The organism is Streptomyces sp. NPDC055189, assembly GCF_053606765.1.
Map to the genome: position 1 here is coordinate 1 of NZ_JBSGSG010000008.1, position 56,285 is coordinate 56,285.

Annotated in this window: 54 protein-coding genes and 1 pseudogene (1 of these 55 running past the window's edge); 33 read left to right on the forward strand and 22 right to left on the reverse strand. The window is 69.6% G+C overall.

What is annotated here, in order from left to right; genetic code table 11:
- Positions 1-70: 70 nt before the first annotated feature.
- The 3 genes from ACWFR3_RS08120 to ACWFR3_RS08130 are packed head-to-tail and all read right to left on the reverse strand — an operon-like array spanning position 71 to position 2,811.
- A complete protein-coding gene (locus ACWFR3_RS08120) occupies positions 71-310 on the reverse strand; it encodes a hypothetical protein (RefSeq protein ID WP_361186190.1) in 240 nt (79 codons plus the stop codon).
- 20 nt (positions 311-330) lie between these two features.
- Positions 331-2,574 (reverse strand): 4-alpha-glucanotransferase, encoded by a 2,244-nt coding sequence (gene malQ / locus ACWFR3_RS08125; protein ID WP_453733735.1) that lies wholly within the window; start codon positions 2,572-2,574, stop codon positions 331-333.
- Positions 2,575-2,811: a hypothetical protein gene (locus tag ACWFR3_RS08130; protein WP_361186191.1), complete on the reverse strand. Its 237-nt coding sequence runs from the start codon at positions 2,809-2,811 to the stop codon at positions 2,575-2,577.
- Positions 2,812-3,121: 310 nt separating this feature from the next.
- Between ACWFR3_RS08130 and ACWFR3_RS08135 the strand changes: the two genes are divergently transcribed.
- The gene (locus ACWFR3_RS08135) at positions 3,122-6,130 is read left to right on the forward strand and encodes a beta-N-acetylglucosaminidase domain-containing protein (RefSeq protein WP_453733882.1); all 3,009 of its coding nucleotides are present in this window, start codon (positions 3,122-3,124) and stop codon (positions 6,128-6,130) included.
- A gap of 13 nt (positions 6,131-6,143) precedes the next feature.
- Here the strand turns inward: ACWFR3_RS08135 and ACWFR3_RS08140 are convergent, their stop codons facing one another.
- A complete protein-coding gene (locus ACWFR3_RS08140; RefSeq protein ID WP_190080400.1) occupies positions 6,144-6,680 on the reverse strand; it encodes an HNH endonuclease in 537 nt (178 codons plus the stop codon).
- Between the two features lie 266 nt (positions 6,681-6,946).
- Here ACWFR3_RS08140 and ACWFR3_RS08145 point away from each other — a divergent pair, with 266 nt between their 5' ends.
- Positions 6,947-8,029: a mechanosensitive ion channel family protein gene (locus ACWFR3_RS08145; protein ID WP_453733736.1), complete on the forward strand. Its 1,083-nt coding sequence runs from the start codon at positions 6,947-6,949 to the stop codon at positions 8,027-8,029.
- Positions 8,030-8,074: 45 nt separating this feature from the next.
- On the opposite strand, the gene istB is transcribed toward ACWFR3_RS08145, so the two are convergent.
- Positions 8,075-9,253: an IS21-like element helper ATPase IstB gene (gene istB, locus ACWFR3_RS08150; RefSeq protein ID WP_453733737.1), complete on the reverse strand. Its 1,179-nt coding sequence runs from the start codon at positions 9,251-9,253 to the stop codon at positions 8,075-8,077.
- Positions 9,254-9,558: 305 nt separating this feature from the next.
- Here istB and ACWFR3_RS08155 point away from each other — a divergent pair, with 305 nt between their 5' ends.
- From ACWFR3_RS08155 to ACWFR3_RS08215, 13 genes are all read left to right on the forward strand, one after another.
- Positions 9,559-10,737 (forward strand): ROK family transcriptional regulator, encoded by a 1,179-nt coding sequence (locus ACWFR3_RS08155; RefSeq protein ID WP_453733738.1) that lies wholly within the window; start codon positions 9,559-9,561, stop codon positions 10,735-10,737.
- Positions 10,738-10,821: 84 nt separating this feature from the next.
- On the forward strand, positions 10,822-12,162 hold the full coding sequence (locus ACWFR3_RS08160) for an ABC transporter substrate-binding protein (RefSeq protein ID WP_453733739.1): 1,341 nt from the start codon (positions 10,822-10,824) through the stop codon (positions 12,160-12,162).
- A gap of 15 nt (positions 12,163-12,177) precedes the next feature.
- Positions 12,178-13,113 (forward strand): carbohydrate ABC transporter permease, encoded by a 936-nt coding sequence (locus ACWFR3_RS08165; RefSeq protein ID WP_453733740.1) that lies wholly within the window; start codon positions 12,178-12,180, stop codon positions 13,111-13,113.
- Between the two features lie 9 nt (positions 13,114-13,122).
- Positions 13,123-14,031 (forward strand): carbohydrate ABC transporter permease, encoded by a 909-nt coding sequence (locus ACWFR3_RS08170; RefSeq protein ID WP_453733741.1) that lies wholly within the window; start codon positions 13,123-13,125, stop codon positions 14,029-14,031.
- Between the two features lie 8 nt (positions 14,032-14,039).
- Complete coding sequence (locus ACWFR3_RS08175; RefSeq protein WP_453733742.1) at positions 14,040-15,305, forward strand: 6-phospho-beta-glucosidase; 1,266 nt, start codon at positions 14,040-14,042, stop codon at positions 15,303-15,305.
- The gene (locus tag ACWFR3_RS08180) at positions 15,296-16,294 is read left to right on the forward strand and encodes an N-acetylglucosamine kinase (RefSeq protein WP_453733743.1); all 999 of its coding nucleotides are present in this window, start codon (positions 15,296-15,298) and stop codon (positions 16,292-16,294) included. Before ACWFR3_RS08175 ends, ACWFR3_RS08180 begins: the two co-directional genes overlap by 10 nt.
- A gap of 286 nt (positions 16,295-16,580) precedes the next feature.
- Positions 16,581-18,044 carry a hypothetical protein gene (locus tag ACWFR3_RS08185; RefSeq protein WP_453733883.1) on the forward strand — a complete coding sequence of 488 codons (1,464 nt, stop codon included), beginning with the start codon at positions 16,581-16,583 and terminating at the stop codon, positions 18,042-18,044.
- Between the two features lie 17 nt (positions 18,045-18,061).
- Complete coding sequence (locus ACWFR3_RS08190) at positions 18,062-19,072, forward strand: glutamate ABC transporter substrate-binding protein (RefSeq protein WP_453733744.1); 1,011 nt, start codon at positions 18,062-18,064, stop codon at positions 19,070-19,072.
- A 40-nt stretch (positions 19,073-19,112) separates the two neighbouring features.
- Entirely contained in the window at positions 19,113-20,432 is a 1,320-nt protein-coding gene (locus tag ACWFR3_RS08195; protein WP_453733745.1) for a hypothetical protein, read from the forward strand.
- Positions 20,429-23,029, forward strand: coding sequence for a tetratricopeptide repeat protein (locus tag ACWFR3_RS08200; RefSeq protein WP_453733746.1), 2,601 nt, complete (start codon positions 20,429-20,431; stop codon positions 23,027-23,029). Before ACWFR3_RS08195 ends, ACWFR3_RS08200 begins: the two co-directional genes overlap by 4 nt.
- Positions 23,030-23,031: 2 nt before the next feature.
- Positions 23,032-24,432, forward strand: coding sequence for a PP2C family protein-serine/threonine phosphatase (locus ACWFR3_RS08205; RefSeq protein ID WP_453733747.1), 1,401 nt, complete (start codon positions 23,032-23,034; stop codon positions 24,430-24,432).
- 92 nt (positions 24,433-24,524) lie between these two features.
- Positions 24,525-25,868, forward strand: coding sequence for a VWA domain-containing protein (locus ACWFR3_RS08210; protein ID WP_453733748.1), 1,344 nt, complete (start codon positions 24,525-24,527; stop codon positions 25,866-25,868).
- 101 nt (positions 25,869-25,969) lie between these two features.
- Positions 25,970-27,262, forward strand: coding sequence for an FHA domain-containing protein (locus tag ACWFR3_RS08215; RefSeq protein WP_453733749.1), 1,293 nt, complete (start codon positions 25,970-25,972; stop codon positions 27,260-27,262).
- Between the two features lie 18 nt (positions 27,263-27,280).
- Here ACWFR3_RS08215 and ACWFR3_RS08220 read toward each other — a convergent pair whose 3' ends face one another.
- The gene (locus ACWFR3_RS08220) at positions 27,281-28,255 is read right to left on the reverse strand and encodes a methyltransferase domain-containing protein (protein WP_453733750.1); all 975 of its coding nucleotides are present in this window, start codon (positions 28,253-28,255) and stop codon (positions 27,281-27,283) included.
- 136 nt (positions 28,256-28,391) lie between these two features.
- On the opposite strand from ACWFR3_RS08220, the gene ACWFR3_RS08225 reads away from it, so the two are divergent.
- A complete protein-coding gene (locus ACWFR3_RS08225; RefSeq protein ID WP_383268040.1) occupies positions 28,392-28,805 on the forward strand; it encodes a globin in 414 nt (137 codons plus the stop codon).
- Between the two features lie 87 nt (positions 28,806-28,892).
- On the opposite strand, the pseudogene ACWFR3_RS08230 reads toward ACWFR3_RS08225, so the two are convergent.
- The 6 genes and pseudogenes from ACWFR3_RS08230 to ACWFR3_RS08255 all read right to left on the reverse strand — a co-directional run.
- A pseudogene (locus ACWFR3_RS08230) lies at positions 28,893-29,059 on the reverse strand (ABC transporter ATP-binding protein); the annotation flags it as partial.
- Positions 29,060-29,196: 137 nt separating this feature from the next.
- Positions 29,197-29,883, reverse strand: coding sequence for a hypothetical protein (locus ACWFR3_RS08235; protein WP_453733751.1), 687 nt, complete (start codon positions 29,881-29,883; stop codon positions 29,197-29,199).
- On the reverse strand, positions 29,880-30,326 hold the full coding sequence (locus ACWFR3_RS08240; protein ID WP_453733752.1) for an acyl-CoA thioesterase: 447 nt from the start codon (positions 30,324-30,326) through the stop codon (positions 29,880-29,882). The genes ACWFR3_RS08235 and ACWFR3_RS08240 overlap by 4 nt, the downstream gene beginning before the upstream one ends.
- 19 nt (positions 30,327-30,345) lie before the next feature.
- Complete coding sequence (gene ettA, locus ACWFR3_RS08245; protein WP_453733753.1) at positions 30,346-32,010, reverse strand: energy-dependent translational throttle protein EttA; 1,665 nt, start codon at positions 32,008-32,010, stop codon at positions 30,346-30,348.
- Positions 32,011-32,208: 198 nt separating this feature from the next.
- Positions 32,209-32,523, reverse strand: a complete 315-nt coding sequence (locus ACWFR3_RS08250) for a hypothetical protein (protein ID WP_453733754.1) — start codon at positions 32,521-32,523, stop codon at positions 32,209-32,211.
- A 153-nt stretch (positions 32,524-32,676) separates the two neighbouring features.
- Entirely contained in the window at positions 32,677-33,432 is a 756-nt protein-coding gene (locus ACWFR3_RS08255; RefSeq protein WP_453733755.1) for a GntR family transcriptional regulator, read from the reverse strand.
- Positions 33,433-33,511: 79 nt separating this feature from the next.
- Here ACWFR3_RS08255 and ACWFR3_RS08260 point away from each other — a divergent pair, with 79 nt between their 5' ends.
- From ACWFR3_RS08260 to ACWFR3_RS08275, 4 genes are all read left to right on the forward strand, one after another.
- Complete coding sequence (locus ACWFR3_RS08260) at positions 33,512-33,790, forward strand: hypothetical protein (RefSeq protein ID WP_453733756.1); 279 nt, start codon at positions 33,512-33,514, stop codon at positions 33,788-33,790.
- A 334-nt stretch (positions 33,791-34,124) separates the two neighbouring features.
- A complete protein-coding gene (locus ACWFR3_RS08265) occupies positions 34,125-34,349 on the forward strand; it encodes a hypothetical protein (RefSeq protein WP_453733757.1) in 225 nt (74 codons plus the stop codon).
- A gap of 8 nt (positions 34,350-34,357) precedes the next feature.
- Positions 34,358-35,086: a GntR family transcriptional regulator gene (locus ACWFR3_RS08270; protein WP_453733758.1), complete on the forward strand. Its 729-nt coding sequence runs from the start codon at positions 34,358-34,360 to the stop codon at positions 35,084-35,086.
- Positions 35,083-35,364, forward strand: a complete 282-nt coding sequence (locus ACWFR3_RS08275) for a hypothetical protein (RefSeq protein ID WP_453733759.1) — start codon at positions 35,083-35,085, stop codon at positions 35,362-35,364. The genes ACWFR3_RS08270 and ACWFR3_RS08275 overlap by 4 nt, the downstream gene beginning before the upstream one ends.
- Positions 35,365-35,591: 227 nt before the next feature.
- Here the strand turns inward: ACWFR3_RS08275 and ACWFR3_RS08280 are convergent, their stop codons facing one another.
- From ACWFR3_RS08280 to ACWFR3_RS08295, 4 genes are all read right to left on the reverse strand, one after another.
- The gene (locus tag ACWFR3_RS08280; protein ID WP_453733760.1) at positions 35,592-36,302 is read right to left on the reverse strand and encodes a RusA family crossover junction endodeoxyribonuclease; all 711 of its coding nucleotides are present in this window, start codon (positions 36,300-36,302) and stop codon (positions 35,592-35,594) included.
- A 206-nt stretch (positions 36,303-36,508) separates the two neighbouring features.
- Positions 36,509-37,438 carry a DNA adenine methylase gene (locus ACWFR3_RS08285; protein ID WP_453733761.1) on the reverse strand — a complete coding sequence of 310 codons (930 nt, stop codon included), beginning with the start codon at positions 37,436-37,438 and terminating at the stop codon, positions 36,509-36,511.
- Positions 37,435-38,784, reverse strand: a complete 1,350-nt coding sequence (locus tag ACWFR3_RS08290) for a hypothetical protein (protein WP_453733762.1) — start codon at positions 38,782-38,784, stop codon at positions 37,435-37,437. The genes ACWFR3_RS08285 and ACWFR3_RS08290 overlap by 4 nt, the downstream gene beginning before the upstream one ends.
- 443 nt (positions 38,785-39,227) lie before the next feature.
- A complete protein-coding gene (locus ACWFR3_RS08295) occupies positions 39,228-39,695 on the reverse strand; it encodes an NUDIX hydrolase (RefSeq protein ID WP_453733763.1) in 468 nt (155 codons plus the stop codon).
- Between the two features lie 18 nt (positions 39,696-39,713).
- Here ACWFR3_RS08295 and ACWFR3_RS08300 point away from each other — a divergent pair, with 18 nt between their 5' ends.
- From ACWFR3_RS08300 to ACWFR3_RS08355, 12 genes are all read left to right on the forward strand, one after another.
- Positions 39,714-40,493 carry a GntR family transcriptional regulator gene (locus tag ACWFR3_RS08300; protein ID WP_453733764.1) on the forward strand — a complete coding sequence of 260 codons (780 nt, stop codon included), beginning with the start codon at positions 39,714-39,716 and terminating at the stop codon, positions 40,491-40,493.
- 139 nt (positions 40,494-40,632) lie between these two features.
- Positions 40,633-40,989 (forward strand): SCO3933 family regulatory protein, encoded by a 357-nt coding sequence (locus ACWFR3_RS08305; protein ID WP_453733765.1) that lies wholly within the window; start codon positions 40,633-40,635, stop codon positions 40,987-40,989.
- 2 nt (positions 40,990-40,991) lie between these two features.
- Positions 40,992-42,350, forward strand: a complete 1,359-nt coding sequence (locus ACWFR3_RS08310; RefSeq protein WP_453733766.1) for an FtsK/SpoIIIE domain-containing protein — start codon at positions 40,992-40,994, stop codon at positions 42,348-42,350.
- Positions 42,351-42,430: 80 nt separating this feature from the next.
- Positions 42,431-42,634 (forward strand): hypothetical protein, encoded by a 204-nt coding sequence (locus tag ACWFR3_RS08315; RefSeq protein ID WP_453733767.1) that lies wholly within the window; start codon positions 42,431-42,433, stop codon positions 42,632-42,634.
- Complete coding sequence (locus ACWFR3_RS08320; RefSeq protein WP_453733768.1) at positions 42,634-43,293, forward strand: DUF2637 domain-containing protein; 660 nt, start codon at positions 42,634-42,636, stop codon at positions 43,291-43,293. The genes ACWFR3_RS08315 and ACWFR3_RS08320 overlap by 1 nt, the downstream gene beginning before the upstream one ends.
- A 31-nt stretch (positions 43,294-43,324) precedes the next feature.
- The gene (locus ACWFR3_RS08325; protein WP_453733769.1) at positions 43,325-43,516 is read left to right on the forward strand and encodes a mobile element transfer protein; all 192 of its coding nucleotides are present in this window, start codon (positions 43,325-43,327) and stop codon (positions 43,514-43,516) included.
- Positions 43,517-43,527: 11 nt separating this feature from the next.
- Positions 43,528-43,683, forward strand: a complete 156-nt coding sequence (locus tag ACWFR3_RS08330) for a hypothetical protein (RefSeq protein ID WP_135332310.1) — start codon at positions 43,528-43,530, stop codon at positions 43,681-43,683.
- 23 nt (positions 43,684-43,706) lie between these two features.
- Complete coding sequence (locus ACWFR3_RS08335) at positions 43,707-44,018, forward strand: SpdD-like protein (protein WP_453733770.1); 312 nt, start codon at positions 43,707-43,709, stop codon at positions 44,016-44,018.
- A gap of 89 nt (positions 44,019-44,107) precedes the next feature.
- Entirely contained in the window at positions 44,108-44,293 is a 186-nt protein-coding gene (locus tag ACWFR3_RS08340; RefSeq protein WP_453733771.1) for a hypothetical protein, read from the forward strand.
- Positions 44,286-45,659, forward strand: a complete 1,374-nt coding sequence (repSA, locus tag ACWFR3_RS08345; protein ID WP_453733772.1) for a replication initiator protein RepSA — start codon at positions 44,286-44,288, stop codon at positions 45,657-45,659. Before ACWFR3_RS08340 ends, repSA begins: the two co-directional genes overlap by 8 nt.
- A gap of 2 nt (positions 45,660-45,661) precedes the next feature.
- Positions 45,662-45,862, forward strand: a complete 201-nt coding sequence (locus ACWFR3_RS08350; RefSeq protein WP_453733773.1) for a helix-turn-helix transcriptional regulator — start codon at positions 45,662-45,664, stop codon at positions 45,860-45,862.
- Positions 45,862-47,118 (forward strand): tyrosine-type recombinase/integrase, encoded by a 1,257-nt coding sequence (locus tag ACWFR3_RS08355; RefSeq protein ID WP_453733774.1) that lies wholly within the window; start codon positions 45,862-45,864, stop codon positions 47,116-47,118. The genes ACWFR3_RS08350 and ACWFR3_RS08355 overlap by 1 nt, the downstream gene beginning before the upstream one ends.
- 189 nt (positions 47,119-47,307) lie before the next feature.
- On the opposite strand, the gene ACWFR3_RS08360 is transcribed toward ACWFR3_RS08355, so the two are convergent.
- Together ACWFR3_RS08360 and ACWFR3_RS08365 are read right to left on the reverse strand one after the other, a co-directional pair.
- The gene (locus ACWFR3_RS08360) at positions 47,308-48,492 is read right to left on the reverse strand and encodes a winged helix DNA-binding domain-containing protein (RefSeq protein WP_453733775.1); all 1,185 of its coding nucleotides are present in this window, start codon (positions 48,490-48,492) and stop codon (positions 47,308-47,310) included.
- Between the two features lie 45 nt (positions 48,493-48,537).
- Complete coding sequence (locus ACWFR3_RS08365; protein ID WP_453733776.1) at positions 48,538-48,960, reverse strand: VOC family protein; 423 nt, start codon at positions 48,958-48,960, stop codon at positions 48,538-48,540.
- Between the two features lie 136 nt (positions 48,961-49,096).
- On the opposite strand from ACWFR3_RS08365, the gene ACWFR3_RS08370 reads away from it, so the two are divergent.
- Positions 49,097-50,188: a helix-turn-helix transcriptional regulator gene (locus ACWFR3_RS08370; protein ID WP_453733777.1), complete on the forward strand. Its 1,092-nt coding sequence runs from the start codon at positions 49,097-49,099 to the stop codon at positions 50,186-50,188.
- 55 nt (positions 50,189-50,243) lie between these two features.
- On the opposite strand, the gene ACWFR3_RS08375 is transcribed toward ACWFR3_RS08370, so the two are convergent.
- From ACWFR3_RS08375 to ACWFR3_RS08390, 4 genes are all read right to left on the reverse strand, one after another.
- A complete protein-coding gene (locus ACWFR3_RS08375) occupies positions 50,244-51,698 on the reverse strand; it encodes a Cys-Gln thioester bond-forming surface protein (protein ID WP_453733778.1) in 1,455 nt (484 codons plus the stop codon).
- Between the two features lie 333 nt (positions 51,699-52,031).
- Positions 52,032-52,451, reverse strand: a complete 420-nt coding sequence (locus ACWFR3_RS08380; RefSeq protein WP_453733779.1) for a single-stranded DNA-binding protein — start codon at positions 52,449-52,451, stop codon at positions 52,032-52,034.
- A gap of 253 nt (positions 52,452-52,704) precedes the next feature.
- Positions 52,705-54,636 carry a GTPase gene (locus ACWFR3_RS08385; protein ID WP_453733780.1) on the reverse strand — a complete coding sequence of 644 codons (1,932 nt, stop codon included), beginning with the start codon at positions 54,634-54,636 and terminating at the stop codon, positions 52,705-52,707.
- A 5-nt stretch (positions 54,637-54,641) separates the two neighbouring features.
- On the reverse strand, positions 54,642-56,285 hold the 3' portion of the coding sequence (locus ACWFR3_RS08390) for a dynamin family protein (RefSeq protein WP_453733781.1). Its footprint extends 12 nt past the window's final position; the window shows 1,644 of its 1,656 coding nt (coding positions 13-1,656); its start codon lies beyond the right edge, outside the window; its stop codon occupies positions 54,642-54,644.

Genomic DNA, 56,285 nt, shown 5'->3' on the forward strand with positions numbered 1-56,285 from the left:
GTCACCGGCGTACGCATGCGTACGCCGGTGAAGAGCCCCTACGGAGAACTCGGGAAGGAAAGGAGCGGCGTCAGCCCTGCTTCTCCTGCTTGCGGGTCTTGTCACCGACCATGACCAGGCCCGCGATCACCAGGAACAGCACGATGGGCGCCACGACATAGAGGCCGAGCGTCTCGATCACGCTCAGGCCGGGACCCGGGTCGTCACCGTCGTCGGGCGTGAGCGCGAGCGCGGGGGACGACATGAGCAGCATCATCAGCGTCGTACCGGAAGCCAGGGCGCCGGCGCGCAGAGCGTTCTTCTTGTCCACGGTGCCAACGTAGCGAACTGCTAAAGCGGCCGCGCGCCCGGGGGTGCCGTACGGGGCTCGCGGCGTGAGCGGAACACCTCCATGAAGGCGTGCAGGCGCGGTGCCGCGGCGAGTTCCTCCAGGGTGACGGGGCGGCCTTCGGCGTCGGCGACCGGCAGCCGCCAATTGGGGTACTGGTCCCAGGTGCCGGGGAGGTTCTGCGGCCGGCGGTCGCCGAGCGCGTCCGGCAGCCAGATGCCGATCATGCGGGCCGGTGTCGCGAGCAGGAAGCGGTGGACGGCGCGGATCTCCTCCTGCTCGTTTCCCCCGCCGCCGGGCAGCATCCCGAGCCGGGAGAGCAGCGCGAGCCACTCCGACACGTCGGCTGCCGCCTCGGCCTGTTCCACGGCCGCCGGACGGGTCAGCAGGCCGAGACGGTCGCGGAGTTGCACGTGCTCGCCGGTGATGCGGGCCGCCGTGGACGGCAGGTCGTGGGTGGTGGCGGTGGCCAGGCAGTCCGCGCGCCACGCCCCGGGCGGCAGCGGACGTCCCGTGCCCGCCCAGTCCCGCTCGAACCAGAGCACGGAGGTGCCGAGCACGCCGTGCCGCTGGAGGGTCTCGCGGACACCGGGCTCTACGGTGCCGAGGTCCTCGCCGATGACGAGGGCGCCCGCGCGGTGCGCCTCGAGGGCGAGGACGGCGAGCATCGCTTCGGCGTCGTACCGGACGTACGTTCCCTCGGTGGGCGCGCGGCCCTCCGGGACCCACCAGAGCCGGAAGAGCCCCATCACGTGGTCGATGCGGATCGCGCCCGCGTGCCGGAGCAGTCCGCGCAGGAGGGCGCGGTAGGGGGCGTATCCGGACTCGGCGAGGCGGTCGGGGCGCCAGGGCGGCAGGCCCCAGTCCTGGCCGCGCGCGTTGAACGCGTCAGGCGGGGCGCCGGTCGACATGCCCGCGGCGAAGTGCCGCTGCTGCGCCCAGGCGTCCGCCCCTGCCGGGTGCACGCCGACCGCGAGGTCGTGCACGAGGCCGATGTCCATGCCCGCGTCGCGCGCGGAGCGCTGCGCGGCGGCGAGCTGGGCGTCGGTGAGCCAGGCGAGACGGCAGTGGAAGTCCACACGGTCCATCAACTCGCGGCGCGCGCGGGCGGTGCCGGGCGAGGCGGGGTCGCGCAGGGGTGCGGGCCAGGTGTGCCAGTCGGGGCCGTGCCGCTCGGCGAGTGCGTACCACGTGGCGTGGTCTTCGAGGGCTTCGCCGTGCTCGGCGAGGAAGTCGTTGTAGGCGGCGCGGCGTCCGGGGCCGAGCGGGACCTCGCGGATCAGCTCCAGGGCTTCGAGCTTGAGCGCCCAGACCGCGTCACGGTCGATCAACTGGCCCTGCTGGAGGACGGATTCGCGCAGCGCGGCGGCCCGTCGCGTGAGACCGGCGGCCCGGTCGCGGGCCTCGCCGTGCAGGTGGGCGTACTCCGGGATGTCCTCGACGCGGAGATGGACCGGGTCGGGGAAGCGGCGCGAGGAAGGGCGGTACGGAGAGGGGTCGGACGGCCCGTCGGACGGCTTGGGAACGGCCGCGTGCAACGGGTTGACCTGGACGAATCCCGCACCCAGGGCCCGCCCGGACCAGGCGGCGAGCTCGGCGAGGTCACCGAGGTCGCCCATGCCCCAGGAGCGGCGCGAGAGAAGGGAGTAGAGCTGGACGAGCACCCCGTACGTCTTCTCGCGCGGGGGCGGCAAGTGGTGCGGGGCGACGATCAAGTGGGCGGTGGCGGTGCGGGCGTCCGGGGTCTCGGCCCGGATCCGGTGCACGCCGGGCGGCAGCGCCGCGGTCGCCCGCGACTCGGCCTCCCCGCCGCTGTCCGGTGCCGTCGCCCGCGACCCGGCCTCCCCGCCGCTCTCCGGTGCCGTCGCCCACTCCAGACGCTTCCCGCACTCCGTCTCCACCCGCACCCGCGTGCCCGGCGGCAGCCCGGCGAGGGGCGGGTCCGGGTCGGGGCCGCCCTGCCACATCACCACGGTCGGCGGAAGGAGCCGGGCGGACAGCTGCGCCTCGCGGGCCGCGAGGGCACGCCCCAGCGCCTCGGGGGTGCTCGCGTCCACGTCGAGGGCGGCCAGGGCCGCGATCACCGCGGCGTCGGCGGCCGGAACCGTGCGGTCCGGGGACGGGGAGTAGGAGGTCGCCACGCCGTGCAGGGCGGCGAGGCGGGAAAGTCCGGTGGGTGCAGCGGATCCGGTGGGTTCGGCGGGTTCAGTGGCTCCGGCGGATCCGACGACTCCGGGTGGGGCCACCTAGACCCCCATGTAGGCCAGGCCCGACGCGGTGCCGGTGGAGGTCGGCTCGCTGGTCAGCGGAGCGGCGTCGGCGAGCGGGGGCTCGCTGGTGAGCGGTGCGTAGTCGGCCAGCGGGGGTTCGCTGGTCAGGGGCGGCTCGAGGCAGCCGCAGGAGCAGGAGCCATCCAGTCCGGAGTCAGGACCGGAGACCTGTTTGGAAAGGGCGGAGAGCAGGAGGTTCGCGGAAGCGGGCACGTAGGGCTCCAATGTCAGGGGGCAGGACGGTCTTAGGCAGCAGGCCTACCCAGTGCGCGGGATCGCAGACATATCCGTTGTATGAACGTGCGCGTACTCACATTCGTTTCCCGGGGCGGGGGTCCGAACGCAAGATCTTCCTTTCCCCGAGCCTCGCGTTCCAGTCCCGGCAATGTCACACGGAAGAAAACTCGCACAACACCCACGCCCGTTGACACTCCGGCCACACGAGTGGTGGGCTCGGTGACACCCTGAGACAGCAAGAACACCAAAAGTGATCATCAGGCCGAGGGACACCGAGGAGAGGGCCGTGCAACTGCGGCGCAGGAAGGGCGCGGCGGCCGTCGCCGTCGCCGTCATCGCAGGTGCTCTCGGCGGCGCCCCCGGCGCCGTCGCCGCCCCCGGCCTCCCCGGTAAGCCCGGCGCCCCGGCCGCCTCCCCCGACGACGACCGTGAGTCCGACGGCACCCTCCCCCCGGTCTGGCCCCGCCCCCAGTCGATCAGCGCGGCGGGATCCCCGGTCACCGTCACGGACGAGATCGTCCTGGTCACCGGCCCGCACCCGGACCCGTACGCCATGGACGCCCTGCGCACCCTCCTGCGTGACGCGGGCGCCGCGAAGATCACCGAGGTGAAGGACGGCGACCCGCTCCCCGCGCCCGGCGGCAAGCTCGTCGTCCGCGCCGAAGGCACCGGCACACGAAGCATCGGCGCCCAAGGCACCGGCGCCGACCGGGCCCTGCGCTCACTCGGCGCCCGCGACCGGCGCGACCTGCCCTCCGGCGGCTACCGCCTCGCGGTGGGCCGGATCGGCGGCCAGGACACGGTCGCCCTCGCGGGCGCGGGCGACGACGGCCTCTTCCACGGCGTACAGACCCTGCGCCAATTGGTCACCACGCGCACCACCGGGAGCACCATCCCCGGCGTCCAGATCCGCGACTGGCCCGGCACCGCCGTGCGCGGCATGACGGAGGGTTTCTACGGCACTCCGTGGACCCGTGACCAGCGCCTGGCCCAGCTGGACTTCATGGGCCGCACGAAGCAGAACCGGTACCTCTACGCCCCCGGCGACGACCTCTACCGCCAGGCACGCTGGCGCGAGCCGTACCCCGCGGGCCAGCGTGCCGACTTCCGTGCCCTCGCCGAGCGGGCCGGGGCCAACCACGTGACGCTGGCCTGGGCCGTCGCCCCCGGCCAGGCCATGTGCATGTCGTCCGACAAGGACATCAGGGCCCTGAACCGCAAGATCGACGCGATGTGGGCCCTGGGCGTACGCGCCTTCCAGCTGCAGTTCCAGGACGTCAGCTACAGCGAGTGGCACTGCGAAGCGGACGCGGACGCCTTCGGTTCGGGGCCCGAGGCCGCCGCGAAGGCACAGTCCCGGGTCGCCAACGCGGTCTCCGCGCATCTCGCCGAGCGCCATCCGGGCGCGAAGCCGCTGTCGCTGATGCCCACGGAGTACTTCCAGGACGGCTCCACCGCGTACCGCACCGCCATCGCGGACCGGCTCGACAGCGGCATCGAGGTGGCGTGGACGGGCGTCGGCGTGGTCCCGGGGACCATCACCGGAAGGGAGCTGGCCGGCGCCCGCAAGGCATTCGGCGCGCACCCGCTCGTGACGATGGACAACTACCCCGTCAACGACTTCGCGCAGGACCGCATCTTCCTCGGCCCCTACACCGGCCGCGAACCCGCCGTGGCCACCGGCTCCGCGGCGCTGCTGGGCAACGCCATGGAGCAGCCGTCGGCCTCCCGCATCCCCCTCTTCACGGCCGCCGACTACGCCTGGAACCCCCGCGCCTACCGCCCGCACGAGTCCTGGCTCGCCGCGATCGACGACCTCTCCGGCGGCGACAGGAAGGCACGGGGCGCCCTGCGTGCGCTCGCGGGCAATGACGCATCCTCCGTGCTCGGCGCCGACGAGTCGGCGTATCTGCGTCCGCTCATGGACGACTTCTGGCGCGCGCGTACGACGACGGACGCCACCCGCGTCAAGAAGACCGGGCAGGCCCTGCGCGACGCCTTCACCGTCATGAAGGAGGCGCCGCGGCGGCTGGCGGGCAGCGACCTGAAGAGCGAAGTCGGGCCCTGGGTGGAGCAGCTGGCGCGCTACGGCGAAGCCGGCGAGACGGCCGTCGACATGCTGCGCGCCCAGTCCACCGGCGACGGCGCGGCCGCCTGGCGCGCCTCGCGCACCCTGGCCGGACTCCAGAAGGACCTGAAGGCCGGCCGGGTGACCGTCGGCAAGGGCGTCCTTGCCCCCTTCCTGACGCGGTCCCAGAAGGCGTACGGGATGTGGGCGGGGCTCGACACCGAGCAGGCGTCGGACCGCGCGACGGTACGCACCCCCCGCGCCCGCCCCCTGACGGCGGTGACGGCCCTGACCGACCCCGGCACCAAGGGCGGCATCGAGGCCCACGTCCCCGGCGATGGCTGGCGCCGCATCGCCGCTCTGTCCGCCTCGGGCTTCACGGAGGTCAGGCCCAGGGGCGCCGACCCGCGCGCCGACGCGGTCCGCGTCACGGTCACCGAGGGCACCGTCCGCCACGTCGTCCCCTGGTACGGCGACTCCCCCGACGCCCGTATCTCCCTGGCCCGCACCGAGGCCGACGTGGAGATCGGCGGCGGCCCGCGGCGTATCACGGCGAAGCTGACGCCCCTGCGCCCCGGCGACGTACGGGGCAGGGTCACGGCGAAGGCCCCCAAGGGCATCGAGGTGCGCACCCCGCAGAAGACCACCCTGCCGCGCGGCACACAGGTGGACGTCCCGGTCGACGTCGCCGTCCCCGAGGGCACGCGCGCGGGGACGTACGAGCTTCCGGTGAGTTTCGGCGGCCTGACCAGGACGGTCTCGATCCGCGCCTACCCGCGCACCGCGGGACCCGACCTGGCGCGCGGCGCGAAGGCGTCCTCCTCGGGCGACGAGACGAAGGACTTCCCGGCGTCCGGCGCCAACGACGGCGACCCCGGAACCCGTTGGTCATCGCCGTACGAGGACGGCGCCTGGTGGCAGCTGGAGCTCGAGGAGCCGGTCAGGCTCGGCCAGGTCGTCCTGCGCTGGCAGGACGCGTACGCGGCGGGCTACCGCGTGCAGACGTCCGCCGACGGCAGGACCTGGCGCACGGCGGCGACCGTGAAGGACGGCAAGGGCGGACGCGACGCGATCCGCATGGACGCCCCTGACACCCGCTACATCCGGATGCAGGGCGACAAGCGGGCCACGCGCTTCGGCTACTCCCTCTGGTCGGTGGAGGCGTACGCCGTGGCCGGTGACACGACGGAGGGCCGGAGCGGAGGAGACCGCCCCGGCCACACGTAAAAGCCCGGATCTCTCAGGCAGAAATGCCGTCGATCCGGGCCATCGCGTCGTCCGCGCCGAACGGCTGCAAGTACGGCAGCCAGCGCGGATCCCTATGCCCGGTCCCGATGATGCGCCACGCCAGACCCGAGGGCGGCGCGGGCTTGTGACGCAGGCGCCACCCCAGCTCCAGGAGATGGCGGTCCGCCTTGGTGTGGTTGCAGCGGCGGCAGGACGCCACCACGTTCTCCCAGGCGTGCTGACCGCCACGGCTCTTCGGAATGACGTGGTCGACGCTGGTTGCGACGCCACCGCAGTACATGCACCGACCGCCGTCGCGGGCGAAGAGCGCCCGCCTGGTCAGAGGAACGGGCCCCCGGTAGGGGACCCGGACGAACCGCTTGAGGCGGACCACGCTGGGTGCGGGGACAGTGCGCGTTGCGCTGTGCATGAAGGCGCCGGATTCCTCGAGGCAGAGAGCCTTGTTCTCCAGGACGAGGACGAGCGCGCGGCGGAGCGGTACGACGCCCAGAGGCTCGTACGACGCATTGAGGACCAGGACGTGCGGCACGGAGGCCTCCTTGTACGCCGGCGGCGCGTGGCTCGCGCCGGGACGATCTGTAGCCAGTCTCCCCTCATGCCTGGTCCGAGCGCCAGCATGTACCGGTAACGGGCTCGGAGTGTTTTCGACCACAGGTGTACAACACCCTCATCTTCCCCAAGTGAGCACTGTCTCTCCCTGGAACATCACAACGATCCACACACAATGCCCCGTTAGTGTGGTGTCTCTGCCCGGCGCTCCTCCTGGGCAGGCCGCTATGCCTGGAGGTACCTGCTGTGTTCCTGTCCGTCCTGTCAGCAGCCGGACCGGACCCGGACGACACGTCGACGCCGAAGCCCCCGACCTTGGAAGACGCCCAGGAGCACGCGACGAACGCCGCGAGCTGGGTGGAGCAGAACTGGTCGGCGTGGCTGGGCATCGGGCTCCGCATCCTGCTGATCGTCGCCGTCGCCGTCGTCCTGCGTGTGGTCATCCGGCGCTCGATCACCAAGCTCATAGAACGCATGAACCGCACGGCCCAGTCCGTGAACGGCACGGCGCTCGGCGGTCTGCTTGTCAACGTGGAGCGCCGCCGCCAGCGTTCGCAGGCCATAGGTTCGGTGCTGCGCTCGGTGGCGTCGTTCCTGATCCTGGGCACGGCCGCGCTGATGATCCTGGGCACGTTCCAGATCAACCTCGCCCCGCTGCTCGCGTCGGCGGGTGTCGCGGGTGTGGCGATCGGTTTCGGTGCCCGCAACCTGGTCACGGACTTCCTCTCCGGCGTCTTCATGATCCTTGAGGACCAGTACGGCGTGGGCGACTCGATCGACGCCGGTGTGGCCTCCGGCGAGGTCATCGAGGTCGGTCTGCGGGTCACCAAGCTGCGCGGCGACAACGGCGAGATCTGGTACGTCCGCAACGGCGAGGTCAAGCGCATCGGCAACCTCAGCCAGGGCTGGTCCACGGCGGGCGTGGACGTCACCGTCCGTCCGGACGAGGACCTGGAGAAGATCCAGGCGAAGCTGGTCGAGGTCGGCGAGACCATGGCCAAGGACGAACCGTGGAACGAGCGCCTCTGGGGCCCGGTCGAGGTCCTGGGCCTGGACAGCGTGCTGCTCGACCAGATGGTCGTACGGGTCTCCGCGAAGACGATGCCGGGCAACGCGCTCGGCGTGGAGCGCGAGCTGCGCTGGCGCATCAAGCGGGCCTTCGACGCGGCGGGCATCCGCATCGTGGGCGGGCTGCCGCTCCAGGCGACGGAAGAGGCGGTCGCGGACCCGTCGGCGGGCGTGGCGGCTCCCTCGGCCTACTCGTCCGCCACCTCCCCGCAGTCCCTTGCCGCCTCGCCGATAGCCCCGCCCCCCAATCTGTCGAAGTAGAAGTCGAAGCAGAAACAGGAGCAGGAGCAGCAGAAGCGGCGCTGCCTACGCAGGTGAGTGGGAGCGCGTCCGATAGCTGTCGGCGTCCAGGGCGACGACCTCCGCGTGGTGGGCCAGGCGGTCCACCGTCGCCGAAGCCGTCGCACCGTCCCCGAGCACCTCGCCCCAGCGTCCGAGGGCCAAGTTGCTGGTGACGATCAGGGACGCCCGCTCGTAGCGGTGCGATACGAGCTGGAAGAGAAGGTGCGCGGCCTCGGAGCCGAAGGGCACGTAGCCGACCTCGTCCACGACGAGCACCGGATACGCGTCGAGGCGGGAGAGCTCCTTGCCGAGGCGGCCCGCGGCCTTGGCGTCCGCGAGCCGGGCGCTCCACTCGGCGGCGGTCGCGAAAAGCACCTGGTGTCCGGCCTGACAGGCGCGTACGCCCAGGGCGACCGCCAGGTGCGTCTTGCCCGTACCGGGCTCACCGAGCAGCACCACGTTGGCCTTGCGGGTGATGAAGTCGACCTTGCCGAGCCGGGTGATCACCTGCGGCCCTGGCGCCCGCAGCCGCCCCTCGTCGAACATCTCCAGGACCTTCCTGGCCGGGAACCCGGCGGCCCCGATCCGCTCCTCCGCTCCCGTACCCGCCTCCGCATACGGCTGCGCGTACGGCTCCCCGCCGTCCCGCTGGGCCGGGATGACCACGGCCCGCGAGTCCTCCTCCCTGTGCATGCCGCGCGCCCTCGCCTCCTGCGCGGCCATGGGCCCGGACATGTACGCGAGGATGGCCGCCGATGCGATGAAGGCCATGTGGATGACCGTGCCCCAGAGCAGGTCGTGCCGGGGCGTGTGGTGAACGTCGACGAACATCTGGAGCAGATGGACCGACGAGATCCCCACGATGGCCGTCGCCAGCTTCACCTTCAGGACGTTGGAGTTCACGTGCGACAGCCACTCGGGCTGGTCCCGGTGGCCCTGGAGGCCGATCCGCGAGACGAAGGTCTCGTACCCGCCGACGATCACCATGATCAGCAGATTGGCGATCATCACCACATCCACGAGCTTCAGGACGGCGAGCATGACGTGCGTCTCGTCCGCGTGCCCGCTGACGACGTGGTGGATGAGGTGCCACAGCTCGTTGAAGAACTTGTAGACGTACACGCCCTGAGCGGCCACCAGGCCGAAATACAGGGGCGCTTGGAGCCAACGGGTCGCGAAGAGGGAACACCCCAGCGTGGTCATGTTCGGTGGGGACGAGGCGGAGCGGGACACCAGACCTCCAACAGCCGTAAGGCTCGTCATTCTTGTGGCCCGCCACCGACAATCTGAATTCGAGCCACCCGTTGGGATTAATAGAAATCCAGTCGGACAAGACCTCCGACCCGACCCCGCCAGGAGCACTCCGTGCAACGCCGGACCCCGCCAGGTAACGACTTGGTTGCCCCGGGGGCGTCCGCTATTGACGCCCGATTCACGCCGGTCGTACGGTCCTCACGAATTGGAAAGTTTCCTAACAGTTAGCGGCCACCGGAAGAGCAGGTGTCGTCATGGCAGCAGCAGGCAGCACTCCGGGGACCCCGGGCACGCCGAGCGTCCTGCGGGCCATGAACGACCGGGCGGTGCTCGACCTGCTCGTCGCGCACGGCCCGCTCACCCGCACCCGCATCGGTGAGCTGACCGGGCTCTCCAAGCCCACCACCTCGCAACTGCTCGGCCGCCTGGAGACAGCGGGCCTCGTACACACCACGGGCAGCCTCAGCGGCCGCCCGGGGCCCAACGCCCTGCTGTACGAGATCCATCCGGGCGCCGCCCATGTCGCCGCCCTCTCCGCCGACCCCACCGGGATCACGGCGCTGATCGCCGACATCACGGGCACGGTCATCGGCCGGGCCCGCGTCGAGGCGGACGCCGTGTCCGAGGACGTGCGCCACCGCACCGCACAGCTGGTCACGGAGGCCGTCGACGAGGCGCTGCGCCAGGCGGGCCTGGGCCACGACGACCTGCGGGCCGCGGTGATCGGCACCCCCGGCGCGATCGACCCGCACACCGGCGAGCTGCGGTACGCCCCGCATCTGCCGGGCTGGCACTCACGGACGCTGCGCGACGATCTCGCCGCCGTCCTCGGCACGCCCGTCGACATCGAGAACGACGTGAACCTGGCCGCCGTCGCCGAGCAGTACGAAGGCGCCGCACAGGACAACGACAACTACGTCCTCACCTGGCTCGACGACGGTGTGGGCGCCGCCATCGTGCTCGGCGGCAACCTGCTGCGCGGCGCGACGGGCGGCGCGGGCGAGATCGGCTACATGCCGCTGCCGGGGGCTCCCCTGGCGCACGGCGGCCCTGAAGCCACACGCGGCCCGGACGGGGGCGGCGGCTTCCAGAGCCTGGTCTCCGCACCGGTCGTCAAGCAACTCGCGGGCGGCGCCGCCACGTTGGCGGACGCCTTCGCCGACGATGCCGTACTCGCCGAGGTCGCACGCCGTCTCGCGACCGGTATCGCCGCGGTCGTCGCCGTCGTCGACCCCGAACTCGTCGTGCTCTCCGGCTCGGTGGCCCAGGCGGGCGGCGACAAGCTGCGCGTCCGGGTCGAGGAGGAGCTGACGGGGCTCGCGCTGCCGCGCCCGCAGATCCGCATCAGCGAACTCGACGGCGACCCGATCCTCACCGGCGCCCTGCGCTCGGCCCTCACCCAGGCCCGCGACCAGGTCTTCGACACGGCCTGAAGCACCGCCGCCCGAACGCCACCCTCCCTCCCCGCACCTCAACTCCCCGCCCCCGTAGTCCGTACTCCGCAAAGGAAGTCCGCCATGCCGCGATGGCGCATGCCCATCTGCGCGTCCGCGGCGCTCGCCGCAGCCGGCCTCTTGCTCTCCGGCTGTGCCAATCCGAGCGTCGGCAGCGCGAACGACGACCCGACCAAGCCGGTCACCCTGAAGTTCTGGCACGGCTGGTCGACGCCCGGCGAGGTCAAGGCCGTCAACGACAGCATCGACCGTTTCGAGAAGCTCCACCCGAACATCGACGTGCAGGCCACCGGGAACGTCTCCGACGAGACGGTCAACCAGGCCCTGCGGGCGGGCGGCGACAAGGCCCCGGACGTGGTGTCCTCGTTCACCACCAACAACGTGGGCCAGTACTGCGACTCCGGGATGTGGGCGGACCTCGATCCGTTCATGGAGAAGACGGGTCTCGACAAGCGCAAGACCTTCCCCAAGACGCTGCTCGACTACACGAGTTACCGGGGAAGCCAGTGCGCCCTGCCGCTGCTCGCGGACGCCTTCGGGATGTACTACAACAAGGACGCCTACAAGAAGGCGGGCATCGAGCGGCCGCCCCGCACGATGTCCGAGTTCGAGGAAGTCTCGAAGAAGCTGACCATCCGCAGCGGCAAGGACTCGTACAAGCAGGTCGGGTATCTGCCCAACTTCCGCTTCTACCAGAACAGCCCCGACCGGCTCTTCGCGCAGTGGGGCCCCGAGTACTTCGACGCCGAGGGCGACGCACGTCTGGCCGACGACCCGAAGACGTACAAGTTCTTCAAGACCGCGCGGCAACTGGCCAAGGCACAGGGCGGGTTCGCCGACCTGGAGAAGTTCCGGATGTCGTTCGGCGACGAGATGTCCAACCAGAACGCCTTCCTGACCGGCAAGGTCGCCATGCATCTGGACGGCGAGTGGCGCGGTCTGATGCTGGACGAGGCGAAGGCGAAGTTCGACTGGGGCGTGGCTCCGCTGCCCGTTCCGGACGACCAGGCCGACACGTACGGGCGGGGCTTCATCACCGGCACCGTCGCGGGGATCGCGCACAGCAGCAAGCACCAGAACGCCGCGTGGGAGCTGGTGCGGTTCCTGACCGCGGACACGAAGCAGGTCGTGAACTTCGCGAACGCCATCCACAACGTGCCCTCCACGTTCGCGGCGCTCAAGTCCCCCGACCTGGACGCCGATCCGACCTTCCGGACCTTCTTCGACATCCTGCAGAGCAAGCACAGCAAGGCCCTGCCGCCCTCCGTCAACGGCGGCGCCTACGTCGTCTCGCTGATGGACTTCGCGTACGGCGTCGAGTCCGGGCGCGTCTCCGATCTGCGCAAGGGCCTGAAGAAGCTCGACGAGCAGATCGACGCCGACACCCTCCAGTCGAAGAGCTGAGCTGAGGACCCCGCCATGGCACTTTCCCTCTCCAACCCCGCGCGTCGCAGACTGCGCACGCTCGGCTTCCTCTCCCCCTGGCTGGTCGGCTTCAGCGTCTTCTTCGCGTATCCGCTGCTCGCCACCGTCTACTTCTCGTTCATGCACTACAACCAGATCAAGGAGCCCAGCTTCGTGGGGCTCCGGAACTGGAAGTACGTGTTCGAGCAGATGCCGCTGTTCGGCCCTGCCCTGTGGAACACCCTCTGGCTCGTCGTGATCATGGTGGCCGTGCGGGTGGTCTTCGGGCTCTCGCTCGGGCTGCTCATCACGAAGATCAAGACGGGCGCCGGCTTCTTCCGCACCGCCTTCTACATCCCCTACCTCGCCCCGCCGGTGGCCGCCACCGTCGCCTTCGTCTTCCTGCTCAACCCGGGCACGGGCCCGGTCAACGAGATCCTCGAAGCGGTCGGGATCTCCGGGCCCAACTGGTTCAACGACCCGGCCACCGCCAAGCCCTCGCTGGTGCTGCTGTCCCTGTGGGGCATCGGCGACCTGATGGTCATCTTCATGGCGTCACTGCTCGACGTGCCCAAGGAGCAGTACGAGGCCGCGGACCTGGACGGCGCGGGGGCGTTCGCCAAGTTCCGCTACGTAACCTGGCCCGCGATCACGCCGATCGTGATGTTCGCGGTGGTCACGGGCGTCGTGCAGACCATGCAGTACTACACGCAGGCCCTGGTCGCGGGGAAGGTCGCGTCCGGCGTCAACATCGGCCCCGGCTCGGTGATCCAGCCCGGCTACCCGGACCACTCGACCCTCACGGTCCCCCAGCTCGTCTACCAAATGGGCTTCCAGAACTTCAACACCGGTGCCGCGTGCGTGCTCTCGCTCGTGCTCTTCGCCATCGCCATGGCCGTCACGCTGCTCCTGATGCGCAAGCGCTCCGGGCTGCTCGCGGCGGAGGACTGAGGACTCTCGATGACTTCCACGACTCTCAGCGCGCCCGCCGCGGCGCCCGAACGCACCACCACGCCCAGAGGCCCCGCCGCCGCCCGCGCGCGCCGCAAGCGGGTCCTGCACTGGATCGCCGTGCACAGCCTGGCGATAGGCGTCGCGCTGCTCTTCGTCCTGCCGTTCGTCTTCGTCTTCCTGACGTCGGTGATGAGCGACTCGCAGGCGATGAGCGGCGACCTGTGGCCCGACTCCTGGCACTGGTCCAACTACAAGGCCGTGTTCGAGACGCCGGGCTTCCTGGACTGGTGGCGCAACTCGCTGATGTACGCGGGCCTGGGCACCCTGTTCACCGTCTGCTCGGCGATCCCCGTGGCGTACGCGCTCGCCAAGTTCCGCTTCCGCGGCCGGCGCACGGCGATGCTGCTCGTCATCTCGACGATGATGCTGCCGCCGCAGGTCATCGTGATCCCGATGTACCTGGTGTGGGCGCAGCAGTTCCACCTGTCGGGCACGCTGTGGCCGCTGATCATCCCGATGGCGTTCGGCGACGCGTACTCGATCTTCCTGCTCCGCCAGTTCCTCCTCACCATCCCCAAGGAGTACATCGAGTCGGCGAAGGTCGACGGCTGCGGAGAGTTCCGCACCATGATCAAGATCGTCGTCCCGATGGCCAAGCCCGGCATCACCGCCATCGCGCTCTTCCAGTTCTTCTACTGCTGGAACGACTACTTCGGGCCGCAGATCTACGCGGCCCAGAACCCCGGTGCCTGGACACTGAGTTACGGCCTGGAATCGTTCAAGAGCGCCCACGCGGTCAACTGGAACATGACCATGGCCGCGACCCTGCTCGTCATGGCCCCCGTCATCATCATCTTCTTCTTCGCACAAAAGGCCTTCGTCGAAGGCGTCACCCTCACCGGAGTAAAGGGCTGAGAACCGATATGAAGCTCGCAGTGGTCGGCGGAGGGTCGACCTACACACCCGAACTCATCGACGGATTCGCGCGGTTGAGGGACACCCTGCCGATCGAGGAGCTCGTCCTCGTCGACCCGGCGGCCGACCGTCTTGAGCTGGTGGGCGGCCTCGCCCGGCGCATCTTCGCCAAGCAGGGCCACCCCGGCCGCATCGTCACCACGTCCGACGTGGACGCGGGCGTCGCGGACGCCGACGCGGTCCTGCTCCAGCTGCGCGTCGGCGGACAGGCCGCCCGCAACCAGGACGAGACGTGGCCCCTGGAGTGCGGCTGCGTCGGCCAGGAGACCACCGGAGCGGGCGGCCTGGCGAAGGCCCTGCGCACGGTCCCGGTCGTCCTCGACATCGCCGAGCGCGTACGCCGTACGAACCCGAACGCCTGGATCATCGACTTCACCAACCCGGTCGGCATCGTCACCCGCGCGCTGCTCCAGGCCGGTCATAAGGCCGTCGGCCTGTGCAACGTGGCGATCGGCTTCCAGCGCAAGTTCGCCAAGTTGCTCGACGTCGCGCCGGGCGAGGTGCACCTCGACCACGTGGGGCTCAACCACCTGACCTGGGAGACGGGCGTACGTCTCGGGGGTCCGGACGGGGACGACATCCTGCCCAAGCTGCTCGCCGAGCACGGGGACGCGGTCGCCGCTGACCTGCGCATGCCGCGCGAGATCGTCGACCGGCTCGGCGTCGTGCCCTCGTACTACCTGCGCTACTTCTACCAGCACGACGCCGTGGTGGAGGAGTTGCGGACCAAGCCCTCGCGGGCCGCCGAGGTCGCAGAGATGGAGCGCGAGCTCCTGAAGATGTACGGCGACCCGACGCTCGACGAGAAGCCCGCCCTGCTCGGCAAGCGCGGCGGCGCCTTCTACTCCGAGGCGGCCGTGGACCTCGCGGCCTCGCTGCTCGGCAACGGCGGCAGCCCCTTCCAGGTGGTCAACACCGTCAACAACGGCACGCTGCCGTTCCTGCCGGACGACGCGGTCATCGAGGTGCAGGCCTCGGTGGACGGCTCGGGCGCCACACCTCTCGCGGTGCCGAAGCTGGACCCGCTGTACGCGGGGCTCATCTCGAACGTCACCGCGTACGAGGACCTCGCCCTCCAGGCCGCGGTGCACGGCGGGCGCGAGCGGGTCTTCAAGGCGCTGCTCGCCCACCCGCTCATCGGCCAGTACACGTACGCCGAGCAGCTCACCGACAGCCTCATCGCGCACAACCGGGAGCACCTGGCGTGGGCGTAGGCACGAGCGTGCTCGCGATCGACGCGGGCAACAGCAAGACCGACGTCGCGGTGGTCGCGGCCGACGGCGAGGTCGTCGGCGCGGCACGCGGCGGCGGGTTCCAGCCGCCGCAGGTCGGCGTCGAGACCGCGGTGGACGTGCTGGAAGAGGCGGTGAGGCGGGCCCTGGCCGAGGCGGGCGTCGACTCCGTGGGGCACGTGTCGGCGTGCCTCGCCAACGCCGACCTGCCGGTGGAGGAGCGGGAGTTGGCCGCCGCACTGCGCGGGCGTGCGTGGGGCGCCTCGGTCGACGTGCGCAACGACACCTTCGCCATCCTGCGGGCGGGGCTCCTTGAGGACACCGAGCCGCGGGGGGTCGCCGTGGTGTGCGGTGCGGGCATCAACTGCGTGGGCATGCTGCCCGACGGGTGCACCGCGCGCTTCCCCGCCATCGGCCGCATCTCCGGTGACTGGGGAGGCGGCGGGGGCCTGGCCGAGGAGGCGCTCTGGTTCGCGGCGCGGGCCGAGGACGGCCGGGGCGAGGCGACCGCGCTGCGCGACGCGCTGCCCGCGCACTTCGGCCTGACCTCCATGTACGCGCTGATCGAGGCGCTGCACCTGGGCTCCATAGCCCCCGTACGACGGCACGAGCTGACGCCGGTGCTCTTCGCCACGGCGGCTGCGGGCGACCCGGTGGCACGCTCCCTGGTGGACCGGATGGCCGACGAGGTGGTGGCCATGTCGACCGTGGCCCTGGACCGCCTGGGTCTGCTCGGCGAGGAGGCTCCGGTGCTGCTCGGCGGCAGCGTCCTCGCCGCCCGGCACCCGCAACTGGACGACCGTATAAGGGCCTTGCTCGCCGAGCGGGCGCCCAAGGCGGTGGCGCGTGTGGTGGTGGCCCGGCCGGTGCTCGGCGCCGCGCTGCTCGGCCTCGACCAGGTGGGTGCGCCGACCGAAGTGCACGCGCGCGTACGGGCCCAGTACGAGGGGGCGGGGCCGGCACGAGGGTGACGCGGGAGGCCGGCGCGGACGGGTTCATGGCCCCCGAAGGGAACCGAACCCCCCTCAATCGCGTATTCAAGGGCAGGGGTGGCGTGCGATCTTCGCATGATCCGGACAGGGTGACGGGAAAGATCCGGACACGGTGATCCGGACATGATGATCCGCACAAGATCCAGTCAATGCCTGTGCGGATGTCAGTCCCTGCGGCAATACTTGCGGCCGTGCACTTCTTCCCGCACCGCGCACGCCGGGCGGAAGTGGACGTCCGATGACCAAGGGGGAGGTCGACGTCGAGGTGACATACCCGCCGAACGGCAGCGCCGCGCCGCCGGGACAGGCCGCGCCGACGATGCCCAGCGTCCCGCCGCAGGCGGGCGCGGGATCCGCCGCACCCGCACAGGCCGAGCCGGGTGCGGCTCCCCGGCGTCCCGCGTGGGTGGAGAGCCGCGACCGGCTGCGCGCGGCGGCGACCACCGAGCCGGGCAGGCTCCGCATCATCGGCGCCCTCCTCGCACTGCTCGTCGTCGCGTTCGGCGCGGTCACCACCTGGCAGATGTCGGACCGTTCGGCGGCCGCTGACAGCGTCCTGAACCGTAGCCAGCCGCTGAGCGACGACGCGGCGGCCATCTACCGCTCCCTCGCCGACGCGAACACGGCTGCCTCCAGCGGCTTCCTGGCAGGGGGTCAGGAACCGAAGGAGGTGCGCGACCGGTACAACCGCGACATCGACCGGGCCTCCGAGAAGCTGGCGAACGCCGCGTCGAACGCGGGCTCGGGCTCGTCGGCCGCCGCATCAGTGGAGAAGCTGAACAAGCTCCTGCCCGAGTACACCGGCCTGATCGAGCGGGCCCGCGCGGGCAACCGCCAGGGCCTGCCCCTGGGCGGCGCCTATCTGCGGTACGCGAACGACAAGATGCAGAACCAGATGCTCCCGGCGGCCGAGCAGCTCTACACCGCCGAGAAGCAGCGCCTGAACAACGACTACGCCGACGCGAAGCCCTATCCCTGGTTCGCCATCGCCCTCGGCCTGCTCGCGCTCGGCGCCCTCTTCTGGGCCCAGCGCCGCAACTACCGCCGCACGAACCGTGTGTTGAACCACGGCCTGGTCGCGGCGACCGCCGCCTCCACGGTCGTGCTGCTCTGGCTGGTCGCCGGGCACACCTTCGCGCGCTCCGGTCTCGGCGACTCGTACGACCACGGCGTGAAGTCCCTGAACGTCCTGAACGACGCCCGCATCAGCTCCCTGAAGGCCCGCAGCAACGAGAACCTCACGCTGGTCAGCCGCGGCGCGGAGACCGTCGAGGTGGGCGCGGACAAGGAGATCAAGGACAAGTTCGACGTCGACTACCAGAAGCAGATGAAGCAGCTCGGCAGCGCCGACAGCGGGCTGCTCGGCAAGGCCGCGGCCATCGCCGAGGACGCGGAGGGCAAGAACCCCGTCGAGGCGGCAGCGAAGAACGTGTCGGTCTGGAAGGACCGGCACGAGACCGCGCGGAACAGCGACGACGCGGGTGACTACAAGGGTGCGCTCGCCAAGGTCGTCGGCGACAAGAGCGACGAGCCCACCGGTGAGTGCTTCGACAACGTCGACACCGCACTGGAGACCGCGCTCACACACGAGCGGAACGAGTTCGAGCAGGCGGCCAAGGACGGCAAGGGAGCGATGACGGGGCTCCCGGTGGGTGCTGCCGTACTCGCGGTGCTTGCCGCCGCGGGCGCCGTGCTCGGCATCGGGCGCAGGCTGTCGGAGTACAGGTGAGAGGGGGCGAGCGGACGATGCGTACGCAAGGACTGGCGAGGCTGCGCGGCTGGGGCGGAGCTGCCGCCATGGCGGTGGCCTGCGCGCTCACGGGCTCCCTCGTGCTGGTGCTGCCCGAGGCGGGCGGTTCCGCCGGGTCCGGCGGGGGCGCGGACCGGGCCGCACGGGGTTCCGCCGAGGCCGCCCCCGCGCGCGCCGAGGAGTGCACGACTCCCGAGGAGAGCCTGTCGCCCTCCGACGAGGACGGCCCGACGATAGAGGCCATCCGTGACCGCAAGGTCAAGAAGCTCATCGTCGGCGTCGACCAGAACAGCTACCGCTGGGGATATCGCGACCCGAACAAGAAGACGGCCACGCTCGAAGGCTTCGACATCGACCTCGCGCACAAGATCGCCGAGGAGATACTCGGCGACCGCGACGCCATCCTCTTCCGCGCCATCCCCACCAACCAGCGCGTCAAGGCGATCCAAAGCGGCCAGGTCGACATGGTCGTACGGACCATGACGATCACCTGCGACCGCGAGAAGGAAGTCTCCTTCTCCACCGCCTACTTCAAGACCGGCCAGCAGGTGCTCGCCCCCAAGTCCTCGGACATCACCGGGTTCGACGAGTCCCTCGACGGCAAGAAGGTCTGCTCCGCGAAGGGCTCCACGGCACTGACCAAGCTCCAGGAGCTCAAGAAGAAGGGCCTCGGCGCCGACATCGGTACGACGGTCCCCAACCAACTCGACTGCTTGGTAAGGCTCCAGCTCGGCGAGGTGGACGCCGTCGTGACCGACAGCGCGCTCGCCGCGAGCCAGGCCGCGCAGGATCCGACGATCGAGCTCAAGGGCGACGCGCCGCTGAACACCGAGTACTACGGCGTGGCGATGAAGAAGCCGGAGAAGGGCGAGGACGACCTCGTCCGGCGGGTCAACAAGGTTCTGGAGGACTACCGCAAGAGCGGCTGGCAGAAGTCGTACGACGAGTGGCTGAAGGCCGCACTCGGCGAATCGGCCGGACCGCCCGCACCGAAGTACGAGGACTGAAGCCGGACGTGCACAGCAACGCAGAGCGGAGAGGTGATCGATGAGCGTCGCGGGTCCCCCCGGTCCTGTGATGGACCGGGACGAGGTGGACCGTGCGCTGGCGCGGCTCGACGCCGAGCATGAGGCGATCGAGACCTCGCTCCTCGCCCTTCAGGATCACGCGGGCCGCAGACTCCTCGAAGGTGCCGGTCTCACCGGCATCACCGAGGAGCGCTGGCAGTCCACCGAGCAGCAGATCACGCTCCTGTGGGCGTACTTCGACGCGTATGCCGCCGCCCTGCGCACGGCGCACGACGTGCGGGTGCGCAGACGATGGCCCAGCAGAGACGACCTGGTGGAGCTGACCGAGCTGCTGCGCGGTGAGAGCGTCACCGTCGCCGGCGGCGCCGCCCCCGCGCCGTCGGCCTCGATCACCGGTCCCGCCAAGCTCACCGAACGCTTCACCCTCATCGAGCTCGTCTCACGGATGAACGACCTGTACGCGCACTCGCTCGACATGGTCGTCGCCGCCGACGCGGTCTGGTCCGCGCTGCCCGCCCGGATAGACCTCCTGGCCGCCGAGCTGCACCGCACCCGCCAGCTCGCGCACTCCGTGGGAGTGCGCCCTGGCGAGCATCCGGCGGGCGACGACCTGGAGCGCATCACGGCGGAACTGACGCTCCTGCGCGAGCAGGTGGTGTCCGACCCGCTGGCCTTCTGGCAGCCCGCGGCGGGCAGTTCGGCCCCCGGCGGCGGCCGCCCGCACACCGAGCGCTACGACCGCGAGGCGCGCGCCCTTGAGGACGTGCGCCGCGAGATCGACGCGGTGCTCACCGTCCGGCAGGACGCGGAGCTGCGCCTGGGCAGGCTGCGTGACGTGCTCTCGCGCGCGGACCGCACGCTGGCCGAGGCACGCTCGGCGCGCGGCGAGGTCCTCGCCAAGATCGCCGCGTCCGAGGTGCCGGCCGTCAGCGGCCCGTCGACCGCGCTGCAGGAGCAGCTGGCCATGGCGTCCGACTACCGCAGGCACGCCCAGTGGCACCGCCTTTCGCCGCTCCTGGAGTCCCTGGAGCAGAAGGCCGAGGACGAACTCCTGCGGGCCCGCGAATCGTTGACCGCCGTCACGCAGCCCCTGGCGGTCCGCGCGGAGCTGCGCGGCCGGCTTGACGCGTACAAGGCGAAGGTCTCCCGGCTCGGCCACGCGGAGGACCCCCTCCTGGTCGAGCGGTACGACGCGGCGCGCCGGATGCTGTGGAGCGCGCCCTGCGATCTGCGCGTCGCCGAACAGGCCGTGCTTCGTTATCAGCAGGCGGCCGCCGAAGTCCTTGCACCGAGGGTCCCGCAACAGGGCGGTCCCACCGACCGGAGGGGGGAAGCATGAGTGAGCAGCGGAAGTGCCAGCGTCCCGGATGCACAGGGTCGTACGAGGACGTGGGCGGCGGCGAGCTGTACTGCGACACCTGTGGCCTGGCCCCGGTCGTGTCGCCGACGGGCATGGTGTCCTCTCCCCCGACCGGCATCACCGCGGGCGGCAAGGGGTCGAACAGCAGCAGCTCCCGGTCCAGTTCGCGCTCCTCGTCCCGCTCGGCGCGCTCCCAGTCCTCGCGCAGGTCGGTGTCGGGGCGGCTCTCGCGCTCGCTCTCCGGCAGCTCGACGTCCCGCTCGGTCTCCGTGCGCAGCTCCGGCCCCTCGTCCGGCACGTCCGCCCGCAGCAGGCTCGGCGTGGGCCTGGTCCTCGTGCCCGAGGTGCCGCGCCCCGACCCGCGCCAGGCGGTGCAGGAGAACCCCGAGGTCCCCGAGCGCAAGCGCTTCTGCTCGCGCTCCGACTGCGGGGCGCCGGTGGGCCGTGCCCGCGGCGACCGGCCCGGCCGCACGGAGGGGTTCTGCACCAAGTGCGGCCACCCGTACTCGTTCGTGCCGAAGCTGAGCACCGGCGACATCGTGCACGGTCAGTACGAGGTCGTGGGCTGTCTGGCGCACGGCGGACTCGGCTGGGTCTATCTCGCCGTCGACCGCGCGGTCTCCGACCGCTGGGTGGTCCTCAAGGGCCTGCTCGACACGGGCGACCAGGACGCGATGGCCGCCGCGATCTCCGAGCGCCGCTTCCTCGCCGAGATCGAGCACAGCAACATCGTGCGCATCTACAACTTCGTCGAGCACCTCGACCAGCGCACGGGCTCCATGGACGGCTACATCGTCATGGAGTACGTGGGCGGCAAGTCGCTCAAGGAGATCGCCAACGAACGCCGTACGCCGCAGGGCAAGCGCGATCCGCTGCCCGTCGAACAGGCCTGCGCGTTCGGCATCGAGGCGCTCGAAGCCCTCGGGCACCTGCACAGCCGCAATCTCCTGTACTGCGACTTCAAGGTCGACAACGCGATCCAGACCGAGGACCAGCTCAAGCTGATCGACATGGGCGCGGTCCGCCGCATGGACGACGAAGAGTCGGCGATCTACGGCACGGTCGGCTATCAGGGCCCCGAAGTGGCCGAGCTCGGCCCGTCGGTGGCCTCCGACCTCTATACGGTGGCGCGCACTCTTGCCGTGCTCACCTTCGACTTCCAGGGGTACACGAACGTCTTCGTGGACTCCCTGCCGGACCCCGACAACATCGAGGTCTTCCGTAAGTACGAGTCCTTCTACCGTCTCCTGGTGCGCGCCACCGACCCGGACCCGGCCCGCAGGTTCGCCTCGGCGCAGGAGATGGCGGAGCAGCTCACGGGCGTCCTGAGAGAGGTCGTGGCGCTCCAGACGGGCCGGCCGCGGCCCGCGCTCTCCACGCTGTTCGGGCCCGAGGTGAAGGTCACGGACACGGAGCTGTTCGCCGAGCTGACCGGTGACGTCTCGCAGTTCGGCGTACGGGTGCTGCCCGTCGGCCGGCGCAAGGCGCGCGCCGAACTGGCGGCGGGGAACGGGCACGGACAGGGCGGTCAGGCCAACGGCGCCCCGGCCGTCGCGCCGCCGGTGCCGCCCGCCGCCCCACCCGCCCGGATCGTCCGCGCGCTCGACGCCCCCGGCACCGCGCTGGCTCTCCCGGTGCCCCGCGTCGACCCGAACGACCCGAACGCGGGGTTCCTCGCCGGGCTCATGGCCTCCGCGCCCGCCGAGCTGATCACCGCGCTGCGGGCCGCGCCGAGCGACTCCGTGGAGCTGCGGCTGCGCGGCCTGCGGGCGCGCCTGGCCATGGGTGAACCGGAGTCCGCCGCGCAGGCCGTCGCGGAACTGGAGATACAGCATCCGGACGACTGGCGGGTGGTCTGGTACCGCGGCATCGCCTCGCTGGCGACCGGCGACCACGAGAGCGCGGCGCTGTCCTTCGACGCCGTGTACGACGCGTTCCCCGGCGAGCCCGCCCCCAAGCTGGCCCTCGGGGTCTGCGCGGAGGTCCTTGAGCAGCTGGACAACGCGGCGGAGTACTACCGCCTCGTGTGGGCCACCGACCCGAGCTACGTCAGCGCGGCGTTCGGCCTGGCCCGCGTACAGCTCGCGTCGGACGACCGGCGCGGCGCCGTGCACACCCTGGAGTCGGTGCCCGAGGCCTCCATCCACTACACGGCGGCCCGCGTGGCGGCGGTGCGGGCCAGGCTTCGGCACCGTATGACGTTGGACACCGCGCCGTCGCCCGGCACCCTTTTCCTCGACGATCTGACGGCGGCCGCGGGCCAGGTGGAGGCCCTCGCGGGCTTCGGCCTCGACGCGGTGCGCCGCGAGCGGCTCTCCACCGAGGTCCTCGGCACCGCCCTCGACTGGGTACTCTCCGGTAGTCACTCCGGTCACGCCTCCGCTCCACCGGCAGCACCCGCTGCACCGGCGGGCGGTTCGCGGACCGTGCTGCTCGGCAGCGACCTGGACGAGCGCGGCCTCCGGTACGGCCTGGAGCGCTCGTACCGAACGCTTGCCCGGCTCGCACAAGGTGGCGAGGAGAGGATCGAACTGGTGGAGCGGGCCAACCGTTTCCGCCCTCGGACGTGGGTGTGAAGATGTCGCAGATGCACCAGCAGACTGCCGGGGCGGGTTCCACGTGCCCCGGCTGCGAAGAGCCGCTGGAAGCGGGTGACCTGTTCTGCGGGGCGTGCGGGTACGACCTGTCGGCGCAGCCGGCCGCGTCGGACGACCGCCCCACCGTCGTGATGAACGGCTCGTCGCCGGCGCCACAGCCCGCGCCGCCGTCCGCGCCGCCGTCCGGCGCGTCGTCGCAGTGGCCGATCGCCCCGGACGCGGACAGCTCCGACATGCCGGTGCCCGCGCACCTGCCCACCGACCTGCCGGGCACGGACTCGGCGGGCGGCGAACTCTCCCCGAACGCGGGAGAGGCACGGGACGTGCGCACCGACGCCCCCTTCGAGCGGCCCGCGGAGCGCCCCGCCGAGCCGGACGAGTACGCGTTGCCCGCCCCCGGCCCCCGCACGGAACCCGAGCCCGCCGATCCCCGGGCGGCCTTGTCCGACCCGACGCCGCCCGCGGGCACCAAGCTCTGCGTGGCGTGCCGTTCGGGCCGCGTCGACCCCGACGGCTACTGCGAGAACTGCGGGCACGCCCAGCCCCGCGAGCGCGACCACATGGAGCAGGAGCTCGACGCCGTCGCCGCGGTCAGCGACCGCGGTCTGCGCCACCACCGCAACGAAGACGCGTTCGCGATCTCGTCGGCCGCTCTGCCGGACGGTTCCCCCGCCGTCGTCGCGATCGTCTGCGACGGTGTCTCGTCCGCGACCCGCCCCGACGAGGCCTCGCTCGCCGCGTCACGCGCGGCCAACGAGTCGCTCCTGGACGCCCTGCCGCGGGGCACGCACCCGCAGCAGGCCATGCACGACGCGATCCTCTCGGCGGCCGACGCCGTCAACGCCCTCGCCGCGGAGCCCACGCACGCCAGGGAGCACTCCCCGCACCAGAACGCGCCCGCGTGCACCCTGGTCGGCTCGATCGTCGCCGGTGGCCTCCTGGTCGTCGGCTGGGTCGGCGACAGCCGTGCCTACTGGGTGCCGGACGACCGCAGCGGCCCGACCGTACGGCTCACCGAGGACGACTCGTGGGCCGCGCAGATGGTGGCCGCGGGTCTGATGAACGAGGCGGAGGCGTACGCCGACGAGCGCGCCCACGCCATCACGGGCTGGCTCGGCGCCGACGCGTACGAACTGGAGCCGCACACCGCTTCCTTCAAGCCGGACCGTGCAGGTGTAGTGGTGGTATGCACGGACGGGCTCTGGAACTACGCGGAATCGGTGGAGGAGATGGCACGCGCCGTGCCCGCCGATGCCGCCCTGCGCCCGCTGCACAGCGCCCAGGTCCTGGTCGGTCACGCACTGGACGGCGGGGGCCACGACAACGTAACAGTGGCGATTCTGCCGTTCCGTCTCGTGCCGCAAGGGGCAGGATCCGCCTAGTGGAAGGCCCCCGCGACGGGGGTCGAACACGCGCACGTGTCACCCACCGGCTTGGGGAAGCCGGTGGGAACATTTAGGGGGAGCAAAATTTCATGGCCAATTTCTCGAAATCGAACGTGCCGCAGTTCTCGGTCGACGTGTACCAGAACGAGTACCTCCCGGAAGGCGGCCGCGAGGTCAACGCGATCGCCACGGTCACCTCGACCGGCGGCGGCACGGTGGGGTCAGCGGTCAGCGCCCCGCATCTCTACTCGGCGGGGCAGACCCCGGACGCGGCCGTCGCGATCATGGTCGACTGCTCAGGATCGATGGACTATCCGCCCACCAAGATGCGCGGCGCCCGCGAGGCCACGTCCGCCGCGATCGACGCCGTACGTGACGGAGTCCACTTCGCGGTGATCGGCGGCACCCATGTCGCCAAGGAGGTCTATCCGGGCAACGGCCGCCTCGCGGTCGCGGACGCGCAGACCCGCGGGCAGGCCAAGCAGGCCCTGCGCAAGCTCAGCGCGGGCGGCGGCACGGCGATCGGCACCTGGCTGCGCCTGGCCGACCGGCTGCTCTCCTCGGCCGACGTCTCGATCCGGCACGGAATCGTGCTCACGGACGGCCGCAACGAACACGAGTCGCCCGAGGACCTGCAGGCCTCTCTCGACGCCAGCGCGGGCCGCTTCACCTGCGACGCCCGCGGTGTCGGCACCGACTGGGAGGTCAAGGAGGTCACCGGCATCGCCTCCGCCCTGCTCGGCACCGCCGATATCGTCGCCGACCCCGCGGGCCTTGCCGCCGACTTCACGCAGATGATGGAGGCGGCGATGGGCAAGGAGGTCGCCGACGTCAGCCTGCGGGTCTGGACGCCGATGGGCGCGGAGATCAAGTTCGTCAAGCAAGTGGCGCCCACGGTCGAGGAGTTGACCGACCGCCGTACGGAGGCGGGGCCGCGCGCGGGCGACTATCCCACCGGTTCCTGGGGCGACGAGTCCCGCGACTACCACATCTGTGTCGAGGTGCCGAACGCCGAGCTCGGCCAGGAGATGCTCGCGGCCCGCGTCTCGCTGATCGTGCCGCAGTCGGACGGCAGCGCCCAGACGCTCTCACAGGGCCTGGTGCGGGCCGTGTGGACGGACGACATGGCCGCTTCCACCTCGATCAACCCGCAGGTGGCGCACTACACGGGGCAGGCGGAACTGGCCCAGGTGATCCAGCAGGGCCTCGACGCACGCAAGTCGGGCGATATGGACGGAGCAACGGCCAAACTGGGCCGTGCCGTTCAGCTCGCGAGCGCCTCGGGCAACGAGGACACCGCGAAGCTGCTTTCGAAGGTGGTCGACGTGGTCGATGCCGTGGCAGGTACTGTTCGATTGAAGGCGAGGGTTGCCGAGGCCGACGAGATGACTCTCGAGACCCGGTCCACGAAGACCGTTCGCGTGAAGAAGTAGCACTGCCCATACTCATCAGTACTCATCCGTGGCTCCACTCGGTGGCTCCACAGCAGCACCTACGGCCCCAGGGCCGGAGAAGGAGAGGGGGAAGCGCCGACATGCCGACCTGCCCGAACGGACACCAGTCGGGTTCCGACGACTGGTGCGAGGTCTGCGGTCACCGCATGGCCGGTGCCGTACCGCCGCCCCCGCCGCCGCCACCGGCCGCTCCCGGCTACGGCTACCCGCCGCCGGGACCCGGCCAGAACCCCGGATACGGCTACCCGCCGCCCGCACCCGGCCGCCCGCACCTGTCGGCCGTGCCGGACCAGCCCGCCGAGGCCCAGCTGTGCCCGCAGTGCCGCACGCCCCGCGAGGCGAACGCGCCGTTCTGCGAGGAATGCCGCTGGAACTTCCTGACGAACACGGCGACCTCGTACACCCCGGCCGCCCCGCACCCGCCCGCGCCGAGCCCGGCGCAGCAGTTCCAGCAGCCCCAGCCGCCCCAGGGCACCCAGCCGGGTCAGGACCCGTTCGGGTACCAGGGCTCGCGGCCCTCGCAGATGAACCGGCCCGCCGAGCCGATCCCGCCGTTCGGCAACGGCGGCAACGGCAACCCGTCCGGTCAGGTGCCCCCGCCGTACAACGGCGAGGCGCCCCCGCCGCCCTACGGCGGCGGTGACCAGCAGGGCCGGCCCCCGCAGGCGTTCCAGCAGCAGGGTCCGCCGGCGCCGCCCGCGTTCCCCCAGGAGACGGGCACTCCGCCGCCTCCGCAGCAGCCCGGTCCCGGCGGTCCTCCCGGCGGCCCGTCCTTCGGTGGCGGTGGCGACGACTGGGTGCTTTCGCCGCCCTCGTCGTCGGCTCCCTCCGGCGCTCCGGGGCCCGGCGCCCCGCAGGCTCCCGAGCAGGGCGAGTGGGGTCAGCCGCAGGGGCAGCAGCCTCAGCAGACGCAGGCGCCGCAGGGCCCTCCGGGCTTCCAGGCGGTGCCAGGGCCCGGCACCGGCACGGTCTCCTGGTCGGCGACGATCGGCCCGGACCGTGAGTACTTCATGGCGATGATGCACCGCAGCGGCCCCGAGGCGTCGGGCCTGAACCTGCCCGCGTACTCGCCCGAGCAGCAGCGCCCGCTGGCCGGCAACCAGATCACCATCGGCCGCCGCAGGCACTCCACCGGTGACACCCCGGACATCGACCTGTCGGTGCCGCCGGAGGACCCGGGCGTGTCGCACCAGCACGCGGTCCTGGTCCAGCAGCCGGACGGCACCTGGGCGGTCGTCGACCAGAACTCCACGAACGGCACCACGGTCAACAACGGCGAGGAGCCCATCCAGCCGTTCGTCCCCGTGCCGCTCCAGGACGGCGACCGGGTGCACGTGGGCGCCTGGACGACGATCACCATCCGGCACAGCTGAGGATCGCCCGACGCGGGTTCAGGCGAGCGGCCAGGCGTACGGCCCTTCGGGGTCGTCCAGCCAGGCCCACTCGTGCGGCCCCCTGACGGTGACCCCGTAGCGCTCGCGCACCGGCCGGTCCTCGCGCTGCCACAGGGCGAGGGCCTCGTAGGGGTCGAGGGTGCCCGCGGTCAGCTCCAGAAGGAAGCGGAAGAGGTCGTTCTGCAGGGCCTTGCGCGGCAGCCCCCCGAGGTGCTGCTCGTGCGGGCCCCTTCTGCTGCCGCCCCGCAGCGGCACGAAGTACGCGGGGGTGTGCAGGAAGCGGCCCTCGGCGTGCTCGGCGTCCCGCACCGTGAGCGCGATCAGACCGAAGGCCAGCGGGGCGAGGATGCGGGCGCCCGGACGGCACTGGGCCAGCCAGGGGCGCGGCACCGAGTTCAGGGTGCAGGTCGCGATGATCCGGTCGTACGGGGCGTGCTCGGGGCACCCCGCGGCGCCGTCCCCGGTGACGACGGCGGGGTGGTAGCCGGCGGCCGTGAGATGCCGCCGCGCCGACTCGGTGATCTCCGGGTCGAGGTCCACGGTGGTGACGTGCGCCTCGCCGACCCGGTGCGAGAGCAGGGCCGCGTTGTAGCCGGTGCCCGCGCCGATCTCCAGTACGTCGCAGTCCCCGTCGCGCAGATCCAGCTCGTCCAGCATCTTCGCCATCAGGGAGGGCTGGCTGCTGGACGAGAGCAGCTCTCCGTCCCGTACGCGGGTGGCGAGCGGGACGTCCGCGTAGGCGCCGTGCAGCCAGCGTGCCCGGCGCGCGGGGTCGGGGTCCTCGCCCCACAGCCGTTCGTGCCCGCCGCCCGACGACGTGACGTAGTAGTACGGCACGAACAGATGGCGCGGGACCTGTTCGAACGCGGCACGCAGCCCGGGGTCCCGCGACAGGGCGCCGCCGGCCTCGATCTCGCGGACCAGGGCGGATCCGGCCTCCGCGGCGTCAAGGGGGTCGACTGTGGGTCCCATATAGCCACTGTGCTGCGGTATGGGCCGCGATGCGAGCGGCAGGACGTACCGATCCGGAGGAGATCGGTCCCGCCGGGGCCCGGTCCGAAAGCCGACGGTCCTAAGTCTTCCGTCCTCGGCCGCACCGTCTGAGACCATGGACGGTGTGATAGAGATCCCGCGCGGCACGCTTCAGGAGCAGACCTTCTACGAACAGGTCGGCGGCGAGGAGACCTTCAGGCGCCTGGTGCACCACTTCTACCAGGGGGTCGCGGAGGACCCGCTGCTGCGACCGATGTACCCCGAGGAGGATCTGGGCCCGGCCGAGGAGCGCCTGGCGCTGTTCCTCATGCAGTACTGGGGCGGCCCACGCACGTACAGCGACAACCGCGGCCACCCCCGGCTGCGGATGCGCCACGCCCCGTTCACCGTCGACAGGGCCGCGCACGACGCGTGGCTGAAGCACATGCGGGCCGCCGTCGAGGAGCTGAAGCTCTCCGAGGAGCACGAGCGGACGCTGTGGAACTACCTGACGTACGCGGCGGCGTCCATGGTCAACACCGAGGGCTGACGGCTCTCCCCGCCGCCTCCGTCCCCCGTCCCGCTCCCCGTCCCGCTCTACCCGTTGCCCTTCCCGAACTGCCTGCGCTCTGAAAGCATCCGTACAGGCCCCGATGTGGTCCCTCTCCAGCTCAAGCGCCCCCCTGTCCCGCATGTCCAGCTGTCCGCCGTGTACTCGGCGGACAGCTGGAGGCGGCACGCGCGGTCCAGCAGCGCGTACTCGCGGGAAGTGACGGACTCCTGGCCCGTGGACGCGGTCATCTCCGGTGCGGCCGGACGAGGAGAGCTGAGCACGCGCGTCGCGCCCCTGAGGCTGCTCAGGCAAGGGTGCGCGGAAGGGCTGCTCAGGCAGGGGCGGGCGCTAAGGGCTGCTCACACAAGGGTGCTCGCGTAAGGGCTGCTCAGGCAGGGGTGACGGTAAGCCCTCCGACGCCCGCACGGCGCACGGCGATGGACCCGTAGTTCGTACGCAGCCGCAGCCACGCCCCTGACGACAGCAGGTCCAGCGAGTCGCCCCGCAGGAACCCGAGAGCCTGCGCGGCATGCGCGGCCCGCACGGGAAGCCCCGTGTCCCCGATGGTCCGGGACCAGATCTCCCGGCCGAGCCCGTCGAGCTCGGCCCGGATCCGCCGCTCCTGCGGCAACTCCTCGACCCGCGCCTTGAACTCGGCGACGGCGGCCGCCACGAGACCCCGCACCGAGTCCACCGGCGGAAGCCCCGTCTCCGGCTGCCAGCCGCCGCGCGGCGGAAGGACGCCGGCCCACGGCGGCCCGGTGACGGCCTGCGGTACGAAGGCAAGCCCGGCGGCCTCGGCGGACTCCGCCGACTCCCCCACGGATTCGAGGAGTTCACCGGCGGAGACGGTGACGTCGAGCGAGGAGTCGAGACCGTACTCGTACGGCTTCGCGAGCCGGGCCGTACGGATGGCGAGCACTTCGAACGACGGCGGCCGGCCGAAGACGGCGAGCGTGTCGCCCGCCGCCTGCAGCCGGACCGCGGCAGCCTTGTCGTAGTGGACAAGGCGCGCCAGGAAGGCGGCGAGATCTCCCGCCTCCCCGGCGTCGGCGAAGTGCAGCTGCGCCGTCATGCGACGAGCGCCTCCGAGCTTCCGGCGACATCGCCGTCGTCGTCCATGTAGGTCAGGAGCATCGCCTTCTCGTCGGCGGTGATCCGCCGCGGGCGCTGCGCCTCCAGGTTGAACGGGACGACGACCGTCGTGGCCCGCACGTACACCTGCTCGGGGTCCTTGACCTCGTACGAGATGGTGAGCGAGGCAGCGCTTATCTTCGTCACCCACGACTCGATGGTCACCGGCGCGTGCCGGTGGACCAACGGCCGTACGTAGTCGATCTCATGGCGGGCCACGACGGACCCGCCCGAGAACGACGGGCTGCCGTCCCCCGGTGCGAGCCGGAACATGAAGTCGATCCGCGCCTCTTCCAAGTACCGCAGGAAGACGACGTTGTTGACGTGCCCGAAGGCATCCATGTCCGACCACCGGAGGGGGCAGCTGTAGATATGCCGACTCATGTCAGTCTCAGTTCCGGTCTCAGCCTCGGGTGAGCTTCTTGTAGGTGGCACGGTGCGGACGGGCCGCATCGGCACCAAGGCGCTCGATCTTGTTCTTCTCGTACGACTCGAAGTTGCCCTCGAACCAGTACCAGTTGGACTCGCCCTCGTAGGCCAGGATGTGCGTGGCCACTCGGTCCAGGAACCACCGGTCGTGGGAGATCACGACGGCGGCACCCGGGAACTCCAGGAGCGCGTTCTCGAGCGAGGAGAGGGTCTCGACGTCGAGGTCGTTGGTGGGCTCGTCGAGGAGGAGCAGGTTGCCGCCCTCCTTGAGGGTCAGCGCCAGGTTGAGGCGGTTGCGCTCACCACCGGAGAGCACGCCGGCGGGCTTCTGCTGGTCCGGGCCCTTGAAGCCGAAGGCGGAGACGTACGCCCGCGAGGGCATTTCCACCTGCCCGACGTTGATGTAGTCGAGCTCGTCGCTCACGACGGCCCACAGCGTCTTCTTCGGGTCGATGTTGGCGCGACCCTGGTCGACGTAGCTGACCTTGACCGTGTCGCCGACCTTGATGCTGCCGGAGTCCGGCTGCTCAAGGCCCTGGATCATCTTGAACAGCGTGGTCTTGCCCGCGCCGTTCGGGCCGATGATGCCGACGATGCCGTTGCGGGGCAGCGAGAAGCTCAGGTCATCGACGAGCACCTTGTCGCCGAAGGCCTTCGACAGATTCTCGACCTCGACGACGATGGAACCGAGCCGCGGGCCCGGCGGAATCTGGATCTCCTCGAAGTCCAGCTTCCGCATCTTGTCCGCCTCGGCGGCCATTTCCTCGTAACGGGCGAGGCGCGCCTTGGACTTGGCCTGACGCCCCTTGGCGTTGGACCGCACCCACTCAAGCTCTTCCTTGAGCCGCTTGGCACGCTTCTCGTCCTTGCGGCCCTCGACCTTGAGGCGGGTCTGCTTCTTCTCCAGGTAGGTGGAGTAGTTGCCCTCATAGGCGATGGCGCGACCGCGGTCGAGCTCGAGGATCCACTGGGCGACGTTGTCCAGGAAGTACCGGTCGTGGGTGACGGCGATGACGCAACCCGCGTACTGCGCGAGGTGCTGCTCCAGCCAGTTCACCGACTCGGCGTCGAGGTGGTTGGTGGGCTCGTCGAGGAGGAGCAGGTCGGGCGCCTCGATGAGGAGCTTGCAGAGCGCGACGCGGCGCTTCTCGCCACCGGAGAGGGTGGTGACGGGCCAGTCGCCGGGCGGGCAGCCGAGGGCGTCCATGGCCTGCTCGAGCTGGGCGTCGAGGTCCCACGCGTTGGCGTGGTCCAGGTCCTCCTGGAGTTTGCCCATCTCGTCCATTAGCGCGTCGGAGTAGTCCGTCGCCATGAGCTCGGCGACCTCGTTGAAGCGCTTGAGCTTGCCCATGGTCTCGGCGGCGCCGTCCTGGACGTTCTCGAGGACGGTCTTCGACTCGTCGAGCTTCGGCTCCTGCATGAGGATGCCGACGCTGAACCCGGGCGTGAGGAACGCGTCGCCGTTCGACGGCTGCTCGAGACCGGCCATGATCTTCAGCACCGTGGACTTACCGGCGCCGTTGGGGCCCACGACACCGATCTTGGCGCCAGGCAGGAAGCTCAGGGTGACGTCATCAAGAATCACCTTGTCGCCGTGCGCCTTGCGCGTCTTGCGCATGGTGTAGATGTACTCAGCCAAGAGAAACCGTCCGGCAATCAGTGAGTGGGCAGATACACCCCATCTTGCCTGACGGCTACCTACCGGGGGAAACCAGTATGGTCGGGGGCCCGTGACCTGGACGTTCCCCACCCACGACGGTGATTACCCCGTCACTACCTGTCGACATCGGTCGTCGTCGAGCCACCTCGGACGGCCCAGAGACGGCCCGGCACACGATCAGCGCTGATCCTTCCACTCATCCAACTTGATCTTCACTTGGCCGTTCCGGCTTTCGAGCCAGACGACCTCACCGGCCACGGCGGCCCCCAGCGCGGGAAGCTCCCACCCCGGCGGCATGAACGGAATCTCGGCCAGCCCCAGGGCGCCGGGCACACCCTCGATACGGATGAAGACGCCGAACGGCTGGCGCCCGATGACTCGCCCAGTGACAGGGGTCCCAACAGGCAGCGCCTCGACGGTCATCGACCAGCTTTGCCGGATTTCCTCGGGGGACGGCGCTTCGGGTTCCTCTGGCCACTTGTACTCGGTCACGAGGCGATCATGGCAGTGCGACGAATGGGACGTACAGACGGAAGCGCTCAGCTTGCGGATCTCGGCCGCCTTGCGAGTAGCTCCCGCAGTCGCGCATGCACCCGCCTGATGACCTATCCCCCGCACCTCAGGGGAACCGGCACGCGAACCCCACTATCGACTGATCGGAACTTCGTAGACGATCTCGCAGAGAGCGACAGGCACCACGATGTCCGCCGTCTCCACGGGCTGCCCCTCGTCGCTGTAATAGGTCCGGCGAATGTGAGTGACCAGCGCCGCCTTCTGTATACCCAGGAGTGATGCCTCCTCGGCGGTCGCCTGCCGCGGCTCCGGCTGCTCCACGGCGTGGCTGACGGTGATGCCGATCTCGGCCATCCGGTTCACTACACCCGCGCCAGCGTGCGGGCCTCCCTCTGGAAGGACGACGAGAGTGCCGCCGGTGAGCTCGTACGGCTCCCAACTGGTCGACAGCTGAACCGGCTTACCGTCAGCGAGGAACTCGTAGGCGGTACGAACGCACAGATCGCCCTCGGCGATCCCGAGCCGCCCGGCGACCTCGGCCGGCGCTGGAACCTTGGCATCGGTCCGGCTCTCCCAGTCCCCCTGCCTCCCCTCGGCCTTCATGTCCGAGCGAAACGGAGAGACCTGCGGCTGCTCGCGCGCGGCCGAACGAACAATCCGCACACGCTGCCGGGGCTCGGCGACATAGGTGCCAGAACCGGCACGCCCCTCCAGCACTCCCTGAGAGATCAGCAGTTCCTGGGCCCGGCGCACCACGTTCTCGCCCACGCCGCACTCCTGTGCGATCTGGGCGCGGGAAGGGAGCCGATCACCGGGCGTCCACACGTGCTCCGAGATGCGCCGCCTCAGTTCGTCGGCGATCCGGAGATAAGGAGGCTGCTCAGGCATATGGAAAATCTAGTCCACTAGCTCTAATCTAGTTAACTAGCTTAACTCAAAGTGATCGCCGGTGACGGAGGCTGCCCCTGTGCCTGCTCCAAAAGCGAGCGCGGAGGCCATCGCATCCCGGTTATCGGCCCTCGGGCTCACCACGCGCACGGAGGAGCACGACCGAGATACGTCGATCGAAGCGGAGGTGCCGGAATCGCTCTCCGCCGAGTCATGGCGGGAGGCCTTGGAAGCGGTGGCGATGGCCGACCGATTCGGACTACTCGCCACCAGCTTGAACAGCCGCACCCTCTGGGCGGTCGTACGCAAAGCGGTCCCGACGCCGGGCGATGTCGGCGGACCGAGCGATCAGCGATAGGAGCTGAACAACGTGTCCATCCGTACCGAGCGCGCCCCTTTAAGGGTCTACAAGAAGCGCCCACGACAGCACTCGACAGACGAACGTCGCCCCGTGCTTGCGGCCAGCTGGTACGCCCGGACAGGAGCCTGCTGATGCCACCCACCCCACGGCGCCCCATCACGCACACCCAGGCCGTCCCCTACCGGTCGAGCGCGTGCCGAATCGGTACTCACCACGCGTGCGCGGAGTCCTCCCCCGCCACAGCACCAATCGACGTTCCCGTGGTCTACGAGGCGTGCGCTTGCCCCTGCCACGCGACGGCCAACCAGCCAGCACCCGTGGAGGCACCGCGGTGAAGGGATCGGCGCCAGGCGGCGCGCAGGTCTACACGGTCGTGATCAGCGCGGCCAGCGTGCAGTGCGGTGACGTCATCCAGATCGGCGGCCAACCATCCCGGGTGACAGACCTCATTCAGCTGCCCCAGGGCTGCAAACAACTCGTATTCGACTCGGGCGACCTGCTGACTATCAACCCGCAGAGCCGCCTCGTCGCACTTCGGACGACGAGAGAGAGGTGACCCGGTCGATGCTCTCTCGCCGTCACTGCATCGCGAACGACCTCCGCGACCAGATCACGACTGGTCGGCTCAAGCCCGGCGAACGCCTCCCCTCCGAGGCTCAACTAGCCGCCCAATACGAAGTCAGTACAGCAACGTTGCGGAGTGCTCTCGCAGTGCTGCAAGCAGAGGGCCTAGTCGACAAGATCCACGGCAAGGGAAATTTCGTTCACCGCTCCCTGCGAAAGATCACCTACGTCGGCGGCTACGGCACGCAACCTCCGCAGCTCGAGGCTGACGAAGCGCTGCGCATCACGGTCCGCTCTAACAAGATCCGGGCACGCGGCCATCTGACAGCTCTCTTGCGCGTGTCGACAGGGAGCCCTCTCACGGAGTATCTCTGCCTGAGCTACGAGGCGAAGTCGCCCAACAGCCTGGCTCGCATTTACGTCCCCCGCGACCTGGCGCCGGCCACCACGCCCAACGAGCCGCTCGTGCACGAGGGAGCAGCGGCGAGATTCTTTCCACTCCCAGCATCGGCCGAGGTCCGGGAGACAGTCAGCGCTCGCCTCCCAACGCGAGACGAAGCCTCCACCCTTCGAATCAGTTCCGCCTTGGCGGTTCTCGCGATCACGCGCGTGACGGCCGACATCACCGGGCGCGTGGTCGAGGCCGCGCTCCTGGTTCTCCCAGGGGACCGCGCCGACGCCATCTTCATGACCAGCCACGCAATCGACGAAGGACGGACGGAAAAGTGACCTCCCGAGACGAGTTGCGACTGCTCCCCTGGTCAGGGCCAGACGGCAAGCCCTGCTACCTCAGCACTAATGACAGCGGGGGCCACATGTCCCGTCTGGCCGACAACATCGAGGCGGTACACCTCGGGATGGCAGCGGAGCTGTTGGAGCAGTCACAGGAAGTATTGGACGGCGAGGACGTCGAGCCAGATCGACTGCGCCTCCTGGTGACGGACCTACAGGGAGCCCTCCGGAATGCGCTCCGCGTGGCAATCAGCCGCAGCACCTCGCAGCGGTGAGTGTCCTACTCCCACGAGTCCAGAGTCCGCCTCCGTCGCCCAACACCCGCCATCACGGCAATCAGGCTCCTAGATCGGCATCTCTGCCCTGAGAGCCAAGTGCTTGGAAGGCGCCTGCGTAATTCAATGGAGGCACGTCATGCCGGGGCAGGATTCTCGGCGACTTCGACACGCATTCGACAGACTTGGGAACGATCTGACGAGATTGGCCGCGGCCAGTGACCTCATCACCCGTCCCGCAGCCTCATGAGCGGACTGACGTCCTTCGCGTGGGAAGAGAGGGCGATGATGTCCGCTTCTAAGGGGTAAACGGGGCGCAAGCCAATGAGGTAGTAGCCCTTGGTGCCCGGTGCCTTCATGCGGAATGCAGAAACATGCTGGATGGCATTGTCATTTACGATCACGGTGCCTTGAAGGGTGTCCAGAATTGCCTTTGCGGCATTGTCCGCGTCGATGGTCCTTCGGTCCAGCGCCTGCACAGCAACTACTGTGGCACAGATCAACACACCACCCCAAGTGCGGGGGTCTGCACGCCGGTCTGAAGTTTGCTTCATCTCTCCGACGATTCGTGCATGGATCTCCTTCCGGCGGGTGGGGTTCTGCTTGGTGAAGGGTGCCACGGAGATGGGAAAGTAGCTAGGACGGGCACCCGGACCAGCCAGGGGGAGAAGATCGCAGACCCTGCAGGCGGCTTGCTGTAGAAAGCTCGCTTTGCTCGCCGTGTTGGCGTGCACATTTGCCTTCAGGGCAAAGCTGCGGAGGTACACCGATGGGAGGTTAGCCTGCACCATCCATGACCGGACACGGGCCGCGTCTTCGGGCGTGAGCGGTTTCGGCAGATGTTCGCCCGTCGCTGCCTCATATGCGGCTAGCAGGCCGGCCACGCGCGTCTTGGGGTCGTCGCTGCTTGTCAGCTCAGCGAGAGTGCGTTCGTCCACACCTAGACCGTAAACCTCCGGCTGGGCATGGACGCGCGGTTCGAACCTGCACACACTGCTCGGAAGGGGCTTCGTCTTGCAGTCTTCTCGCTGGTCAGGGCGCCCGAAGAGAACCCGCAAAAAGACTCTCGTCCACAAATGGTCCACGGATTTGGAGTCAACGTCGGAGCATGTCGGGCTGTCTGCAGCGACTCCTGTCCGACGTTTTAGGCGTGGCTTGGCGCCTCAACCACCAATTCACTTTTCTTACGACTCTTACGCTTGGAAGTCATCCATCGAAAGTTGCCATGCCCGATAATGCCCGTCACTTCAGGCAAAATCAACTCGTTGCCAAAGATTGCATACTCTGCGCCAATTCGCTGTATCTGCGCAGTATGGAAAATATCGAATTGAACGCACCGAAGCCCCTTGTAGAGGTCTTCCGTAACACGCCTATCCGCGTCATACGTAAGCAGCCAGCGCAGCTTGGTTTCTTTAAGAAGTGACGCTAGCTGCTTATGGTCATCTTGATCCAGAGAGTCCAGGTACAGCCTGTCTCCTTGAACCAGATACGGTGGATCAACGTACAAAAGTACGTCATCCCTAGCAGGCTCAAGCTGTCGAATGAAGTCTCGCGCATCAAGCTCCGAAAGGGTAACCCTAGGCGCATATTCGCCGAGCTTGCGGATTCGCTCAACAAGACCTTCGCGATTGAAGCGCGCGTCGATCTTCCATTTACCATCCTGCTCAAGTCCACCAATCGGACGCGCCCTCAAAATGCCTGACCTATTACAGCGATTCAAGAAAAATGTAGCAAATCCTAGCTCCAAGTCACCCTTACCCTCAGGGTTCCTGTATGTCTCAGAATGGCACTGCCATGCGTCAATACTCACCTCCTCCGTCAGAACTTTCCGCGCGAGCTCGTCGGTATGCCAAAAAATGCAACGCCAAAGAGCCGCAATCCCAGGGTCAAGATCATTAATGTAAATAGATTCGACTTCTTCATCAAGAAGAAGACGTAGCGCTGCGCCCGCACCCCCTGCAAATGCTTCTGCATACGATCGAGGATGCGGGCGCTGTCGCGCCAAAATATGGGAGATATATGGTGCGAGACGCGCTTTCCCGCCAGGGTAACGTAGCGGGCTGATATACCTCATCGCTTCTTCTTCTCGATCAACTCATCAGCCTTCAGGAGCAGGGGTGAGTAGGCAAGGCTCAATTTCCGCACCTCTATGGAGAGGGGGTGGCTTTGCCACGAATGGACGAATGAATGCAGAGTCTTCAAGACAAGCGCGCCATCCTCCTGCTGCGAGAACCGCCAGGCATCGCTCAAGCTTGGATCACTCTTCCCAGAGTCCACCTGGTGTAGGACCGCTCCGATCCTACCCTTGAGCGTATCCTGGTTCCGAGCCCAACCTAGCTGTGCTGCCACGTCAGTTACAACGATGTCCACAACAGCACGCACCATGATGGCTGCAATGTTGGGCATGTCATCGATGCCGATCCGCTTGGCCTCCTCCAGTACCTCTGACGACCTGAGACTCACATGGCCGAGCGAAACACTCTGGAATAGCCGCTTCTCGAAGTCAGGCCGCTTCCTTCTCGGGTTCGCACCATTGGGCTTTACTTTGTCTTCAGGGCTTTTCCCAGAGGCTACTTCTTCACCACCGGAGTATTTCGAATACACCTCCGGCTCGTCGAGCCGATCAGCCAGTTTGGGCAGGAGCCCTTCTACCTGCTCAAGATACTTCTCCCGCTGTCTCTTAGACTTGATCTGATCCACAGAGACCGGGCCGGCGAGGTCGGCGAATAGCCTATTCAGGACATCCTGAATCTTTTCTTTCGGAAAGGCGGAGAGAACTACATCTCCGTCGAAAGAAATTCCCAGCCTATGCCTGACCGCGGGGTCGGCAATCATCCTTCCCAGGTTGGTGATTCTCGCCTCCCTGACTTTTTGAATATTAGCCAGTAGGGTCGAGTCACCGGGGAGCCAATCACTTAATGCATCAGTGAAGAGTCGCGCCCTCTCCGTAGGAGTGGTTCTCCCGCCGAAACGGCTCGATTCTGTAGTGTTCCACTTCACCACGCCGACCCCGCCGTTTTCGCCTGTATGTCGGAGTCTAATCCAATGCTCTGCTTCCAGCCGACTTTCGGCTACGACGCAGTTTATCCTCCGAGGCACGATGCCCTTTTGGGCAACAGTGGAGAACTGCTTCCGGATCTTTTCGGTTGGCGCGAGCTTTGGGTCGTGCAGTAGTTTCAATGCTGCGACCCTCCTGTTCCCCTCCAGAACTACGTTCCGGTCGCCGTCCGATAGCACAACGGCAAGCTCAGTGGGATTGACGCCATGCTGGATTATGTCTCGTGCCAGCCGGAGAAGCTTTTCGGGGCCTTTCTCCAGGAGTGCGGCGATCGACTCGGCGTCGCTAGCGGTTTGCTTTGCATGCCGCGGATTATTGGCGTCAAGGGTCAGAGACGCCACGTGCATGGTTGTGTGTTTCATGCCGCTCATAATCCCGCCCCGCCCGTTGCTCGCGCATCACATTTTTTGAGTGGCTGATCATACTTCCCGAACCTGCTCGATTGCTAGACCTACCAAATTCGGCCACTGGCTAAAAACGCCAGGTCGGCGTAGCGGCTTTGGGCTGGAGCTGCTTTGGGGCGAGTGATCATGGCCCCGTAAGCTTCCGGCGAGTCGGGCAGTCTGTGGACCTGCCCGTTAAAGCACGACGTTGGGGCCATGATCTTAGAGGCTCGCCCCAAAGTGGCTGCCTAAAGCCGTGGAGCCGACCGCCCCAGCCACAGAGGGTGTCTCCCACTTCATGCCCGCAGCTCGCGAGCGCGCCGCCTGGCGCGGCCAGCCGGGGCGGAGACAGGAGGCAGGCCGCGCCGTCGAGGCGGCGCGCGCCCGCGCTGTGCGCGGGCCTTGATGAAGTAGGGAAAGTTCTATCGCGTCGGCGTCAGGCGCTTGCCGTCGTGGCTTCGTACGTGAGGGCCTGCCCCGTCGAGGGCGTCCAGGAGCCGGATCGCGTAGACCTCGGACATCCACTCGGTGACCTCTTCCGGCGTCAGCCAGTCGACCGCCGTTGACTCGCTGGACGTGCGCTCTGTGCCGCCGACCGGCTTGCATCGGAAGACCAGCGCCACAACGCCCCGGGTCGTGTTCTTGTAGACCCCGGTGAGCTCGTCCACCTCGATGTGGATGCCCGTCTCTTCCAGGACTTCGCGCCGTACGCCCTCTTCGGGGGTCTCGTCGAGTTCGAGCACACCGCCAGGGAGTTCCCAAGTGCCGTTGTCCGCGCGGCGGATGGCCAGGAGTCGGCCGTCCTCGCGTACCACTACTCCGGCTACGGACACGGAGTGCAGTGGCGTTGACTGGCCTTCCTGGGCGCTGTTACTCATGTACAGGAGCATAGGAGGAAGAGAAGGACTATGGGAACTGCGGTAGGAGAGGGGAAGGCCGGACCTCGGTATGTGCAGATCGCTGACGACATCGTTCAGCAGATCCGGGCGGGAGTCCTGAAGCCTGGTGACATGGTGCCGAGTGAGTCGGAGCTCGTGGAGCGCTACGGCGTGGCCGGCGGGACGATTCGTAAGGCCATGGTCGAGGTGCGGGCCAGTGGGCTCGTCGAGACCCGGCACGGCAAGGGCTCGATGGTGAAGGATCGGCCGCCGGTACGGCATCGGTCCTCTGATCGCTTCCGGCGTTCGCTTCGGCAGGGTGGGAAGGCCGCGTATCTGGCGGAGTCCGCGCAGTCCGGTGCCACGGCAAAGGTCAGCGTCCTGTACATCGGGCCCATGGAGGCCCCCGCGGATGCCGCCGAGCCGTTGGGCGTCGAGGCCGGCGCCCAGGTCCTTGCCCGGCGACGCCTCTACTTCCGCAACGGCACTCCCGTCGAGACCGCGTCCTCGTATCTGCCGTGGGACGTCGTGAAGGACATCCCCGAGCTGTTCGCCGAGAACCCCGGCGGCGGTGGCATCTACGCCCGCCTCGAAGACCACGGGCACGAGTTCGCCGAGTTCGTCGAGACCCTGCAAGCGCGTCCGGCCTCCAAGGCCGAGGCAACCGAGCTCGCGCTCAGTCCCGGAGCTCCGGTAGTTCATCTGGTCCGTGAGGCTCGGACGACCGAAGGCCGTGTGGTCGAGGTCTGCGACACCCTCATGGCCGCTGACCAGTTCGTTTTCGAGTATCGGATCCCTGCCGCCGACTGACACGCCCTCAACTTCTCGCAGCCCGCCGTGACTTCTCTGTCGCGGCGGGTTGACTCATGTATAGGAGTGATGCACTCTTCTTCATGTCACTCCTATACATGAGTGACGGAGTCCAGCATCTATAGAGGAGTGATCCGTAGTGCGTCAGATCCCCGTCGACACCTCCGCCGCCACCGTGATGGTCGCCAAGGCCCCGCAGCCCAAGGTCAAGGACCGTCGTACCGGTGAGCTCGCCCAAGACGTAGAGACCGGAGCCCAGTTGATGACCGTGGACGTGATGTTCGCGGCCAACGACGCAGTGGAGATCCTGTCCGTCACCGTCCCTCAGCCCGGCATCTCCGACGAGCTCGCCATGGGCACCCCGGTCGCACTCACCGGCCTGATCGCCCGCCCGTGGGAGAACGAGTTCAACGGGCAGAAGCGGCACGGCATCGCCTTCCGCGCCGTCGCCGTCACCTCGCTCACCGGTGGCGCCTCGAAGCCCAAGGCGGCCTGATCATGACCGCCTTCACGGTCACGCTGCTTCTGCTGGTCGTCGCCTCCGCAGTGATCCTGCGGTGGCGGCGCCCCGCCTGGTACTGGGTGAGTTTCGGCGTCACGTTCGCCGCGTTACGGGTCCTGGTTCGGTACGCCTCGGTCATGGAGGCCTGCGGGCTCACCGTTCCGCCTTCGCGCTGGCGTCTCTCGCTCGCCCGGATGACCAACCGCCCGCTGCCCGAGTCGCGAGCTCCGCGCATCCTGCGGCTGCGGCCCACTCGCACCGGCCTGGTCCTACGCCTCAAGCTCCGCCCGGGGCAGGACGCGTTCGACGTCTCGGCCGCCACCGACCGGCTGCGCCACTCCTTCGGGATGTACGGCATCACCTCACGCGAACTGCGCTCCAGTGTCGTCGAGTTGCGCATGACCGGCTACGACGTGCTCCAGCGAGTGAAGATGCCCGCCAAGACCGACAGCCGCCCGATGCGCATTCCTGTCGCCCTGCGCGAAGACGGGGCCGTGCACTACCGCGACTACCGGTCCGTTCCGCACGGGCTCACGCTCGGCGCCACCGAGTCGGGCAAGTCCGTCTATCAGCGCAACCTCGTTGCCGGGCTCGCCGCGCAGGATGTCGCCCTGGTCGGTATCGACTGCAAGCAGGGCGTCGAGCTCTTCCCGCTGGCCCGGCGCTTCTCCGCCCTCGCCGACAACCCGGACACCGCCCTCGAACTCCTCGATGCCCTCGTCTCCCACATGGAGACCGTCTACCGGCTCATACGTGCCAAGCAGCGCATCAGCGTCGACGTACCCGATGCGGAGATCGCCGCCGACATCTGGGACCTGCCCGAGGATCTGCGGCCCGTGCCCGTCGTCGTCCTGGTCGACGAAGTCGCCGAACTCGCCCTCTACGCAAGCAAGGACGAAGAGAAGCGGCGGGATCGGATCATCACCGACCTGGTCCGCCTCGCCCAGCTCGGCCGCGCCGCCGGGATCTACCTGGAGATCTGCGGTCAGCGCTTCGGCTCCGAGCTCGGCAAGGGCATCACGATGCTCCGCGCCCAGCTCACCGGCCGTACCGCCCACCGCGTCAACGACGAATCCAGCGCCAACATGGCCTTCGGCGACATCGCCCCGGACGCCGTTCTCGCCGCCATCCAGATCCCCACCGAGACACCCGGCATCGCCGTCACCGGCGACTCGTCCGGCGGCTGGGCCCGCATCCGCGCCCCGCACACCTCGCTGCGCGAAGCCGTGAACATCTGCAACCGGCACGCCGACCGCACCCCGGACCTGCCCGAGCTCGCGCCCTTCCGGCCCGACGTCGCCCCGTTGCCCTCGGCCCACGCACCGCTCTCCAAGGCCGCCCCCGCTACGGCCTGACCACTCCCGCTCCACGGTCGGCGCGACCGCACCCGCGCCACGTCCCTACCCCGCCCATGCCCAAATCCGGAGGTGAACCAGTGGACGCTTACGAGGACTTCAATCGCACGGTCCAGCTACTCGGCGCCCTGGCCCTGTACGCCGATCTGCCCGACGCCGACGAGGAGTTCGTTGCCGTTACGGGCGCGGCCGTCGCTGCCTCGCTGCCCCGTCGTGTCCTCCCGTCGCTGCCGCCCGACTACAACCTGACCGACGGGCCGGACTACCCGACCGAGGGCTCGTAATGGCCCGGCCCGCGATCCGCGTGGACGCCGTCCTCGTCCAGGCCTTCATCGCTGGCGCCCTCTCCTTTGCCCACCTGCACGACCTCGCCGCCGCTGCCGGGCAAGACGGCTGGAAGGCGTGGGCCTATCCGATCAGCGTCGACCTGCTCTTGGTCGCGGCCTGGCGGCGGTTGCGGAGTGACGGTCCGTCCCGGCTCGCCTGGTGCTGGTTCCTGATCGCCCTGGTGGCCTCTCTCGGCGCCAACGTCGCCACCGCTGGGTTCCTCGACCTGCAGCATCCGCCGGGCTGGCTCCGGTTTGGTGTCGCCGGTTGGCCTGCTCTCGCCTTCCTCGGCGGAACGCTGCTTGCCCACACCGCCCACGCGCCGGAGACCTCGGCAGAGCCGGACCGGCCGGCCCCTGCTGCTCCCGAATCCGCACCCGAGCCCACGCCCGTTACGGAGCCGGAAGCCCCTCAAGTCCCCGCGGCTGAGGAAACCCCCGCGCTCCCCACCGCCGAAGCAGCGCCCCCGGTCCCAGCCGCCCTGGTCGACCACGCCCGCAAGGTCGCTGACGACCACCAGGCCCGCACCGGCTCCCGCATCGACACCGACACCCTTCGGGCCCGCCTCGGTGTCCCGCCCCAGCTCGCCGACGCCATCGCCGCCCAACTCGCCTGATCCGAAACCTGACCCGAGAGGAGAACCACCCATGCCCGCCCGCGATCACTTCCACTCCGTGATGCAGATCGGCCCCGTCCAGATCGGCACCCACCGCGACCGCCACGGCCAGACCAAACACGCCGCCGTGTGCACCGCCGACCGCTGCGGCTGGTCCTCCGACTACTCCAGCCAGTCAGCTGCCCAACTCGCCGCCCGCACCCACCGCTGCAAGGCCCGCTGAGGAGCCCCGCCATGGATGTCCCGCTCTGGCTCGCCCTGATCGTCGTCGGCTACCTCGGCCTCAAGCTCATCCACCCGCCCTGGTGGCTGGTGATCGTCCTCCTGCTCTGCGGCTACCTCCTCGCAGACAGCCTGCTCGCCCCCGCCATCGACTCCACCGTCAAGTAGCCGCCTGCGAAGGGAGAACCACCATGTTCCGCCCCAAGGTCCCGACCAACCCGGCCCCGACCGGCATCGTCACCCCGCTCGCCACTGTCCCGGCCGCCGCCGTCCAGCAGCCCCAGGCACCGGCACCCGTCGCCTCGACTGCTCCCGCCCGGCCCAACGTCCAGCTCACGCCGGGCAGCGTCGTCGCCCTCGTCGGCAGCGGCACCGCCGTCGTCCTGGTCGTCGGCGCCGTCCTGGTCTCCATGCTCCTCGCGGTCGCCATCACCGGCGCCTCGCTCGCCGTCTGCGCGCTGGTCGTCCGCTCCCTCATCGCCGCCGAGCACAAGCGGCGCTGACCGGCCCCCGGGCGGCCTCAACCGCCAAGTCTCCGCCGCCTGGGAGCCGTGTCCCTCTCCGAACCAGAGATCCGGAAGGAAGCTCCATCATGACCGAGCGCACCCGCCTGCCGTCCCGCATCTGCCCGTCTTGCGACGGCTTCGCCTCCGTCGCCGTTACCCTCGGCGGCCGCGACCGGAACGGCCACCTGCGCATCATCACCGCTCACTGCCTGGACTGCCACGGCATCGCCACCGTCCGCCGCTCGCTCACGCGGGAGGGCGCCCGTGTCTGACACGCTGCTGGACCCCATCACCCTCGGCGACCTGCTGAGGGTGGCCTCGGCCTCCGACTTCGACCGCTGGCAGGACCAGATCCGCCGCACCGGCGGCTGCTCCGACCCGATCCACCTCACCGGCTGGTCCCTCACCAAGGACAAGACGACTGGTGAGACCCTCCACCACTACTCCACCCAAGGCGAGCCCGGCGGACGCCTCCGTCTCGCCTGCGGCAACCGCCGTGCCTCCCGCTGCCCCTCCTGCGCCTGGACGTACGCCGGAGACACCTACCACCTGATCCGCGCGGGCCTGGCGGGAGACGACCGCCGAGACGTCCCCTCCACGGTCCGCGAGCACCCGCGCGTCTTCACCACGCTCACCGCCCCGTCCTTCGGCCCGGTCCACAACCGACCCGACCGCGGTGCCTGCCGCTGCGGCACCCTCCACCCCACCGACGACCCGGCACTCGGTACCGCCCTCGACCCGGCCACGTACGACTACGCTGCCGCCGTCCTCTTCAACAACCACGCGGGCGACCTGTGGATGAGATTCACGACCCGCCTACGCCGAGAGATCGCCGCCCGCGCTGGACTTACCCAACGCGAACTGAAGGAGTCCGCCCGCCTCTCGTACGGCAAGGTCGCCGAGTTCCAGAAGCGCGGAGCCCTGCACTTCCACGCGGTCATCCGCCTCGACGGCCCGGACGGCTGCGACACTCCGCCCCCGCCCTGGGCGAGCGGCGACCTCCTCGCCGACGCCATCCACGCCGCAGCCACGCACTCGTACACCTCGGTCTCGGTCCCGGCCGCCGATGACCAGCCCACCCGTACGTTCCGCTGGGGCACTCAGCTCGACGTGCGCCCGGTCAAAGCCTTCGGCGACGGCTCCGACATCACCGAACAGGCCGTCGCCTCGTACGTCGCCAAGTACGCGACCAAGGCCGCCGAGAACACCGGCACTCTCGATCGCCGGATCAGCGAACTCGCCGACCTCGACCGCCACCAGGTCCCCGCCCACGCTCGCCGCTTGATCGAAGCCTGCAAGCTGCTCGATCCGCTCTACCCGGACCGCCGCCTCTGGGCGTGGGCACACATGCTCGGCTTCCGGGGCCACTTCTCCTCCAAGTCCCGCCGTTACTCGACCACCCTCGGCGAACTCCGCCAGGCACGCGCCGACTTCCGCGCCGCACAGGAACGCGACGCCCTCGGCCTGGACGACCGCGAGCCGGACACCGTGCTCGTCCTCTCCGACTGGCAGTACGCGGGCCACGGTCACACGCCCGGAGAATCCGCCCTCGCCACGACGATCGCCCGAGATCTCCAGCTCAACCGCGAGATCGCCCGCGAAGAACTCAAAGCAGCCTCCGGCGAGAGGGAGTGGTGACGATGGAATCTCGGCTCCCCGCCCGCTATCTGACGCCTGACGACCTGGTGGAGCTGTTCGACCTGCCCAGTGTCGAGACCGTGTACCAGTGGCGCCGTAAGCACACCGGCCCCCGCGGGTTCCGTGTCGGCCGGCACCTCCGATTCGATCCGAACGACGTCCGTACCTGGGTCGCCTCCCTACAAGAGGGGGCTGCCGCCTGATGCCCGGACACATCCAAGATCGCTGGTACAAGGTCGAGACCGCTCCGGACGGCAAGTCAGTCAGGGTCAAGACCGACCGTTACGGCACCGGCCTGCGCTATCGCGCCCGCTACGTCGGGCCGGACGGCTCCGAGCAGTCCAAGAGCTTCCCGGACCGCCAGAAGAGCCTCGCCGAGAAGTGGCTCACGCGGGTCAAGGCGGACATGGACGCGGGCCAGTTCATCGACCCGAAAGCCGGGCAGATCACGTTCCGGGAGTACGCCGCGAAGTGGCTGGACGGGTTGACGACAGACCTGGGCAGTCAGGAAGTCGTGGACAGGCGCATTCGGCTGCACGCGGTTCCCTACCTGGGGTCGCGCCCCATGGGTTCGTTCAAGCCCGAGCACATGCGCACCTGGTTGAACATGCTCAGCCTGGCGCTGCCGAACGCGACGTACCGACGCGCCATCTACGACTCCGTGTCGTCCCTGTTCAACGCTGCGGTTGATGACGGAGTGATCAGGGCGAATCCCTGCCACGCCCAGTCGGTCAAGGCTCCGGAGCCTGAGCCCCGTCTGATCCATCCCTGGCCTGAGGAGCGCGTGTTCGCTGTCCGTGCGGGGCTGCCCGAGCGGTACGCCGCCACTGTGGACGCGGGCGGTGGTTGCGGGCTCCGTCAGGGAGAGGTGTTCGGCCTCGCTGAGGAGAACATTGACCTCGGTACGGGCTGGGTGCACGTCCGGCAGCAGATCAAGCGCGTACGCGGCACGCTGGTCTTCGCTCCGCCCAAGCGGGGCAAGCTCCGGGACGCACCACTCAGTCCGGTAGTTGCGACGGGCTTCCGCGAGCACATGGACCAATTCCCGCCCGTCGAGGTCACCTTGCCGTGGAAGACGCCGGACGGGCCCCTCGTGACGCGGAGTCTCGTCTTCACCAGCGGGGTGGGCAAGGCCATCTGGCGCAGCTACTTCGATGACTACGTCTGGAAGCCCGCCCTGGCCTTCGCGGGCGTCATCCCTCCCAAGCGCCCTGGCGAGAAGCGCTATGCAGCCGCGCCGGACGACGGCATGCACGCCTTGCGTCACTTCTACGCCTCGGTGCTCCTGGACGCCGGTGAGAGCATCAAGGCGTTGAGCGTCTACCTGGGACACTCGGACCCCGGGTTCACGCTGCGGATCTACACGCACTTGATGCCAAGCAGCGAGGCGCGGACGAGGACGGCCGTGTCCGCCGTCTTCCTGCGAAAGCCCGCCCCGGTCGTCGCCCCGGCGGCCTGACGGCCCACAGACGGCCCACGGCCCGCCTCCGGCCCCTAACTTGCGGATAACCCGCTGGTCAGGGGCCGTTGGCATGATCAGGCTCGGCAAAAACACCCCATCTTGCCTGACGGCTACCTCCCGGAGGAAACCAGTACTTGGCAGGGGCCGTGACCTGGACGTTCCTGGCGTGCGAGGGTAATTGAGCGGTTACCGAGCGTCGATTACGGGCTGGTTGATGTCCTGGTCCAGGAAAGCGGTCAGGGCGTGGGCCTCCTCCATGAGGGATTCCCGCTCCGGGGAGGAGAGGGTGCGCAGGGGCGTTACGCGGAGTTGGTGGTCGTGGGTCGTCCAGGTGGCGGCGACGCGGCCGTCGACCAGGACTGCGCGCAGGCCCGCGACGGACAGGCCGAGGTGGGCGTCGTCGATGATGCGGCTGCGGTCCTGGTAGCCGAGGATCGCGTTGTCGAAGGCCGGGAGGAAGCGGACCGGGGCGGGTGTGTCCGGGGACGGGCGCGGGGCGTCGGGCAGGTCGAGGAGTGTCCGGCCGCGCTCGTCCCGGAACGTGACCAGCTCGTCCCGCATGGCCTTGACCGCCGCCGGCAGACCGGCCAGGCCGCTCCAGGCCCGGATGTCCGCGGTGGCCGCGGGGCCGTAGGCGGCGAGGTAGCGGCGTACCAGTTGTTGTCCGACCAGGTCGTTGTCTTGTTGTCCGATCAGGTCGCCGTCTGCGTCGGTGTTGGGTTCGGTGTTGGCGGGTAGCGGGGCGATCTCGTGTCCGAGCCACGTGGCCAGGGGGAGGTTTCGTACGCCTGCCTTCCTCTGCCACAGACCGCGCGGGGGGAGCTGGACCATCGGGATGACGCCTGCCACGAGGAGCTCGCCCAGTGCGCGGCGCGGTGGGTCCGGCCAGCGGTTCTGGAGTGCCTGGACAAGCTCGGTCATGGTGCGGGGCTGGTGGTCGGCCATGACCGCGCGGCCCGCCGCTGCGAGTTCATCGAGGTCGATGCCGGTGAGCTCGCGCCGGTAGGTGGCCAGTACCCGTTGGCGCAGCATGGCGTCGTGGCGGGCCCGCCAGGCGAGCGCGTCGTCGCCGGTGACCAGGTGGACGGTGCGGCGCATCAGGTGGGTGCGTACGACGTGCCGGTCCGTCAGTGCCTGGTCGAGCTGGTCGGGCCTGAAGGCTTGCAGCCTCGACCACAGGCCGATGAAGGGTTCCTGCGGCTCTTGGGCCTGCAGGCCGGCCAGGTGGGCCACCGCCTCGCTGACTGGTGTGGCGGTGCGGTCGAGCAGGTACTGGCGGGCCAGGGTGGCTCGGTTGAGGGCGCGTGGGCTGAGGATGGGGTTGGGGCTGGGGCTGGGGCTGGGGCTGGGGCTGGGGCTTGAGGAAGTCATGGGAGTACTTCAGTACCGCCGTTCGCTCGTGCGCTCGTGCGCTGGTCAGCCGTTGTACGGGGCCGCCACGTCCACGACCCAGGTCACGCCGAAGCGGTCGGTGAGCATGCCGTACAGCGGGGCCCACTGCGACGGCTCCAGGGGCTGCACCACCGTCGAGCCCTCTGCCAGTTTCTGCCACAGGGCGCTGATCTCGTCCGTGTCGTCACCGCGCACGGAGACGAAGAAGGGGTTGCTGCCCTGGCCCCAGGGGAGGTGCGAGGGAACGTCGTAGGCCATGACGTGGAAGCCGTTGTCGCCCACCACCTCGCCCCACACCACCCAGTCCGCCTCGTTCTCGTTCTGCACGTTGCCCATGTCTTTGTACGTGACGGCGGCGATACGACCGCCGAAGACCGACTGGTAGTGATCCAGCGCCGCCCGCGCGTCGCCCCGGAAGTTCAGGTGGGTGGTGGTCGTGATCGGCATGGCTTTCTCCTGCTGCTTGCGCGGTGGTGGGGTGGTCCGGTGAATCGGCGAACCGGTGAATCGGTGAATCGGTGAAAGCCACCATTCCAGGAGTAGCGGACAGGTTGTGTCCTGTAATTCGGGCAGAGTGGTGAGCATGCAGAAGACGTCATCCCGGCTGCTCGCGCTGCTCTCGCTGCTCCAGACGCACCGCGACTGGTCCGGCGACGACCTCGCCGAGCGGCTCGACATCACCCCGCGCACGGTGCGCCGTGACATCGACCGTCTGCGGGAGCTGGGCTACCCGATCCGCGCTTTCAAGGGCCCCCTCGGCGGCTACCGCCTGGACGCCGGCTCACAACTGCCCCCACTGCTGTTCGACGACGACCAAGCCGTGGCCGTGGCCCTCGCCCTGCAGTCCGCGGCCACCAACAGCACAATCGGTGACGATGCCGTGCGGGCCCTGGCCACCATTCGCCAGGTCATGCCGCCCCGGCTGCGTCAGCGCATCGACATGCTCCAGGTCACGGCCGTCCAGGCACCGGAGGCGGGCGGCGGCAACGCTTCACCGGTCAGTACGCAGCTCCTCGTCGAGCTGAGCCGTGTCATCCACGCCCGCGAGGAACTTCGCTTCGACTACCGGCAGTTCGACTACGAGCACTCGGCCCGCGAGCACTCGGTCCGCGAGCACGCCGTCCGCCAGCACTCCGACCCCGGGCCGGAGGCCACCGACCCCGCCGAACGCCCCCGCCGGGTCCAGCCCCACCACCTCGTCACCTGGCGCGGCCGCTGGTACCTGATCGCCTGGGATCTCGACCGTGACGACTGGCGCACCTTCCGCGCCGACCGGATGCACCCCCGCACGCCTACCGGACCGCGCTTCACCCCGCGCGATCTACCCGGCGGTGGCAGCGGTTACGGGGCCGGCGGCGACGTGGCCGCCTTCATCACCGGCCGGTTCCGTGGAACGGACGGCTCCACCACGGACTGGCCCTGCCGGGGCGAAGTCGTCCTCAACCTCCCCGTGCGGGCCGTGGCCCCCTTCGTAGAGGACGGCATCGTCGAGGAAGTCGGCCCCGACCGCTGTCGGCTCACCCTCGGCTCCTGGTCCTGGACCGGCCTCGCCGCCACCATCGGCCACTTCGACACCGACATCCACGTCATCGGCCCACCACAACTGACCAGCGCGTTCGCCGAACTGGCCGCGCGCTACACCAACGCAGCGGGAGGCGCGGAAGCCCAGGGGTGACCGCTGACCGCACAGGCCCCCGCCCCCGCTCCCGCCCCCCCGCGAGCGAGCGCACTCACTCCTCGGTCGGCGTCTCCGTGGACGTCGGGGCTTCCTTCTTGCGGAGGAAGAACATCGCCGCCGCGCCGAGCACGACCATGAGGACCGCTATTCCGGCGATCATCGGCGTCGCGCTGGAGCCGCCCGTCTCCGCGAGGTCGCCACCGCCGGTGCCGGTGCCGCCCGCCGACGCGGGGCTCGGGTCGGCGACCGGCTCGGTCTTGCTGCCGATCGTGCTGCCCTCGGTCTTGCAGTCGAGCACGCCCTTGAACCGCTTCTCGAAGCCGTTGGGCCCGTTGATCGTGAAGTCGTAGGGCTGGTCCTCCTGGAGCGGGATCGTCACCGTCCGCGACGTACCGGCCTCGATGGTGTGCTTGACGCCCATGAGGCGGAAGGAGAACGCCTCGTCACCCTTGTTGCCCGCCGTGATGTCCACGCCGCTCTTGGCGCAGTTCTTCTCCGCGGACAGCGTCGGTATGGCGCCGTCCTCGGCCCAGGTGGCGCTCGCCGTCGCGGAGACCGTCGACTCACTGGAGCCCGCGAGTATCTGCGTCTGGCTCCGACTCTCGGAGGCGAAGGCACGGCCGACCGGCACCGTCGTCGACGCCTGCACGGCGAGTGCCGCCGAGCCGTCCGGGGTGTCCTCGGGGACGTCGAAGAACAGCTGGCTGCCGTTGGCCGCCGAGGTGACGGGCTTGCCGTCCTTGCCGACGACCTTCACTCCGCTCGCCACCGAGTCGGCGGGCGGGGTCACGGACACGGCGTCCGCGTCCGTCCGCACGGTGACCGGGCCGAGCCGCTCCCCCGCGTGCCCGGAGACCGCGGGCGGGTCGAGGGTCAGCGAGGCCTTGGGCTCGGCCGCGCCGCGGGCGTTCTTGTAGAGGTAGTCCGCGAGCTTCTCGGCCTGCGGGTCGACCGCCTCCACCTCGGCACCGTCCGAGTAGCGCCAGATCGCCACCTGCGTGCCGGCTGCCGCCGACTGTTCGGTGAGCGATCGCGCGCCCGCCTTGCGGGCCAGCGCGGCGAGGTCGTTCACCTGGGGGTACGAGTGCTGCAGGATCCAGCCGATCCTGCCCGCGTTCTTGTTGCCGTTCAGCGACGTGCCGCTCCAGGCGGTCTCCTGGTACTTCGCGTCCTTCTGCGTGGGGTTGAGGATGTCGATGCAGTACGTCTGCAGGGTGCCGCCGCCGTCTACGGACATCTCGAAGAGGCCGGCAGGAACCTGCTGGCTCTCCCCGTTGTCACGGAGGACCGCCTGTCCGTACGTCTGGAGCCCGCCCAGCGTCGCGACGGCTCCGCCCCGGTTCTGCGGGGCCTCTTCCGCCGCGGCGGGACCCGCGGTGGCTATCGCGCCCGCTGCGACGACTCCGGTCGCCAGCGTCACCGCGGCGAGGCGCGCGGCGCCCCGTCTCCGCCGGGACGGCGCAGAGCACGCGCGCCCCCTGGAGAGAGCAGAGAACGCAGAGAACACAGAACGCGCAAAAGACACAGAATTCCCCTCCGGACGGGACCCGTTCACTTCGAGGGGGGTGATCCCGCCAGCAGATTGAAAGGGGCAGAATCGCCTGCCACCTGCGTGGCATCCACTACCAACTGCCCCGCTAGCTACGTCCGGCATCCTAGGGAAGCGGCAGACCACGGTCCCCAGTACTGCCGTTCGATAACCGATCCGACTCGGAATCGTTATCGCCAACAACCTTTTCCAACTGGGCTTATCGACAAATCAACGACACCCATTCGCCGATAAGCCGCACATCGGTCACCCTCTCCCGGCAGCCCTGAAGACGGCTCACCTGATGGCCCGTCATCCCACCGGTGCGGGCTCAGGTTCGCGCTCCGCCGCTGATTCCGTCAGCGCCGCGTTCGCCTTGAGCACGCGCCGGAACGCCGCCGTCCCGCGCGAGAGATCGTGGCCGATGGTGATCGCGTCGATGTCCGCAGACGTCCAGTGCTGACCACCGCGCTCCTCGTCGCGCACTTTCAACCGCCCTTGCACGATGACGGGTTCACCGATGGTCAGAGAGCCCTGCACATTCGATCCGAGCGATCGCTTCGCCCACACCGTGAAGAAGTTGGTGTGCCCGTCCGCCCAGACGTTCTGCACGGCGTCGTAGTACCTCGCCGTCACCGCGAGCCGGAACCGCGCCACCGGCCCGGAGGCCAGCTCCCGGAACACCGGTGTCGTCGCGACGTTTCCCACTACCGTCACCAAGGTCTCGTTCATGCCGAACCCCTCCCTCGTCCACTCCGCTTCCGCTGCCGCGGCGGTCGGTCCCGCGGCGTCGATCTCAGAGTGGACCGGTCGGGAGGATCCCGCTGAGCCCTGTGGCCTACCGGGCAGTTGTGGAAAACTCCCTCACCCGAACGGGGCGAAGGGCCTGCCCGCCCGCCGCTCATCCCGCAGCTCATCCCATCCCTCAGCCCATGGCACAACCAGCCGCTCAGCCCAGCGTTCAACCGGCCGTTCAGCCAGCAGCTCAGCCCACCGCCGCCCCCGTAACCCGCACGTACTGCTCCCGAACCTCCCGATACCGCAGCAACTCCGCCGCCACCGGATCAAGGACCCGCGCCCGCCCGCACCCGGCAGCCGCCTCCCGCAGCCGTCGTTCCGCATCCAGGCCGTAGCGTCGCGCCGGGCCACGGGCCGCCATCCGGCTCCCCCACTCCACGCAGGGACCGCCCACGATGCCTGCCAGCATCAGCAGCACCGGCACGCCCAGGTTCGGCTCGACGATCCCGATGATCTGCGCCACTAGCCAGAGCCCGCCCACGACTTGCAGCATCGTCATCGCCGCCTGGGCGAGGACGGCGACCGGCCACCAGCCGGGCCGCGGCGGCCGCCCCTCCGGAACCCCGACCGTCAACGTCAGCTGGTCCAGCGCCTCGGGCAGCCCCTCCGCGCCGCGCACCGCCGCCTCCCGCACGGCCTGCCCCCACGGCTGGGGCAGCCCGGAAGCGGCCTCGTCGGCCACCGTGCGCACCGCGTGTTCGACGCGCTGGCGAGCCGTGGCCTCCTCGTCCGCCGGGGCCTGCCCCACGGGCCAGCCGATGCCCTGCGGAGAACGCTGGGCCTCGTACCAACGCCAGAGCCTCAGCCATGGCGTACCGCACGCCTTGCCCGCGTGGCGCCGCCAGGCCCGCTCGGCAGCCTGCCCGGCCGCCGCCGCGCCCACCGCGACCGCGAGCCGGTCGGCGAAGTCCTCGCGGGCCTCTTCGCTGAGCCCGATCCGGCCCCTGCCGCGCGCCCTGTTCGCCCCCGCCCCGTCCGCGTACACGGGCCAGAGTTCGTCGGCCGCCGCGTCCAGGTCGGCGGAGATGCGCCGGGCGGCGGCGCCCCGCTCCTTGGTGAATTGGCCGAGCGAATCGCGAAGTTCACCGATTCCGTCGCCGGTCAGCGCGGAGATGGCGAGCACGATGGCACCGGGTTCGCCGTGCTCGCCGAGAGCGATGCCGTCCTCGTCGAGCAGCCGCCGCAGATCGTCGAGCACCTGGTCGGCGGCGTCGCCCGGCAGCCGGTCCACCTGGTTGAGCACGACGAACGTGACCTCGGCGTGCCCGGCCATGGGCCGCAGATAGCGCTCGTGCAGCATCGCGTCGGCGTACTTCTCGGGGTCGACGACCCAGATGACCGCGTCGACGAGCCCGAGGATCCGGTCCACGTGTGCGCGATGCTCCCCGACCGCCGAGTCGTGGTCGGGCAGATCGATCAGGACGAGCCCCTCCAGCGTGCCCGTGTCCGGACCCTGGAGCGGGCGCCTGCGCAGCCGTCCGGGGATGCCGAGCCGGTCCAGGAGCCCCGCGGCGCCGTCGGTCCAGCTGCAGCCGATGGGTGCCGCGGTGGTCGGTCGGCGAACGCCGGTCTCCGAGATCGTTACCCCGGCCAGGGCGTTGAACAGCGTCGACTTGCCGCTCCCCGTAGCGCCCGCGATGGCGACCACGGTGTGCCGTCCGGAGAGCCTGCGCCGGGCCGCGGCCTCGTCGAGGACCCGGCCGGCCTCGGCGAGCGTGGCGCTGTCGAGGCGGGTACGGGAGAGCCCGACGAGTTCGCGCAGGGCGTCGAGCCGGGCGCGCAGGGGCCCTTCGTACGCGGTCGAGACACCGGTCGAAACACCGGAAGAGGTGCCGGAGTGAGCCCCGGATGGCGCACCGGAGGCCGCCACGGATGGGCTCTCCGCAGGGACATACGAGTCGGCGCCGCCGCCCCCCGCCGCCCCTCCCGCCCGCTGAGCGGCGTCCACGCGCGTGCCACTGCCCCGCCGCGCGATCAGCCCGTCGTCCCAGACGCCTTCGGAGCCGCCGGAAACGTCACCGGCAGCTTCGACGTCACCGGCTTCACCGGCGTCACCAGCGGCTCCGGAGGCACCCTCGGGACGGCCCTCGTGTTCGGTGTGATCAGTGACGGCAGTCACCGCGGTCACCTCTCCTTCTGCAGTACGGACAGCGCGGCGATCAGGTCGGCCTGTGGTTCGGGGTTCACGTCCAGGGAGTCGAGGGGGGCGAGGCGTCGCTCGCGCTCCGCGCCCAGGACGTTGTCCAGGTAGGTGGTGAGCAGGCGTCCGCCCCGGTCCCGCAGCCGGAGCGCTCCTTGGGCGCCGATCCGCTCGGCGAGCGTCTCGCCCGCCGAACGTCCGCGTCCCCCGCCGAGCAGGGCCGTGGCGAGCAGGGCGGCCACCACCTCGGGGTCGGGCAGGAAGTTCTTCTCGACGCCTTCGAGTCCGCGGACTTCGTCCTCGGCGTACTCCTCCAGGACGCGCCGCCAGCGCCGTACCGCCATCCCGATGCGGTGCTCGGCGCTCTCCGCGTCCCGGTCGCGGTCGCCGAGCCCGGGGGCAGCAGCGGCGGGCTCACGCCGCCACGCCTCGTCGATCCGCTCGTCGGCGGCGGTCACGGCGCACAGCAGCAGCGACTCCAGGCTCTCGGAGACGGCGTCGAGGAGCTCGCCGGCGCCGCAGTCCAGCGGGTAGCTGCGCCACCGTTTCAGCGCGTCGCCCGCGAGGACGGCTCCCGCCTGCAGACGCTCCCGCACGCGCGCGTGCTCGTATCCGTACGCGTCGTCGACGGCGGCGGTGAGCCGCAGCGCCGCCGCGTACTGCATGGCGACGGCGCCCGCGAGCTCGGGGACTCGTACGTTGAGGGACTGGATGACGCCGTACGCCGTCTGCGCGATGGCCTGCGTACGGGCCGCGGGATCCTGGGACCGGTGGGTCAGCCAGGCCCTCAGCGGCGCGACGGCGGTGGACGGAAGCAGCCCGCCGCCGCCCGCGGACTCGGGCAGCTCGGGCACGGTGAAGCGCGGCACGTCACCCAGGCCCGCCTTGGCGAGCAGCGCCCCGTACTGCCTCGACACCTCGGCCACCAGTTGGTGCGGCACCCGGTCGAGGACGGTGACGAGGGTGGCGTCGTACTCCTTGGCGGTGCGCAGCAGATGCCAGGGCACGGCGTCCGCGTACCGGGAGGCGGTGGTCACCATCACCCAGACGTCGGCGGCGGAGATCAGCTCGGCGGCGAGGATGCGGTTGTCGGAGATGAGCGAGTCGACGTCGGGGGCGTCCAGGAGCGCGAGCCCCCGGGGCAGGGTCTCCGAGGTCTCGATGCGCAGCGCGCGCTCGCCCTCGGGCCCGATGGGCAGCAGGTCGTCGCCCCGCCCGTCGTCCCCGTCATCCTGCTCGCCCTCACCCGAAGGCTCCGTACGGGGCACCCACACGCGCGTGAGGTCGGGCAGTACGCGCATGTCGGCGAACCAGTGATGATCCTCCGGATGGCATACGAGCACCGGAGTCCGGGTCGTCGGGCGAAGCACCCCCGCCTCACTGACCCGCCTGCCCACGAGGGAGTTCACCAGGGTCGACTTGCCCGCCCCGGTGGAACCCCCGATCACGGCGAGCAGCGGTGCTTCGGGTGCCTGCAGGCGGGGCACCAAATAGTCGTCGAGCTGGGCAAGGAGCTCGTCCCGGTTGGCACGCGCGCGTGGCGCCCCCACCAGGGGGAGCGGAAAGCGTGCGGCGGCGACACGCTCGCGCAGGGCGGAGAGTGCGTCGAGCAGTTGAGGCCGTACGTC

What these genes read in the sequence shown, in the direction of transcription:
- istB (WP_453733737.1), bottom strand. Translation starts at nt 9,253, where the DNA reads ATGACCACGCTGGGGTGTTCCCTCTTCGCGACCCGTTGGCTCCAAGCG.
- ACWFR3_RS08155 (WP_453733738.1), top strand. Translation starts at nt 9,559, where the DNA reads ATGGCAGCAGCAGGCAGCACTCCGGGGACCCCGGGCACGCCGAGCGTC.
- ACWFR3_RS08160 (WP_453733739.1), top strand. Translation starts at nt 10,822, where the DNA reads ATGCCGCGATGGCGCATGCCCATCTGCGCGTCCGCGGCGCTCGCCGCA.
- ACWFR3_RS08165 (WP_453733740.1), top strand. Translation starts at nt 12,178, where the DNA reads ATGGCACTTTCCCTCTCCAACCCCGCGCGTCGCAGACTGCGCACGCTC.
- ACWFR3_RS08170 (WP_453733741.1), top strand. Translation starts at nt 13,123, where the DNA reads ATGACTTCCACGACTCTCAGCGCGCCCGCCGCGGCGCCCGAACGCACC.
- ACWFR3_RS08175 (WP_453733742.1), top strand. Translation starts at nt 14,040, where the DNA reads ATGAAGCTCGCAGTGGTCGGCGGAGGGTCGACCTACACACCCGAACTC.
- ACWFR3_RS08190 (WP_453733744.1), top strand. Translation starts at nt 18,062, where the DNA reads ATGCGTACGCAAGGACTGGCGAGGCTGCGCGGCTGGGGCGGAGCTGCC.
- ACWFR3_RS08195 (WP_453733745.1), top strand. Translation starts at nt 19,113, where the DNA reads ATGAGCGTCGCGGGTCCCCCCGGTCCTGTGATGGACCGGGACGAGGTG.
- ACWFR3_RS08200 (WP_453733746.1), top strand. Translation starts at nt 20,429, where the DNA reads ATGAGTGAGCAGCGGAAGTGCCAGCGTCCCGGATGCACAGGGTCGTAC.
- ACWFR3_RS08205 (WP_453733747.1), top strand. Translation starts at nt 23,032, where the DNA reads ATGTCGCAGATGCACCAGCAGACTGCCGGGGCGGGTTCCACGTGCCCC.
- ACWFR3_RS08210 (WP_453733748.1), top strand. Translation starts at nt 24,525, where the DNA reads ATGGCCAATTTCTCGAAATCGAACGTGCCGCAGTTCTCGGTCGACGTG.
- ACWFR3_RS08215 (WP_453733749.1), top strand. Translation starts at nt 25,970, where the DNA reads ATGCCGACCTGCCCGAACGGACACCAGTCGGGTTCCGACGACTGGTGC.
- ACWFR3_RS08220 (WP_453733750.1), bottom strand. Translation starts at nt 28,255, where the DNA reads ATGGGACCCACAGTCGACCCCCTTGACGCCGCGGAGGCCGGATCCGCC.
- ACWFR3_RS08225 (WP_383268040.1), top strand. Translation starts at nt 28,392, where the DNA reads ATGGACGGTGTGATAGAGATCCCGCGCGGCACGCTTCAGGAGCAGACC.
- ACWFR3_RS08235 (WP_453733751.1), bottom strand. Translation starts at nt 29,883, where the DNA reads ATGACGGCGCAGCTGCACTTCGCCGACGCCGGGGAGGCGGGAGATCTC.
- ACWFR3_RS08240 (WP_453733752.1), bottom strand. Translation starts at nt 30,326, where the DNA reads ATGAGTCGGCATATCTACAGCTGCCCCCTCCGGTGGTCGGACATGGAT.
- ACWFR3_RS08255 (WP_453733755.1), bottom strand. Translation starts at nt 33,432, where the DNA reads ATGCCTGAGCAGCCTCCTTATCTCCGGATCGCCGACGAACTGAGGCGG.
- ACWFR3_RS08270 (WP_453733758.1), top strand. Translation starts at nt 34,358, where the DNA reads ATGCTCTCTCGCCGTCACTGCATCGCGAACGACCTCCGCGACCAGATC.
- ACWFR3_RS08285 (WP_453733761.1), bottom strand. Translation starts at nt 37,438, where the DNA reads ATGAGGTATATCAGCCCGCTACGTTACCCTGGCGGGAAAGCGCGTCTC.
- ACWFR3_RS08290 (WP_453733762.1), bottom strand. Translation starts at nt 38,784, where the DNA reads ATGAAACACACAACCATGCACGTGGCGTCTCTGACCCTTGACGCCAAT.
- ACWFR3_RS08295 (WP_453733763.1), bottom strand. Translation starts at nt 39,695, where the DNA reads ATGCTCCTGTACATGAGTAACAGCGCCCAGGAAGGCCAGTCAACGCCA.
- ACWFR3_RS08300 (WP_453733764.1), top strand. Translation starts at nt 39,714, where the DNA reads ATGGGAACTGCGGTAGGAGAGGGGAAGGCCGGACCTCGGTATGTGCAG.
- ACWFR3_RS08310 (WP_453733766.1), top strand. Translation starts at nt 40,992, where the DNA reads ATGACCGCCTTCACGGTCACGCTGCTTCTGCTGGTCGTCGCCTCCGCA.
- ACWFR3_RS08320 (WP_453733768.1), top strand. Translation starts at nt 42,634, where the DNA reads ATGGCCCGGCCCGCGATCCGCGTGGACGCCGTCCTCGTCCAGGCCTTC.
- ACWFR3_RS08325 (WP_453733769.1), top strand. Translation starts at nt 43,325, where the DNA reads ATGCCCGCCCGCGATCACTTCCACTCCGTGATGCAGATCGGCCCCGTC.
- ACWFR3_RS08330 (WP_135332310.1), top strand. Translation starts at nt 43,528, where the DNA reads ATGGATGTCCCGCTCTGGCTCGCCCTGATCGTCGTCGGCTACCTCGGC.
- ACWFR3_RS08335 (WP_453733770.1), top strand. Translation starts at nt 43,707, where the DNA reads ATGTTCCGCCCCAAGGTCCCGACCAACCCGGCCCCGACCGGCATCGTC.
- ACWFR3_RS08340 (WP_453733771.1), top strand. Translation starts at nt 44,108, where the DNA reads ATGACCGAGCGCACCCGCCTGCCGTCCCGCATCTGCCCGTCTTGCGAC.
- ACWFR3_RS08350 (WP_453733773.1), top strand. Translation starts at nt 45,662, where the DNA reads ATGGAATCTCGGCTCCCCGCCCGCTATCTGACGCCTGACGACCTGGTG.
- ACWFR3_RS08355 (WP_453733774.1), top strand. Translation starts at nt 45,862, where the DNA reads ATGCCCGGACACATCCAAGATCGCTGGTACAAGGTCGAGACCGCTCCG.
- ACWFR3_RS08360 (WP_453733775.1), bottom strand. Translation starts at nt 48,492, where the DNA reads ATGACTTCCTCAAGCCCCAGCCCCAGCCCCAGCCCCAGCCCCAGCCCC.
- ACWFR3_RS08365 (WP_453733776.1), bottom strand. Translation starts at nt 48,960, where the DNA reads ATGCCGATCACGACCACCACCCACCTGAACTTCCGGGGCGACGCGCGG.
- ACWFR3_RS08370 (WP_453733777.1), top strand. Translation starts at nt 49,097, where the DNA reads ATGCAGAAGACGTCATCCCGGCTGCTCGCGCTGCTCTCGCTGCTCCAG.
- ACWFR3_RS08380 (WP_453733779.1), bottom strand. Translation starts at nt 52,451, where the DNA reads ATGAACGAGACCTTGGTGACGGTAGTGGGAAACGTCGCGACGACACCG.